Origin of the sequence: Flagellimonas halotolerans, assembly GCF_035818535.1 — a bacterium.
In the GTDB taxonomy this organism is placed as follows: domain Bacteria; phylum Bacteroidota; class Bacteroidia; order Flavobacteriales; family Flavobacteriaceae; genus Flagellimonas; species Flagellimonas halotolerans.
The window spans coordinates 1-57671 of record NZ_JAYKYV010000014.1 but is presented as its reverse complement, the minus strand read 5'-3'; the positions used below and the strand labels follow the sequence as shown (position 1 = coordinate 57671).

54 protein-coding genes and 1 other RNA gene (1 of these 55 running past the window's edge) are annotated in these 57671 nt (G+C 41.1%); 33 read left to right on the top strand and 22 right to left on the bottom strand.

Going from position 1 to position 57671, the window contains the following annotated elements; genetic code table 11:
• The 5 genes in view from VM932_RS13985 to VM932_RS13965 are tightly spaced (each overlapping or abutting the next) and all read right to left on the bottom strand, a layout consistent with a single transcriptional unit that may run on beyond the window.
• On the bottom strand, positions 1–273 hold the beginning of the coding sequence (locus VM932_RS13985) for a HesA/MoeB/ThiF family protein (protein WP_326279427.1). The gene continues 741 nt to the left of window position 1, outside the view; the window shows 273 of its 1014 coding nt (coding positions 1–273); its start codon is at positions 271–273; its stop codon lies beyond the left edge, outside the window.
• Complete coding sequence (locus tag VM932_RS13980) at positions 270–506, bottom strand: MoaD/ThiS family protein (RefSeq protein ID WP_326279425.1); 237 nt, start codon at positions 504–506, stop codon at positions 270–272. The genes VM932_RS13985 and VM932_RS13980 overlap by 4 nt, the downstream gene beginning before the upstream one ends.
• Positions 503–1108 carry a nucleotidyltransferase family protein gene (locus tag VM932_RS13975; RefSeq protein WP_326279423.1) on the bottom strand — a complete coding sequence of 202 codons (606 nt, stop codon included), beginning with the start codon at positions 1106–1108 and terminating at the stop codon, positions 503–505. The genes VM932_RS13980 and VM932_RS13975 overlap by 4 nt, the downstream gene beginning before the upstream one ends.
• On the bottom strand, positions 1105–2259 hold the full coding sequence (locus tag VM932_RS13970; protein ID WP_326279421.1) for an XdhC family protein: 1155 nt from the start codon (positions 2257–2259) through the stop codon (positions 1105–1107). The genes VM932_RS13975 and VM932_RS13970 overlap by 4 nt, the downstream gene beginning before the upstream one ends.
• Positions 2256–3410 (bottom strand): cysteine desulfurase family protein, encoded by a 1155-nt coding sequence (locus tag VM932_RS13965; RefSeq protein WP_326279419.1) that lies wholly within the window; start codon positions 3408–3410, stop codon positions 2256–2258. The genes VM932_RS13970 and VM932_RS13965 overlap by 4 nt, the downstream gene beginning before the upstream one ends.
• A gap of 152 nt (positions 3411–3562) precedes the next feature.
• Here VM932_RS13965 and VM932_RS13960 point away from each other — a divergent pair, with 152 nt between their 5' ends.
• From VM932_RS13960 to VM932_RS13935, 6 genes are all read left to right on the top strand, one after another.
• Complete coding sequence (locus VM932_RS13960; protein ID WP_326279418.1) at positions 3563–3892, top strand: ArsR/SmtB family transcription factor; 330 nt, start codon at positions 3563–3565, stop codon at positions 3890–3892.
• A gap of 48 nt (positions 3893–3940) precedes the next feature.
• Positions 3941–4408: a DUF6428 family protein gene (locus VM932_RS13955; RefSeq protein ID WP_326279416.1), complete on the top strand. Its 468-nt coding sequence runs from the start codon at positions 3941–3943 to the stop codon at positions 4406–4408.
• Positions 4409–4597: 189 nt separating this feature from the next.
• Complete coding sequence (locus VM932_RS13950) at positions 4598–5215, top strand: arsenate-mycothiol transferase ArsC (RefSeq protein WP_326279415.1); 618 nt, start codon at positions 4598–4600, stop codon at positions 5213–5215.
• Positions 5215–6261: an ACR3 family arsenite efflux transporter gene (arsB, locus tag VM932_RS13945; protein WP_326279414.1), complete on the top strand. Its 1047-nt coding sequence runs from the start codon at positions 5215–5217 to the stop codon at positions 6259–6261. Before VM932_RS13950 ends, arsB begins: the two co-directional genes overlap by 1 nt.
• Positions 6262–6337: 76 nt before the next feature.
• The gene (locus VM932_RS13940; RefSeq protein WP_293163717.1) at positions 6338–7282 is read left to right on the top strand and encodes a TolB family protein; all 945 of its coding nucleotides are present in this window, start codon (positions 6338–6340) and stop codon (positions 7280–7282) included.
• A 162-nt stretch (positions 7283–7444) separates the two neighbouring features.
• Positions 7445–8473 (top strand): DUF4382 domain-containing protein, encoded by a 1029-nt coding sequence (locus tag VM932_RS13935; RefSeq protein ID WP_326279411.1) that lies wholly within the window; start codon positions 7445–7447, stop codon positions 8471–8473.
• Between the two features lie 85 nt (positions 8474–8558).
• Here the strand turns inward: VM932_RS13935 and VM932_RS13930 are convergent, their stop codons facing one another.
• On the bottom strand, positions 8559–9749 hold the full coding sequence (locus VM932_RS13930) for a TlpA family protein disulfide reductase (RefSeq protein ID WP_326279409.1): 1191 nt from the start codon (positions 9747–9749) through the stop codon (positions 8559–8561).
• Positions 9750–9893: 144 nt separating this feature from the next.
• On the opposite strand from VM932_RS13930, the gene VM932_RS13925 reads away from it, so the two are divergent.
• Positions 9894–10286 carry a DoxX family membrane protein gene (locus VM932_RS13925; protein WP_326279408.1) on the top strand — a complete coding sequence of 131 codons (393 nt, stop codon included), beginning with the start codon at positions 9894–9896 and terminating at the stop codon, positions 10284–10286.
• Between the two features lie 46 nt (positions 10287–10332).
• A complete protein-coding gene (locus tag VM932_RS13920; protein ID WP_326279406.1) occupies positions 10333–10683 on the top strand; it encodes a tRNA-binding protein in 351 nt (116 codons plus the stop codon).
• A 2-nt stretch (positions 10684–10685) separates the two neighbouring features.
• On the opposite strand, the gene VM932_RS16790 is transcribed toward VM932_RS13920, so the two are convergent.
• From VM932_RS16790 to VM932_RS13910, 3 genes are all read right to left on the bottom strand, one after another.
• Complete coding sequence (locus VM932_RS16790; protein WP_428979751.1) at positions 10686–10763, bottom strand: TraR/DksA C4-type zinc finger protein; 78 nt, start codon at positions 10761–10763, stop codon at positions 10686–10688.
• A 127-nt stretch (positions 10764–10890) separates the two neighbouring features.
• Complete coding sequence (locus VM932_RS13915; RefSeq protein ID WP_326279405.1) at positions 10891–12387, bottom strand: SulP family inorganic anion transporter; 1497 nt, start codon at positions 12385–12387, stop codon at positions 10891–10893.
• Positions 12388–12628: 241 nt separating this feature from the next.
• Positions 12629–14122: a potassium/proton antiporter gene (locus VM932_RS13910; protein ID WP_326279404.1), complete on the bottom strand. Its 1494-nt coding sequence runs from the start codon at positions 14120–14122 to the stop codon at positions 12629–12631.
• A gap of 387 nt (positions 14123–14509) precedes the next feature.
• On the opposite strand from VM932_RS13910, the gene VM932_RS13905 reads away from it, so the two are divergent.
• Together VM932_RS13905 and VM932_RS13900 are read left to right on the top strand one after the other, a co-directional pair.
• Positions 14510–15358, top strand: coding sequence for a TolB-like translocation protein (locus VM932_RS13905; RefSeq protein ID WP_326279402.1), 849 nt, complete (start codon positions 14510–14512; stop codon positions 15356–15358).
• 687 nt (positions 15359–16045) lie between these two features.
• The gene (locus VM932_RS13900) at positions 16046–16690 is read left to right on the top strand and encodes a response regulator transcription factor (protein WP_326279400.1); all 645 of its coding nucleotides are present in this window, start codon (positions 16046–16048) and stop codon (positions 16688–16690) included.
• 74 nt (positions 16691–16764) lie between these two features.
• Here the strand turns inward: VM932_RS13900 and dnaK are convergent, their stop codons facing one another.
• Positions 16765–18693 (bottom strand): molecular chaperone DnaK, encoded by a 1929-nt coding sequence (gene dnaK / locus VM932_RS13895; protein ID WP_326279398.1) that lies wholly within the window; start codon positions 18691–18693, stop codon positions 16765–16767.
• A gap of 231 nt (positions 18694–18924) precedes the next feature.
• Between dnaK and VM932_RS13890 the strand changes: the two genes are divergently transcribed.
• On the top strand, positions 18925–20349 hold the full coding sequence (locus tag VM932_RS13890; protein WP_326279396.1) for an L-serine ammonia-lyase: 1425 nt from the start codon (positions 18925–18927) through the stop codon (positions 20347–20349).
• On the opposite strand, the gene VM932_RS13885 is transcribed toward VM932_RS13890, so the two are convergent.
• Positions 20346–20825, bottom strand: coding sequence for a nuclear transport factor 2 family protein (locus VM932_RS13885; protein WP_326279395.1), 480 nt, complete (start codon positions 20823–20825; stop codon positions 20346–20348). The genes VM932_RS13890 and VM932_RS13885 overlap by 4 nt on opposite strands.
• A 70-nt stretch (positions 20826–20895) precedes the next feature.
• On the opposite strand from VM932_RS13885, the gene panB reads away from it, so the two are divergent.
• Both panB and VM932_RS13875 read left to right on the top strand, forming a co-directional pair.
• Positions 20896–21714, top strand: a complete 819-nt coding sequence (panB, locus tag VM932_RS13880; protein ID WP_326279393.1) for a 3-methyl-2-oxobutanoate hydroxymethyltransferase — start codon at positions 20896–20898, stop codon at positions 21712–21714.
• Between the two features lie 20 nt (positions 21715–21734).
• The gene (locus VM932_RS13875) at positions 21735–22439 is read left to right on the top strand and encodes an RluA family pseudouridine synthase (RefSeq protein WP_326279474.1); all 705 of its coding nucleotides are present in this window, start codon (positions 21735–21737) and stop codon (positions 22437–22439) included.
• Here the strand turns inward: VM932_RS13875 and VM932_RS13870 are convergent.
• The gene (locus tag VM932_RS13870; protein ID WP_326279391.1) at positions 22429–23973 is read right to left on the bottom strand and encodes a hypothetical protein; all 1545 of its coding nucleotides are present in this window, start codon (positions 23971–23973) and stop codon (positions 22429–22431) included. The two genes, VM932_RS13875 and VM932_RS13870, sit on opposite strands and share 11 nt — an antisense overlap.
• Before the next feature lie 147 nt (positions 23974–24120).
• Here VM932_RS13870 and VM932_RS13865 point away from each other — a divergent pair, with 147 nt between their 5' ends.
• Both VM932_RS13865 and leuB read left to right on the top strand, forming a co-directional pair.
• A complete protein-coding gene (locus VM932_RS13865; RefSeq protein WP_326279389.1) occupies positions 24121–25293 on the top strand; it encodes a 2-isopropylmalate synthase in 1173 nt (390 codons plus the stop codon).
• Between the two features lie 17 nt (positions 25294–25310).
• Positions 25311–26429 carry a 3-isopropylmalate dehydrogenase gene (gene leuB / locus VM932_RS13860; protein ID WP_326279388.1) on the top strand — a complete coding sequence of 373 codons (1119 nt, stop codon included), beginning with the start codon at positions 25311–25313 and terminating at the stop codon, positions 26427–26429.
• Between the two features lie 428 nt (positions 26430–26857).
• On the opposite strand, the gene VM932_RS13855 is transcribed toward leuB, so the two are convergent.
• Positions 26858–28102: a peroxiredoxin family protein gene (locus VM932_RS13855; RefSeq protein WP_326279386.1), complete on the bottom strand. Its 1245-nt coding sequence runs from the start codon at positions 28100–28102 to the stop codon at positions 26858–26860.
• Positions 28103–28231: 129 nt separating this feature from the next.
• Between VM932_RS13855 and pheT the strand changes: the two genes are divergently transcribed.
• Positions 28232–30643, top strand: coding sequence for a phenylalanine--tRNA ligase subunit beta (gene pheT, locus VM932_RS13850; RefSeq protein ID WP_326279385.1), 2412 nt, complete (start codon positions 28232–28234; stop codon positions 30641–30643).
• Here pheT and VM932_RS13845 read toward each other — a convergent pair whose 3' ends face one another.
• A complete protein-coding gene (locus tag VM932_RS13845; RefSeq protein WP_326279384.1) occupies positions 30644–31174 on the bottom strand; it encodes a fasciclin domain-containing protein in 531 nt (176 codons plus the stop codon).
• A gap of 217 nt (positions 31175–31391) precedes the next feature.
• Between VM932_RS13845 and VM932_RS13840 the strand changes: the two genes are divergently transcribed.
• On the top strand, positions 31392–32105 hold the full coding sequence (locus VM932_RS13840; RefSeq protein WP_326279382.1) for a hypothetical protein: 714 nt from the start codon (positions 31392–31394) through the stop codon (positions 32103–32105).
• Here the strand turns inward: VM932_RS13840 and VM932_RS13835 are convergent.
• A complete protein-coding gene (locus tag VM932_RS13835; protein ID WP_326279381.1) occupies positions 32102–33730 on the bottom strand; it encodes an ABC-F family ATP-binding cassette domain-containing protein in 1629 nt (542 codons plus the stop codon). The genes VM932_RS13840 and VM932_RS13835 overlap by 4 nt on opposite strands.
• Positions 33731–33902: 172 nt before the next feature.
• Here VM932_RS13835 and VM932_RS13830 point away from each other — a divergent pair, with 172 nt between their 5' ends.
• Positions 33903–35291: a TlpA family protein disulfide reductase gene (locus VM932_RS13830; protein ID WP_326279380.1), complete on the top strand. Its 1389-nt coding sequence runs from the start codon at positions 33903–33905 to the stop codon at positions 35289–35291.
• 59 nt (positions 35292–35350) lie between these two features.
• On the opposite strand, the gene fsa is transcribed toward VM932_RS13830, so the two are convergent.
• The 3 genes from fsa to ffs form a co-directional block, all read right to left on the bottom strand.
• Complete coding sequence (gene fsa, locus VM932_RS13825; RefSeq protein ID WP_014034702.1) at positions 35351–36007, bottom strand: fructose-6-phosphate aldolase; 657 nt, start codon at positions 36005–36007, stop codon at positions 35351–35353.
• A gap of 39 nt (positions 36008–36046) precedes the next feature.
• A complete protein-coding gene (locus VM932_RS13820; protein ID WP_326279377.1) occupies positions 36047–36856 on the bottom strand; it encodes an SDR family oxidoreductase in 810 nt (269 codons plus the stop codon).
• Positions 36857–36880: 24 nt separating this feature from the next.
• Positions 36881–36979: signal recognition particle sRNA small type (ffs, locus tag VM932_RS13815), an RNA gene on the bottom strand.
• 98 nt (positions 36980–37077) lie between these two features.
• Between ffs and VM932_RS13810 the strand changes: the two genes are divergently transcribed.
• The 7 genes from VM932_RS13810 (at position 37078) to VM932_RS13780 (ending at position 44160) form a co-directional block, all read left to right on the top strand.
• Positions 37078–38124 (top strand): glutaminyl-peptide cyclotransferase, encoded by a 1047-nt coding sequence (locus tag VM932_RS13810; RefSeq protein WP_326279376.1) that lies wholly within the window; start codon positions 37078–37080, stop codon positions 38122–38124.
• Positions 38121–38510, top strand: coding sequence for an acyl-CoA thioesterase (locus VM932_RS13805; protein WP_326279374.1), 390 nt, complete (start codon positions 38121–38123; stop codon positions 38508–38510). The genes VM932_RS13810 and VM932_RS13805 overlap by 4 nt, the downstream gene beginning before the upstream one ends.
• Before the next feature lie 644 nt (positions 38511–39154).
• Positions 39155–39889: a LytR/AlgR family response regulator transcription factor gene (locus VM932_RS13800; RefSeq protein WP_326279373.1), complete on the top strand. Its 735-nt coding sequence runs from the start codon at positions 39155–39157 to the stop codon at positions 39887–39889.
• A 138-nt stretch (positions 39890–40027) separates the two neighbouring features.
• On the top strand, positions 40028–40201 hold the full coding sequence (locus VM932_RS13795) for a hypothetical protein (protein ID WP_326279372.1): 174 nt from the start codon (positions 40028–40030) through the stop codon (positions 40199–40201).
• 361 nt (positions 40202–40562) lie between these two features.
• Entirely contained in the window at positions 40563–42623 is a 2061-nt protein-coding gene (locus VM932_RS13790) for a tetratricopeptide repeat-containing sensor histidine kinase (protein ID WP_326279371.1), read from the top strand.
• Positions 42624–42651: 28 nt separating this feature from the next.
• Positions 42652–43320: a response regulator gene (locus tag VM932_RS13785; protein ID WP_293163797.1), complete on the top strand. Its 669-nt coding sequence runs from the start codon at positions 42652–42654 to the stop codon at positions 43318–43320.
• Between the two features lie 174 nt (positions 43321–43494).
• A complete protein-coding gene (locus VM932_RS13780; RefSeq protein WP_326279370.1) occupies positions 43495–44160 on the top strand; it encodes a hypothetical protein in 666 nt (221 codons plus the stop codon).
• Between the two features lie 16 nt (positions 44161–44176).
• On the opposite strand, the gene glyA is transcribed toward VM932_RS13780, so the two are convergent.
• Positions 44177–45451 (bottom strand): serine hydroxymethyltransferase, encoded by a 1275-nt coding sequence (gene glyA / locus VM932_RS13775; protein ID WP_326279369.1) that lies wholly within the window; start codon positions 45449–45451, stop codon positions 44177–44179.
• 253 nt (positions 45452–45704) lie between these two features.
• On the opposite strand from glyA, the gene VM932_RS13770 reads away from it, so the two are divergent.
• Positions 45705–46889: a hypothetical protein gene (locus VM932_RS13770; RefSeq protein ID WP_326279367.1), complete on the top strand. Its 1185-nt coding sequence runs from the start codon at positions 45705–45707 to the stop codon at positions 46887–46889.
• An 81-nt stretch (positions 46890–46970) separates the two neighbouring features.
• Here VM932_RS13770 and ytxJ read toward each other — a convergent pair whose 3' ends face one another.
• A complete protein-coding gene (ytxJ, locus tag VM932_RS13765; RefSeq protein ID WP_326279365.1) occupies positions 46971–47360 on the bottom strand; it encodes a bacillithiol system redox-active protein YtxJ in 390 nt (129 codons plus the stop codon).
• Between the two features lie 142 nt (positions 47361–47502).
• On the opposite strand from ytxJ, the gene clpB reads away from it, so the two are divergent.
• From clpB to VM932_RS13740, 5 genes are all read left to right on the top strand, one after another.
• A complete protein-coding gene (clpB, locus tag VM932_RS13760) occupies positions 47503–50103 on the top strand; it encodes an ATP-dependent chaperone ClpB (protein ID WP_326279364.1) in 2601 nt (866 codons plus the stop codon).
• A gap of 161 nt (positions 50104–50264) precedes the next feature.
• Positions 50265–51578, top strand: coding sequence for a gluconate:H+ symporter (locus VM932_RS13755; RefSeq protein ID WP_293163812.1), 1314 nt, complete (start codon positions 50265–50267; stop codon positions 51576–51578).
• 11 nt (positions 51579–51589) lie between these two features.
• Positions 51590–52057 (top strand): RidA family protein, encoded by a 468-nt coding sequence (locus VM932_RS13750; RefSeq protein ID WP_293163815.1) that lies wholly within the window; start codon positions 51590–51592, stop codon positions 52055–52057.
• 8 nt (positions 52058–52065) lie between these two features.
• Positions 52066–53130: a dipeptidase gene (locus VM932_RS13745; RefSeq protein WP_326279361.1), complete on the top strand. Its 1065-nt coding sequence runs from the start codon at positions 52066–52068 to the stop codon at positions 53128–53130.
• A gap of 174 nt (positions 53131–53304) precedes the next feature.
• Complete coding sequence (locus VM932_RS13740; RefSeq protein WP_326279360.1) at positions 53305–53901, top strand: TetR/AcrR family transcriptional regulator; 597 nt, start codon at positions 53305–53307, stop codon at positions 53899–53901.
• Between the two features lies 1 nt (position 53902).
• Here the strand turns inward: VM932_RS13740 and VM932_RS13735 are convergent, their stop codons facing one another.
• Positions 53903–55348: a PorP/SprF family type IX secretion system membrane protein gene (locus VM932_RS13735; protein WP_326279358.1), complete on the bottom strand. Its 1446-nt coding sequence runs from the start codon at positions 55346–55348 to the stop codon at positions 53903–53905.
• A gap of 72 nt (positions 55349–55420) precedes the next feature.
• Here VM932_RS13735 and VM932_RS13730 point away from each other — a divergent pair, with 72 nt between their 5' ends.
• Positions 55421–55945: a SixA phosphatase family protein gene (locus tag VM932_RS13730; RefSeq protein ID WP_326279357.1), complete on the top strand. Its 525-nt coding sequence runs from the start codon at positions 55421–55423 to the stop codon at positions 55943–55945.
• Here VM932_RS13730 and VM932_RS13725 read toward each other — a convergent pair.
• Positions 55942–56688, bottom strand: coding sequence for a DUF6503 family protein (locus VM932_RS13725; protein ID WP_326279356.1), 747 nt, complete (start codon positions 56686–56688; stop codon positions 55942–55944). The genes VM932_RS13730 and VM932_RS13725 overlap by 4 nt on opposite strands.
• A gap of 80 nt (positions 56689–56768) precedes the next feature.
• Here VM932_RS13725 and smpB point away from each other — a divergent pair, with 80 nt between their 5' ends.
• Entirely contained in the window at positions 56769–57230 is a 462-nt protein-coding gene (gene smpB / locus VM932_RS13720; RefSeq protein WP_326279355.1) for an SsrA-binding protein SmpB, read from the top strand.
• Positions 57231–57671: the final 441 nt, after the last annotated feature.

Genomic DNA, 57671 nt, shown 5'->3' with positions numbered 1-57671 from the left:
GCTGTTTTGCTTTTCCAAACGTTCTTTGGCCACCACTGCTTTGGGCCTCCCCACATCCGATTCAAGGAACAACACTTGCCTGTGTAAATTGGACATATCGACTTTGTCGTGATCCATCAGACCGATTTTGCCTACTCCTGCTCCAGTTAAATACATCGCAGCGGGACAGCCCAAACCTCCAACACCAACAATCAGCACCTTGGCATTGTGAAGCTTTTCCTGACCATCTGGCCCTACTTCCTTGAGTTTTATTTGTCTATCGTATCTGCTCATCCTCCTGCGAACGGTGGCAACAGGGCCACTTCGTCCCCATCTTTTATGATTATTTTATTATCCAAATTTTGATTTACCGCAATCTGTACGGAATCTTTGTCCGCAATGGCTAGTCCATTCAGACATTGTGCTTTTAATTCCGAAGCCGTGAGCGCTCCATTGAGCTCCAAAACTTCTTCGGACTTGTCTGCCGCTTCCGCCACCAAACCAAAATATTTTACCATCACTTTCATGCTTGCATCTTCTTTAATTGCTGTACATCTTCTTCGGTGTCCACATCAAACCCACCCTTTTGGAATGTTTCGGTGCAAAAATCAAAATTGTCCATGTGAATTAACTTTTTGGCGCCTTCGTCTCCTTTTAAACTCAACAACAATGGAAAAGTAGTCTTACCAAAAATAGCAGGCACTCCAATGTTGTCTCCATATTTGGAATACGTTGCTTTTGGATTTTTGGTCAATTGGGTATGTACCAATTTAATGAGATTGGTTTGCTCCAAAAAGGGCTGGTCGGACACCAAAAATAGTACGTGGTCGAGTTCATTTTCCTTGGAAAGCGAAGCTTCCAACCCCACTTTTATACTTGATGCCATTCCCTGCTCCCAATCTTTGTTGATAGCTACTTTAAAACCATCGAACTTTATCTTTTCTTGAATGCGCTCTTGATTTGCACCCAGCACCAATATTTTAGTCTGAAATCCCAACATATCCACTTTATCCATGGTCTGTTCCAAGAGGGTCTTTCCTTTGAATTCCACCAACTGTTTGGGTCGACCCAATCTTAACGAGCCTCCAGCTGCCAAAACAACTACCGCTATGTTTCCTTCTGCGCTCAAATGGATATTTTTTGAAATTTGTTTTGTTCCTTATTGTGAATGGGTTCGTTTTTTTGCTTTAAGGGTCGGGGGGTTTTGTTCTTCAATACACTTTGAATCTCCGCAAGAATGGACAACCCAATTTCTGCTGGTGTCTCTGCACCAATTTCCAGTCCCACGGGAGCATGGATTTTGCTTAAATCCGCTTTGGAAACTTCAACACCTTCGTCCGCCAGCTCGTTGAGCATACGATTGTATTTTTTTAACGGCCCCAGTATACCGATATAGGGTATCTCCGACTGTCCCAATAACAGTTTAAGTACGGACAAATCATAATTGTAATTGTGGCTCATCAACACAAAGCAAGTACGCTGGTCTATTTTGATGCTTGCCAGTGTTTCTTCGGGCTTGGTAACAATCACTTGGCACGCGCCCACAAAACGATCTTTGTTGGCATGGGTGGGGCGACCATCCGTCACAACAACGTTCCAACCCAACAACTCTGCTTGTTGTGCTAAAATTTGCGCATCATTGCCTGCTCCCACCAAAACCAAGTTTACCGGTGGCAGGTGCATCTGAATAAATATATAATACTTTTTACCATTAATCTCTAGCACTCCAAAACAGGAATTTCCCTTATTTATGACCTCTTTGCTTTTTAAAAGCAAAGCTTTTTGTAAATCGTCAGGGATTGGCTTGCCCGCAACTGCATCTTTTATGTCAGCAACTGAAATGGTTCCTAGTTGTTTCTGGCTTTTGTCCAAATCAAAAACAACCGAAATTGCTACGGGAACTTCCTTTTCAATGACATTGCGTAAAAGTTCACAGGGATTGTGCTGATCGGTATAATCAATGGGCTCAAAAAGCACTTGAATGATCCCGTTGCAACCTAATTGTGCCCCGATTACCGCATCATCTTCATCGCTGGTATCGTAGGTGACCAATTTGTTTTCTTGTCTATCCAGGGCGTAAAGTGCCTTTCTGAGTGCATCGCCCTCCAAACAGCCACCGCTGATGGCCCCGGTGATATTCCCGTATTCGTCTACCAACATTCGTGCGCCCGGTCTACGGTACGATGAACCATCAACATGAACCACAGTGGCCAATACGCAGGGAATGTGCTGTGATTTCAAGGATGAATAGCGTGATATGATAATGTCCAGTTCCCTCATAACGTGACCGTTTTTAGCTGGTTGACGGCTTTTTTGATTTCTGACACAGCTTTCTCAATATCTTCAGAAGTTGTGTTACTCCCTGTACTGATACGTAAGCTCGCCAAAGCAGTTGCATCATCGTATCCCATAGCTTTTAGCACGTGCGATGGTTTCACAAGGTTTGCATTACAGGCAGAACCTCGAGATACAGCCAACTTATTGAGATACCGCAGCAATTTAGAACCATCCATATTTGAAAAAGAAACGTTGGTTGTATTGGGCAACCGTTCCCCTACATTGCAATTAATTGTTACGCCCTCGATAGTCAAAAGCTCTTGCTCCAATTGGTTTCGCAAGTTTAATTGCTTTTGGTGATTTTCTTCAAGGCTTTGTTGGGCAAAGGCGCAAGCTTTTCCAAAACCGACTATTCCAGGTACGTTCAAAGTTCCTGGTCGAATTCCTTTTTCGTGATTTCCTCCGAAAAGATGTTTCGCAATTGATATTTTGTTGTTTTTGTTCAGATAAAGTGCTCCGACCCCTTTAGGACCATATAGCTTGTGAGACGAAAAAATGGCCAAATCAATTCCTAAATCCTGAAGATTAACGGGGATTTTACCAACAGCCTGTGTAATGTCCGATAGTACCGGTATCTGCTTTGCATGTGCTATCTCCGCAATGGATTTTATAGGGTGAATCAGGCCTGTTTCGTTGTTGGCCAACATGATGCATACTAAAATTGTAGACGACTTTATGGAATCTTCCAACTCGTTCAAATCAATATTTCCATTGTTGTCCACATCTAGGTAGGTGACCTCAAATCTATCGGCTTCCAACGCTTCCATACATTCGAGTACGGCTTTGTGCTCTGTTTTACATGTAATAATATGATTGCCTCTACCCCTGTTCCGCTTGCAAAACCCAAACAAGGTCAAGTTCGCGGCTTCCGTTGCGCCCGAAGTAAAAGTTATCTCTGTAGGTCTACAGCTCACAAGTTTTGCCACTTGGTTGCGCGCAGTCTCTACCGCATCATCGGCACACCACCCAAAGGAATGGTCGCTACTTGCATTACCAAAATCCTGGGTGAAATAAGGTAGCATGGCCTCCACTACCTCCGTGGCCGTGGGAGTAGTTGCATTATAATCCAGATATATTTTTTCGGTCAGAGACAAATTGTTATCGTTATATACAGATATGCATATCGCAATTTAATAAGAATAACAGCGAATTCATTACTTTTTTTAAACCATTATGAAATAAATTTCAATTTTTTTTGGCTCTTCAGCTATTAATCGTAATATTGCAATGAACATTTTATTAAAGAATGGGGTTAACCAAGACTGAAATATTCACCGATAAGCAGAACCAAATTGCACTGTACGCCAAAGCTTTTGGCCACCCTGCCCGTGTCGCCATATTGCAGTACTTGTTTAAACTGAACGCCTGTGTTTGTGGGGATTTAGTAGAGGAAATTGGTTTGGCCCAGCCTACCATTTCACAACATTTAAAAGAACTGAAACAGTTGGGGTTGATCAAAGGCAACGTTGAAGGCACCAGCGTTTGTTATTGTATTGATACTGATAATTGGGAAAAGATGAAAACGGTAATGTCCGATTTCTTGAACCAAGACCTTGCCCCAAAAGAGTGTTGTTAAAAAAATTTGAATCTATTAATCGTAATATTACAATAAATATATATAATCATGAAGTTAGAAGAAGTAAAATCAGCCTTGCAACAATTGGATGTCATAGCCTTTCAATTACCTAACGGCGAATTGGTCCCCAATCATTTTCATGTTACCGAAGTGGGTAAAATAACAAAACATTTTATTGATTGTGGTGGTACGGTCCGCAATGAAGAAGTAGTGAATTTTCAACTTTGGAATGCCAACGATTACGACCATAGACTTCATCCTGAAAAATTGGCGAACATTATTGACCTATCCGAAAAAACCTTGGATATTGGCGATTTAGAGGTGGAAGTGGAGTACCAAGGACGGACGATTGAGAAGTTTTCTCTTGATTTTGACGGAACCAACTTTTTATTGACCACCAAACAAACCGATTGCTTGGCCAAGGACAAATGTGGTGTGCCGGACGAAAAGCCCAAAGTAAAATTGTCCGAATTACAAACTTCCGAATGCTGCACCCCAGAGGGCGGATGCTGCTAATCCCACTAAAACACTCTGGACTTGAGGTCCATAGGTTTAAAGAAAGAAAATTCTTTGTCGTATCCGGTATCAAGTACTCCCTTAATCTCCCGAAACAGGTTCGGGACAGGCTCTCCAAAGGAGGGAAACTTCTCCTCTTGGGGAGACTTGAGAGGGGAGCTTCTATAAATTTATAACACCCAAAACAATATGGCACTTTTTAAAGTATTGACCGATTTTGTCTCCAATTTGGATACACAATCCATCACAGTAGAGCGAAAACAAACCTTATCGTCGCTTGTTGGTTACATCCAGCAAAAGGTAGATGACGGAAAATCCATACACATCAATTTTATCTGTACGCACAATTCCCGGCGGAGCCATTTGTCCCAAATCTGGGCACAGACCATGGCGCATCAATTTGGAATAGAAAACGTTACCTGCTACTCTGGAGGAACAGAAGCTACCGCCCTATTCCCAATGGTGGCGTCTACCTTGGCAAACACTGGTTTTGAGGTAAAGACACTTTCCGAAGGAAAGGACCCCGTGTACAGCATCAAGTTTTCGGAGAATGAACATCCCGTGATAGGTTTTTCCAAAAGAATGGATGATGATTTCAACCCGAAATCGGATTTTGCAGCCATAATGACCTGCTCTCAGGCTGACGAAGGGTGTCCGTTTGTGCCCGGAGCCGAAAAACGGATTCCAATCACTTACGAAGACCCCAAAGCGTTTGACGGCACATCCCAACAAGCTGAAAAGTACAGCGAGCGAAGCAAACAAATCGCTACCGAAATGTTTTATGTCTTTTCCCAAATAAAAAAGTAATGGCAACCAAAAAATTGAGCTTTTTAGATAGAAACCTGACCCTTTGGATTTTTGTGGCGATGATATTTGGGGTTGGAATCGGTTACTTTTTTCCAAGTTTTCCCGATTTTGTCAACTCCTTCAGCAGTGGAACAACAAATATTCCCATTGCCATTGGATTAATTTTAATGATGTACCCGCCTTTGGCGAAGGTGAAATACTCCTTGCTGCCCAAGGTATTCAAAAACACCAAAATCTTGTCCATTTCACTCATTTTGAATTGGATTGTAGGCCCTATTTTAATGTTTGCTTTGGCCATTATCTTTTTACGGGATTATCCAGAGTACATGGTCGGACTTATTTTAATTGGTTTGGCTCGGTGCATCGCTATGGTGCTGGTCTGGAACGAATTGGCCGAAGGCAGCAGCGAATATGGCGCAGGATTGGTGGCGTTGAACAGTGTTTTTCAAGTATTTGCCTATAGCTTTTACGCTTGGATTTTCATCACCGTACTCCCACCCTATTTTGGGTTTGATGGGGCTATCGTCGACATCTCCATCGGAACCATTGCCGAGAGCGTGGCCATTTATCTTGGAATTCCATTTATAATGGGAATTTTGAGTCGACAAATTCTGGTGAGGCTAAAAGGCGAAGCTTGGTATACGGAAAAGTTTATCCCTGTTATTTCTCCTATTACATTGATTGCCCTCTTGTTAACCATTGTAATCATGTTTTCGTTAAAAGGTGAATTGATCGTTGAAATTCCTATGGATGTTTTGATCATAGCCGTGCCGTTATTGATTTATTTTGCCTTGATGTTCATTATCGGATTTTTCACCACCAAAGCAATGGGTGCCGAATACGACAAAACGGCTTCAGTGGCGTTCACAGCTGCGGGAAACAATTTTGAATTGGCCATTGCGGTTGCCATTGCCGTATTTGGTTTAAATTCCGGACAGGCCTTTGCTGGGGTAATCGGTCCATTGGTAGAGGTGCCTGCACTCATTTTATTGGTAAAGGTTTCATTCTGGTTAAAAAAGAAATACTACAGTAGCGCTAGAGCATAAGGTCAAACATCATTTTAAAAATTCTAAGAGTTTAGTAAATTCAACCCCTAAAAACTTTAAACAAACTAATTTCATCATGGGTAAAGGAGTTACTATTCTCGGAATTCTAGTGTTACTGCTGTCCTGTAATTCAAAAAAGGACACTTCCCCACAAGAATTGGGGCTGGTTTACAATGTTTTAAGGGATGTTGATATTGATAATTACGAGGTTTACTCTATGAATCTTGATGGTTCCAACAAAAAAAACATCACAGACCTTTATAATGTAGAGTGGACCTATTATTCTTACGAGGACACTTTGTATTTTATTTCTGACAGAGGTGCCTGCAAGCGTTGCTATTTTTTGTACAAAAGCAACTTTAAAGGAGAAAATCCAAAGAAAGTCAGCGATTTGGAATTGGCCGATAGCTGGATGAGCTCTAGAAAAGATGGAGATGAACTCATTGTAAAGCCAAAACTGATTACCGAATCCACATTTTATATTCTTGACAGAAATGGGAAAATCATCAATCGGTTGGATACCGGTTTACCTTTTGCCGCAGACCCTTTGTTCGTTAATGATGGAAAGCAAATAGTGTTTAGGGGCGGCAAAGCTGTGGAAAAACATATTGATGGTTTTGATGAGGAACTATATATTATAGATGAAGACGGCCAAAACCTTAAACAATTGACCCATTACCCCCAAAAGGACACCACTGCAGGGAAGTTTGATTACAGAGCGGGAGCCCCAAAATTACACCCTACAGAAAACTTCATCTCTTATCAAAGCAAACAGAACGGAAAGTACAGTTTATATGCCGTGAGCTTAGATGGCAATAAAACATGGAAATTGACAGAAAATAGCGAGAACGAAGGATGGCATGATTGGAGCCCAGATGGTAAATGGCTGGCCATGGAACTTTTTGATGATGAACAACAGTTTCATATTGGTTTGATGAATTGGGAAACAAAGGAAATGGAAATTTTGACCGATACCACCTTTCAATATCAACAAGCTCCCAACTTTATCTACAAAAATTAATGTTGCAGAATAAAGCATTTCTCATAAGGTTTTTAAGTGCCTTTTATCGATAAAAAAATTTTTTTTCATTAAAAAGTAGGGTTTTTTAACCTTTGGTTGTTTTATACATATAAAATCAGAACAGGGATAGTTATGCCCTGAAAAATTTAAAAACCCCATACTATGAGAACAAAGTTAATTTTTAGTTTACTAATGACGCTGGCCCTGATTATAATGGGCTGCTCAGATGGTGAAGGTCAAGGATCAGGAAATGCTGAAAGTACCGGTACATTATCGGTACAATTAACGGATGCTCCTTTTCCCTATGAACTAATGGCCGAGGCCAATGTAACCGTTTATAAAGTTGAAGCTCGCCTAGTGGACGGCGATGAAGACGATTCCGATGATATGAACGATGATTCTGAAGATGATTCAGACAATAGTTCCGACGATAACTCAGATGACAACTCTGATGATGATGACAACTCTGATGATGATGATGCCGATGACGACGATGGTTCTCCTTTCATTACACTAATGGAAGAAGAAATTGAAGTAAACCTTTTGGAACTTACCAATGGATTAACAGAAAAATTGGCGGAGATAGATGTTCCCACAGGGTCGTACGACCTAATTCGTATTTATGTAAAGGGAGTAAATGTGGTTTTGACCGATGGAACCGTTTACGATTTAAAAGTTCCTAGTGGTGATGCCTCTGGAATAAAGGTTTTTGTTGACCCAGCCATCACGGTTGCCGGTGGCCTTTCTTCCGATTTGTTGTTGGATTTTGATGTAAGTCAATCCTTTGTTGCCAAAGGTGACATTAGCACGCCAGCAGGAATCAACGGATTCAATTTTACCCCAGTGATCAAAGCAAGTAACCTTTCTACCTCGGGTACACTTTCTGGTAATGTAAGTACCGTTGAAGAAGAAGCGTCAGTTGCCTTGGAAGGCGCCCAAATCTCTGTAATTGCTGCAGATACCTTGAATACAACCTCCTTTACCGATGTAGATGGCAACTATGCCATCCTTGGACTTAAGGCCGGTATGTACAAAGTAGTAGCTGAGCTTGATGGTTATTTGGCAAGCGACACATTGGATGTACAGGTTGATGCTGCCAACATTACCACTCAAGATTTTGTATTGGAAGTGGATCCTGAAGCTACCGAAGGTGAAAATACTGATGATGGTTCTACCGATGGTGGCAACTAATAAATTCTAGATTTAATTATAGAAGAGCCCCGATAATTATCGGGGTTTTTTATTTTAAAAAAAGTCAATCTAAAAGATTGATAGTTTAATTCTTCTCCATATAATCGTCCACAAAATCAATCAAATCCTTCCCATGAAGGTTTTTTGCCAGTACCCTGCCCTCTTCATCCAGTAGAAAATTAGCCGGAATCGTTTTTAAACGCAATGCATCCATAAAAGGATTTTGATCGCCCTCCAAATGAGAAGCATGCAACCATCGGTGGGCTCCGTCCTTCTCAATGGCATTTTCCCATGCTTTTTTGCTGCTTTCCAAAGCATAAGCAACAATCTGAAAATTTTGGGAGTTATATCTTTCCCAAAGGGGCACCAAAATATCTCGGTTCTCCACCCTGCATGGAGCACACCAAGATGCCCAAACATCCAGCAGAATTAATTTCTTACCATTGATTAGTTCTTGCAATGAAACATCTTCCCCATTCTTCATAGGGAATTGTAACTCGGGCATTGTATCTCCGATCAAAATGGGAAGCTCTCCCTTATCGGTCACGGAAACAAGTTCCCTTACCCAATCATGTTCAGGGAATATGGCATTCCATTTTTGGGCCTGTGCATAAACAGATTCAGCAATGCGTTCATAATCCCCTTCGGGACTTGCCCACCGCAAGGCCATCAAAGCTGGTAATAATTCTTCAGTGGAATCCGAAAAATGGATTAACTCTTCTTGATAAGAACGGAGATTTTTTTCGCGCTCCAATAAATTGTCATCAAAATTTTGTTCGCTTGCTTTCCCTTTTAAATACTTTTTAAAAGCGGCCATTCGCTGGTCCCTTAATTGCAGCATGGCTTTATTTGCCTGAGACGGCTGCTCCAAGGAAAAAGAACTTTGAAAACTAGCCATAGCTGCATCTATTTTAATTTTAGCATTGGGTTCGTAAACCAATGGAAAATAATTATCTGTTTCAGGGTTTTGGTTAATCAACCTATTGGGAAACTTTTCATTCTTTCTTTGGACCACGACTTTAAGCAATACTGGCTCTTGAAATCCCGGCGAATTCACAAATTGAAATTGGCCTTTGCCATTTACTTTGGCCGAATCCAAGATTTGGGCTGTAAAGCTTTGCCCGATTTCATTAAATTTTTCAGGTTGCACCAAATATACCATCGGCTTCCAATCGGCTCCATCCGTCATGTTTAAAGTGCCTGTCAACCATACTTCCTGCGAGCAGGACATCAAAAAAAATACGGGCAATATTGAGGCTCTGAACAAATATTTCATGCCGATAAAATTAACTTTTTAAAAGAAAGTATTTCTAATTCCTGCGTTTAAAAGTTGCCCCTCATTTCCCCATACTTCTTAGATAAAGGTTATTTAAACGATAAAACAACGACCAATTCACCAAATAAACCAATCAATAATATTATGACAATTAAGTCCATAGCAACTACAATTTTGAGAATTATCCCTGCAGTTATCTTATTACAGACCTTATTTTATAAGTTTTCCGCAGCCCCCGAATCCGTTTATATTTTTAAAACATTGGGACTAGAGCCTTGGGGACGAATAGGCTTGGGCATATTGGAACTTATAGTGGCCATTCTTATTTTTGTCCCTAAAACCACTTGGCTGGGCGCGTTGTTGGGTATTTTTATAATGGGCGGTGCCATTTTTTTGCATTTTACCAAATTAGGGGTAGTTGTCCAAAACGATGGAGGCACATTGTTCCTTCTCGCATGGATTACTTTTGTTTGCTGTGTGATTTTGGTTTGGCTGCACCGTTCCCATATTCCTCACAATAATTATTCTGATTTATAATACCCCGTTGGTCCTGTTTTTTACTTTTGGGATAAATTATTTGAAAATGGGCAAGAAAATACCCTACGATCTATCTTGGAGTGACTTTACAAAGGTAGAGATGCGAATAGGAACCATTATTGAAGCTGAAATTTTTCAGGAAGCGAGAAATCCTGCCTATAAAATGATCATCGATTTTGGCGACATCGGCAAAAGAAAAACCTCTGCGCAGGTCACAAAGCTATACACCCCTGACGAACTTTCAGGAAAACAAGTAGTGGCCGTGGTCAACTTTCCCCCTAAACAAATTGCCAACATAATGAGCGAGTGTCTTGTTTTAGGAGGTGTTGGCGGAAATGGGGAGGTAACGCTGATCCAACCGGAAAGGGAAGTGAAAAATGGAACAAAAATCGGGTAAGCTCATATAGCGCACTTTACGCAGAGTACACTCTCAGGGCGAATCATAAGGCGGCCTTCGGGAATGGGCCACCTGCATATACGTCAAATGCCAAAATCCGTTTTGTTGACCTTGCCCAGTACCAATTTCAGCTTTCTTTAGCGACGTTCGGCCTCCCAAAGGGCTGCATCTTTCACACTCTTATCGTTTGAGACAGCCACCCGCTGGTTATTCCAAGACATTGACATTGATCATCTTGTCTGCCTTGATCAACAGCTTATGACTCGCGCTCGATAGATTGGTAATATATACCTTTTTGTCCACTTTGTGGTACCGTTCGGTAAGCTTGTTCACCGCCTCGATTGCAGACATATCCACAATACGGCTTTCCCTAAAGTCGATGATGATTTCCTTGGGGTCGTTGAGCACGTCGAACTTTTCATTGAACATTTTAATGGAACCAAAGAACAGGGGGCCATAAATTTCGTAATGCTTGATGCCCTTTTCGTCGATTCGTTTTCTGGCACGGATGCGTTTGGCGTTGCCCCAGGCATAGACCAAAGCAGATATCACGACCCCGATTAAAACGGCAAGGGCCAAGTTGTGCAAAAATACCGTTACAAGTATCACGATGACCATGACGATGATATCCGATTTGGGGTATTTATCGAGCACTTTAAAGCTTACCCACTCAAACGTTCCGATGGCCACCATTATCATTAGCCCGGTCAAGGCGGCCATGGGCAATTTTTCTATCAAGGGTGCGCCGAACATGATAAAGATAAGCAGTGCTACTGAAGCAATAATTCCGGATAGTCGAGCACGCGCCCCGTTGGATATGTTGATCAAACTTTGTCCCAACATGGCACATCCGCCCATTCCAGAGAACAGTCCAGAAACGATATTCGCCACCCCTTGTGCAGCGGCCTCTTTGTTGGTACGCCCCCTGGTCTCGGTAATCTCGTCGATAAGTTCCAAGGTCAGCAAGCTTTCTATCAAACCAACACCGGCCACAATGGCCGCATAGGGAAAAATAAGCGTCAAGGTTTCCAATGTGAAGGGAATTTCAGGGATATGGAACGGGGGAAATCCACCTTTTATGGATGCAATGTCCCCAACCGTCTTGGTATCTATACCAAAAGCGACCACAATACCAAAAACCACCAAAATAGCGGCCAAGGATGCCGGGAATGCCTTCGTGATCTTGGGCAGCCCCCAGATGATCAGCATAGTCAAAACCACAAGTCCCAAAATAATGTACAGTGCATTGCCTGTGAGCCAATTACCTGAGGGACCCTTGAACTGATCCAATTGGGACATAAAGATGATGATGGCCAGACCATTTACGAAACCATATACCACAGGTAATGGCACCAATCGCATTAACGTACCCAGCCTCAAAGTCCCAGCAAGGACTTGAAGGATACCCGCCAATACCACTGTGGCAAACACATATTCTACTCCGTGACTACTTGCCAAAGCAACAATGACTACTGCAACGGCACCTGTTGCCCCAGAGATCATCCCTGGCCTACCACCAAAAATAGAGGTCACCAATCCCATGACAAAAGCGGCGTACAGCCCGACCAAGGGGGACAAGCCCGCAATTAAGGCAAAAGCCACAGCTTCGGGAACCAATGCTATGGCAACGGTAAGCCCTGAAAGCACCTCGGTCTTATAGTTTACTTTCTGTGAAAAATCAAATAGTTTTAAATATTGTTTCATAATAATCGTGGATGATGGTCAAGACCAAACGGTCAAAACCGTATGAGGTAAAAAATATTATACTGAAAATGCTTTGGACGATGATGTCCAATAAGGGAGATGCTTTAGGGCGGAGTCGCCACTGGCAATACAAAATGATATGTAACTGAGGACTTGCTCATTTTTTGAAGCTGCAAATTTAATACAATTAATAAATCTTCAAAATAAAAACTATAAATGCTATGCAGTGCAAAGAAAAAAATCAATCCTCGATGCCATCCAAAGCTTCAGATTTGGACAATGCGAGTGATGCGTAAACTTTCTCCAAGATCTCTGGTTTGTCCGTAAGTACCACCAATTTATCATTTGCCTTTATCTCTGTTAACCCATTTGGGGTAATGTAATTGCCATCACGCACTATCATTGCAATGATCGCTTTTTTGGGAAAGTTCAGGTTTACGATTTTCTCCCCCATGGCCGGACACGATTCCCCAATCGTAATTTCCTTCATGATGGCTTTGGGGTGCTCGGACAACAGTTCGTCCGTTGGTGAAAGGGGCTTGGCACTTTCGGGCAGCCCAACATGCAACCATTTTGCCACAATGGACAACGTACTACCTTGAATCAGTACCGAGGTCAAAGAGACAAAAAACACAATATTGAATATAATGTTGGCCTTTTCAATACCCGCCAAAAGTGGGTAGGTGGCAAATACAATGGGTACTGCTCCACGCAAACCTACCCAGGAAATATAAAACCTTCGCCTCAGCTTCATCCTAAATGGCATAAGGGAGATAAAAACCGCCAACGGACGGGCGACAAAAATCAGGAACAAAGAGATTAACAAACCTATTCCCATATAAGGAACAATTTGAGTGGGAAATACCAATAACCCCAATGTTAGGAAAAGTACAATTTGCATTAACCAAGCCAAGCCATCAAACATTCGCATAATGGTTTTCTTGTGAATTAAATTTTGATTGCCCAAGTAAACCGAACATATATAAATGGCCAAGAAACCATTGCCTCCTATAAAATCCGTTGCGGAAAAGGTAATGAACATTAGGGCTATGGTAAGCACGGGGTAAAGTCCCTCAAAATCCAACCTAATCTTGTTTATTATAATTTTACTGAGTTTCCCAAATAGGAATCCTGCCGCTCCACCCAATATCATTTGAAGGAAAAACATGGGCAAAACAGATACAATATTTTTCTCGGGGAACTGTACAAGCGTCAAAAAAGCAATGGTAAGTACATAGGCCATGGGGTCGTTACTTCCACTCTCAAGTTCCAGGGTGGGCCTTAAGTTCTTTTTTAAAGCCAGATTCTTACCCCTTAAAATGGAAAAAACCGCAGCGGCATCGGTAGATGATACAATGGCACCTAACAACAAACTTTCATAAAGGCCAAAGTCGGTAATCAAATAAACAAAATACCCCAGACCCACCGCCGTGAGCAATACACCTACGGTTGAAAGTGCAATTCCTTCTCGAAGTACGGGTTTTACCGATTGCCAGTTTGTGTCCAGGCCTCCTGAGAAAAGAATGAAGTTTAGGGAGACCACGCCGATAAACTGTGTAATTCTTGGGTTGTCAAAATAAATACCACCTATACCGTCCGACCCCGCAAGCATCCCTATGGTCAAAAACAACAAAAGGGTGGGTACACCAAAACGATAACTCGTTTTACCAGCCAAAATACTGATCAGTAAGAGTACAGAACCGATTAAGATGATATTTTCAATGGTAATATTCAATGGAGGTACTATCTAGGTTTGGGGTTACTTTAAAAAGTTTATGAAAATAGCTTCCAAATAATAGAAGGTATTTATCAAAAAAAGCGAAGTTAATTCAATTTGTATGATTTAAAATGCAAAAAATATCGTGGATACCATCAAAATACATATACAAAACCTTTATGCTGACAAAATTGACCTTTATTTCTATAATTAAATCAGCCCGTTAAAACACACAAAAGAACGTTCAAACGCATTTTAAATGATTTAGATGTGTTAAACGTCGAAAAAATATTCGTTGAAATACACTTTTTCGTCGTTAAAAGTAAAAACCTGTGAAAAATTGATAAGTATTCGCTCCAATTGTTTTTGACCTTTGTAATGTATTAACCCCCAAATCTATACATCATGACACGATCTATTATTTACAGTCTACTTGTTTCAGGAACAATACTAGCCAGTCAACCTACTTTTGCACAGGCTAATGAAAAAATAATCAACGACACTATGAATGGTAGTGTTTCCTCTATTGATGGATACGAACCAAACATGTCCATTACCGAAGACGGAAAAACGGCATACTTTAGTAAGGGTGTTTACGAAAAGCCCCTTTATGGTGTGTTCTCCAAAAAAGAATTGGTGTACCATGTTTACCGTGCCGAGAAAGTAAATGGCGAATGGACCAATATTACGAAATTGGATGTATGTCCAAAATATTATTCGGCCAAACACCCAACAGTTACTGCCGATGGATCTCGCTTGTTCTTTGCATCCAACATGAAGGGAACTTTTGGAAAATACGACATTTATGTAGCCGATATCGCTGCAGATGGGAGCCTTGGTGTATCTAAAAATCTTGGACCAAAGGTAAACACCAAAGAAGACGAGCTTTACCCTAGCATATACAACGAAACCTTATTGTTCTTTGCCTCCGAAGGAAGAGGTGGATATGGCGGATTGGACCTTTATGCTTCGCAAGTGGTCAAGAACACGCTTACCACAGCTGTAAACTTAGGTGCGCACATCAACAGCAATAGCGATGAGTATGCCATTCAATTGAGCCCAGAGAAAAAATTAGGGTTTGTAGTATCCAACAGAGGATTCAACAACACCATATCACAATATACTGTTGCTTATGGACGTTCAAAGAAGCAGGATCAATACAACGATGTTGCTAAGAACGATGAGGAACTAGAGACTGTTATGAACAATGAGGCCTACGAATATGTAGGTACCTCATTCCAAGACGAAGAATAAACTACTTATTGAATCGGTCAAAAAAACCTGAAAAGTGTCTTATGATGTTGTTTCATAGCCGAACTTAGAAACACTCATGGCAATGATAAGAAAGACAGGGGGAAACTGACAGACTATCATAGAAAGCGGGTTGTATTATTTCAATCTGACCGATTTACACCAAGAATAGGATGCTGATGGGACGGCATCCTATTTTTTTATGCAAAAAATCTGAAATACAATTATTTAGAGTTTAAAAGATAGCTCCTACCCTTCTTAATTTCAAGCAAACCGAATCTTTCAGAAGTGCATTTGAACGAAAATAACTACAAAAATCACTTTCAATTGTTAAAAAATTCTAATTTAACCCTTGAAATAATACAATCCCAAATCTATTATGTCATGAACAAGAACTACAACACTCGAAAAAAAGGCGTCCCAAAACCTCTTTTTACCTTACTTTTTTTGATGAGGCAACACCTCAACTAAACACAAATTATAGCAGTCAATCCCTTTTTAGGGATTACACCCATTATTGAAGTAAACTTTTAAATGGATCTGTGATTGTTTTTGCTCCAAAGCGCAAAGCAATGGTTTTCCATTTGTTTATCCCAACTTCAATAATGTGAAGCAGGACAACATTATGTCCTAAAACTTAACCTACAATACAATTATGTAAAAGTATTAATCCCCCAAATCTTTCTTATCATGGAAAAAAAACCATTAAAAATTGCCATTATCGACAATGATGATGCTATCGGCGGCATTTACAATCAGTATTTTGAGGAAAACGAAGCTTACGAACTTCTCGGCACTTTCAGTTCGGTTCAAGGCTTGTTGTCCAATTTTGGACGCTCACATCCAGATATTATTATCTGCGAAGCTATGCTCAATGGAATTTCGGGCATTGACGGTCTTGAGTACTTTTATCGTAAAAACAAAGACCTAAAGGTATTGGTTATGAGCCAAAAAAACGACTTCAAACTCATTAAAGAAGCCTTTAAAAATGGAGCTAACGGCTACCTGATCAAACCAATGACCAAAGACAGATTGTTCAATGCTTTGGACACGCTTAACCAACACGGCATTGCTTTGGAACTGGATGTAGCCAAAAAAATCATCGGTTCTTTCCAAACAAAGTCTTTTGAGGTGTTCTCGAAAAAGGAAAACCAAATCATTGAACTCCTTACCCAGGGGTTTACCTATAAAATGATTGCTGACAAGCTTTTTGTTACTCCCAGCGCAGTCAACTTCCACATTCAGAACATTTATGTAAAGCTTAACGTGAATTCAAAATCCGAAGCTTTGCGCAAGCTCAAAGAGATGGAGATGCAGCAATTGAATGCGGCTTAAACCGGAAACTTCGACTAAACAAAAAACCCTGACGAAATCGTCAGGGTTTTTCTATTTATATAAATTAAGTAAGCTTATTTCACTTCTTCGAAGTCAACGTCTTCCACGTTGTCTCCTTCAGAGGCTCCCTTTCCAGCGCTATCGCCACCGGTTGCGTCTGCTCCAGCAGCTCCTGCTCCCGCAGCGCCGCCTTGTGCTTCAGCTTGTGCTTTGTACATTTCTTCGGAAGCTACTTTCCAAGCTTCGTTGATTTTTTCCAAAGCTGGCTCTATAACCGCTAAGTCCTTGCCTTCAAAAGCTTTCTTCAATTCTTCCAAAGCCTCTTCGATCGGCTTTTTCTTGTCGTCGGACAGTTTATCGCCGAACTCGCTCAATTGCTTTTCAGTTTGGAAGATCATGGCATCGGCTTCGTTCAGCTTATCAGCGGTTTCCTTGGCTTTCTTATCCGCCTCGGCATTCGCCTCAGCTTCTGCTTTCATCTTTTCGATTTCTTCCTCGGTCAATCCAGAAGATGCCTCGATTCGGATGTCTTGTGACTTCCCAGTAGCTTTATCGGTTGCAGAAACCTTGATGATTCCGTTTGCATCAATATCAAAGGTCACTTCAATTTGAGGTGTACCTCTTGGTGCTGGTGGAATACCGTCCAAGTGGAATCTACCAATAGTTTTGTTGTCCGCCGCCATAGGTCTTTCCCCTTGCAGTACGTGGATTTCAACCGAAGGTTGATTGTCCGCTGCGGTAGAGAATACCTGTGATTTCTTGGTTGGGATGGTGGTGTTCGCCTCAATCAATTTAGTGAACACGCTTCCCATAGTTTCAATACCCAAAGAAAGTGGGGTAACATCCAACAGAAGTACATCTTTTACATCTCCCGTCAACACACCACCTTGGATAGCGGCACCAATGGCCACCACCTCATCTGGGTTTACACCTTTGGATGGTTTTTTACCGAAGAATTTCTCAACGGCTTCCTGTACCGCAGGAATACGGGTAGAACCACCTACCAAGATAATCTCGTCTATATCGCTTTTGGAAAGTCCTGCAGACTTCAATGCTTTCTCACAGGGCTCGATTGTTCTTCTTACCAAATCGGCAATCAATTGCTCAAATTTGGAACGGGACAATGTTCTTACCAAGTGTTTTGGTCCTGAAGACGTTGCTGTAACGTAAGGCAAGTTGATTTCTGTCTGTGCAGAAGAAGACAACTCGATTTTGGCCTTTTCTGCAGCTTCCCTTAAACGCTGGAGCGCCATTGGGTCTTCACGAAGATCCATATCTTCATCTTTCTTGAACTCTTCGGCCAACCAATCAATAATTTTTTGGTCAACATCGTCACCACCTAAGTGGGTATCACCATCTGTGGCCAATACTTCAAAAACACCGTCACCCAATTCAAGAATGGAAACATCGTGCGTACCACCACCAAAGTCGAATACCACTATTTTTTGGTCTGTGTCCTTTTTATCGAGACCGTATGCCAAAGATGCAGCAGTTGGCTCGTTAATGATTCGTTCCACAGTAAGACCTGCAATTTCACCAGCTTCTTTGGTGGCCTGTCTTTGTGAATCGTTAAAATATGCTGGAACGGTAATTACCGCTCTGGTTACATCTTGTCCCAAATAATCCTCAGCAGTCTTCTTCATTTTCTGAAGAATCATCGCTGAAAGTTCTTGAGGTGTGTACATGCGTCCGTCAACATCCACTCTAGGAGTATCGTTGTCTCCTTTTACCACTTTATAAGGAACCCTTTTGGCTTCCTTGCTGGATTCTGAGTACTTGTTACCCATAAATCGCTTAATGGAATAAATCGTTTTGTGAGGGTTGGTCACGGCTTGTCTTTTTGCAGGGTCACCGACCTTGATCTCCCCACCTTCAACAAATGCAATCATCGATGGAGTAGTACGCTTACCTTCGGCATTTGGAATTACCACAGGCTCGTTACCTTCCATTACAGAGACGCAGGAGTTGGTCGTACCTAAGTCTATACCTATAATCTTGCTCATCGTATCTAAAGTTATATCTGTTTAAAAATTCGTTTTCGTTTCGCTCTTAAAATGTCAATGATTATGCCACGTCCAAGAATATGACAAGCTGTCATACAATTATAAAAACCTTTCAAAATCTAAGCAAAAATTGCAGGTATTCTAATCAATTTTGAAAAAACTATTTGGATATTTAAATATTCGCATTTTATCCCTTTTAGCTTCCTATATTTGAGACTGTAAATTGAGTTTATGGAGTGCATAAGTTTGTTTGATATGCTTAAGATCGGTGTTGGGCCCTCCAGCTCACACACCTTGGGCCCTTGGCGTGCCGCCGAACGTTGGATAGCTGAGCTTGAAGAACAAGCGGTTTTTGATGATGTCCAATCCATTAAGGCGTATCTGTACGGGTCGCTTTGCCTCACGGGAAAAGGACATGCCACTGACATTGCCGTGGTAATGGGATTGTTAGGTACTGACCCTGAAACTGTTGATATTGACAGTATTTCAAGAAGAATAGACGACGTCAAGGCCGATAACAAACTCAATTTTGGTGGAAAGCGAGAGATTCCGTTCAGTTTTATGAATGACATTGTGTTCAAGAAAGAATTCCTTCCTTTTCATGCCAACGGTATGCGGTTTGAAGCCGAACTGACCAACGGAGAAATAATCTCCGAAACCTATTATTCAATCGGTGGAGGATTTGTGGTGAAGGAAGAGCGTATTCACGCCAAAGAAAACAAAGAAACTTTTAAAACCTTTCCTCACCCTGTAAGAACTGGAAATGAACTGCTTCAACACTGTAATGCCCTAAACAAGTCCATCTCTCAAATTGTGATGGAAAACGAACTTTCTCTGCGCACGGAACCAGAAATAAACGAAGGAATTTCCAGAATTTGGAACACCATGCTGGAATCCATGTACATCGGCTGCCACACCGAAGGTAAACTACCGGGCGGTTTAAACGTAAAGCGGCGGGCTTTTGAAATGCATCAAAAACTTAAAGGGGACGTCCCCTACTCCAATCCACAGGAATGGTTGGAAAGCATCCGGGATACAGAAGTGAAATTCCGACAGATCATTAAATGGGTGAGCTGTTTTGCCCTTAGTGTCAACGAGGTGAATGCTTCATTGGGAAGAGTGGTCACCGCACCCACCAACGGAAGTGCAGGTGTAATCCCCGCCGTTCTGACCTACTATATGGTGATTGAAAACCACGATGCCAATTTTGACGATGTAAAACAATTTTTATTGGTCGCCAGCGAAGTGGGGAGCATCTTTAAAAAAGGTGCCACCATTTCCGCAGCCATGGGTGGTTGTCAAGCGGAAATTGGGGTATCCTCGGCCATGGCCGCAGCGGGGCTCACCGAACTTATGGGCGGTTCTCCCGAACAAGTACTGATTGCTGCCGAAATCGCTATGGAGCATCATCTTGGCTTAACTTGCGACCCGATTGGAGGATTGGTGCAGGTTCCATGCATTGAACGAAATGCCATGGGGGCCATTAAAGCCATCAACGCAGCAGAATTGGCATTGGATACAGACCCAAGTGAAGTAAAGGTACCGTTGGACAAAGTAGTAAATACCATGTGGGAAACCGCAAAGGATATGAGCTCCAAATACAAGGAAACCTCTGAAGGAGGGCTTGCCGTAGGCGTATTTTTGAGTGATTGTTAATCCATACAACCTTCCTTGCCCCTGGTATCAATCAGGTAGATGATTTTCCATTCCCCATCAAAATTGATGAGCTGGAAGGAATTGATACCGCAATGACTGAACTTACCGTTCAACCAAAACTCGTAACCCACCCATGCGTTGGCCATAGTTCTATCCACTTGAATGGAAAAAGATGTGAGTTTTTCTTCAAACTTGGTAGTTTCAGGTATGCCGGCAATTGATTTTAAAAATTTTGAAAATTCTTCCGTCTTAAAAAGTGTCTTTCCTTCATGGCTTCTTCCTGTTGTTTGCAATACGATTTCGTCGGCCACAGTGCTTTTGATAATGGTTGAATCTTGCTTATGGAAACCATCAAAAAAAGTTTCGATCACTTGCTTTACCCGATTTTCAGCTCCTCCGTTTGATGGATTGGGTCCTTGGGCATATCCTAATGTACCCAAAGCAAAAAGTACTGCGCAACTTAACAGTCTTCTCATGGTATTAGTTTTTTGATTGAAGCCTAAATTAAACAAATCTGCTTACTTTTAGCCATCAAATATAAATACGATGTCTACAGCTAAAAAAGAATATAAAAGGGTAACGGTAAAATCGTTGGTGGATATGAAAAAGACCGGTGAGAAAATCAGTATGCTCACCTCTTACGATTATTCCATGGCCAAAATTGTGGATGGCGCCAATGTGGATGCCATTTTGGTGGGTGATTCCGCCAGTAATGTAATGGCGGGCCACGAAACCACCTTGCCCATTACCCTAGATCAAATGATCTACCATGCCACCTCCGTGGTCAGGGCTGCTAAAAGGGCACTTGTGGTTGTAGATATTCCTTTTGGTAGTTACCAGAGCGATTCCAAGGAAGCCCTGCGTTCGGCCATCCGGATCATGAAAGAAAGTGGAGCCCACGCCATTAAAGTAGAGGGCGGCAGTGAAATCAAGGAATCCGTAACACGAATCCTTCAGGCAGGCATTCCCGTGATGGGACATTTGGGGCTTACCCCACAATCCATTTATAAATTTGGAACATATACTGTACGCGCCAAAGAAGAAGAAGAGGCTGAAAAATTGAAGTCTGACGCCAAATTATTGGAGAAATTGGGCTGTTTTGCCATTGTTTTGGAGAAAATCCCAGCAAAACTGGCCAAAGAGGTAGCAGAAAGTGTCTCCATTCCAATAATTGGTATTGGTGCTGGCAATCACGTAGACGGTCAGGTTTTAGTAGTGCATGATATGTTGGGGATGACGCATGAGTTCCATCCAAGATTTTTGAGGCGATATCTCAATCTTTATGATGAAATGAGCAATGCCATATCCCAATACGTGGATGATGTAAAAAGTCAGGATTTCCCTAATGAAGAAGAGTCTTACTAAATTACGATTAGCAATTGGCTATTAACAATAAGCAACATTCCAATAAATCCAATCTTCAGATACTTTTTGAAGACAACCACTTAATTGTCGTCAACAAACGCGTTGGTGATATTGTACAAGGCGATAAAACCGGCGACGACCCCCTCAGCGAAATGGTAAAGCAATATATTAAAGAGAAATACAACAAGCCTGGCAATGTGTATTTGGGTGTGGTGCATCGATTGGACCGCCCTACTTCGGGAATCGTGCTTTTCGCCAAAACATCCAAAGCCTTGCCCCGACTCAACAAGATGTTTGCCCAAGGAGAAACCAAAAAAATGTATTGGGCGGTTGTGAAAAATCCCCCAGTCCCAGAAAGCGGGACCTTGACCCATTGGTTGGTGCGCAACCCCAAGCAAAACAAATCCTATGCCCACACCAAAGAAGTGCCCAATAGCAAAAAAGCTGTTTTGGATTATAAGATCATAAAAAAACTGGACAGCTACTTCTTGTTGGAAATTGACTTAAAAACGGGCAGGCACCATCAAATAAGGGCACAATTGGCGGCCATTGGCTGTTCCATTAAAGGGGATTTAAAATACGGTGCCGACCGCAGTAACAAGGATGGCGGTATCCACCTACATGCTAGAAGTTTGGAAATTGTACACCCCGTGCAAAAAGAACCCATGTCATTTTTGGCACCTCCACCTGAAGACCCCGTTTGGAGCGCCTGTGCTAGCGAGTAATTGCCAAGGCTTTTTCCCTGATTATCTGTCCTACGGGCTTGTTCTGCAAGTGGCTTTCCAACCACGAAAGAATATCCAAATACAAGAATGCCCTTTTCTCGTAAGGATGGTTCTCGTATTTCTTTAACTCATTGTACAACTTTTGGAACTCCCCTTTTAAATCGGTAGGGTAAATGTTTCCAAGGTTTCTGAGAAACTTAATCATTTCTTTCTGAACCTCGTGCAAGTCGTTCATTTTCAGCAAGAACTTGTACGTGCTCTTAAGCTGTACTTCCAAATGATAATCCATACCCGCTTCGTAATGTGCCACAAGGCTCAAAACTCGTGCGAAGCACATCAAATCCTCGCGCATCTTTAGTTTTTTGTTGGAAATTATCTTTTTGAGGTAGGCAATACAGTTTTTGTTGTCCCCATTTCCAAAGTAAAGACATGCAATCTTGTAATAGAGCAACATCACATGATGCTCATCTATTTGTTGTCTGTGTTTTTTGATGCCATACTCGATGATATTCACCAAATAAATGCCCTTGTCAAAAGTTCCCTCCAAAAAGTGAAGGTTCAATTTGTTTGTGTTGATATACAAAAAGGCCAATGAGCTTATGTTGTCATTTTTGGGAAACTTAGGGTCTTGCACCTGATTCTCCAATCGCTCCAAGGTTTCCCTAAACTGCGATGCGTATTTTACAAAGAAAAGCGACTCCAACAAGTAATGATTGCCCTTTAAAAAGAATACAGGGTTCAGTGGAATCATATGTTTGTTATCGTAAAATAAATCCACCCATTTACTGGCGTATTTATAGGCTGACAAAAAGTCCTGAATCAAAAGGCTGTACCACAAATGTGCCTTGTACAACCATAATTTTTCACGGAAACCAAGTTTCTCAATGTCATATTTGGGCAAATGCTCATCAAAATAACTTTTTACTTTTTGAAGATCTTCGTCGCTTCTCACATAACCCACTTTCAACATCATTCCATACAACTGTAACGAAAGATTGGAGAGCTTGCTTGTCATTACATTTTGTGCAGAAAGTTCCTTGGCCTCAATGGCAAGTTCATCCGCCCTATCGGGTATACTTCGGGTAATATATTGGGTCTCGATTACCTTTTCCAGCTCCACAATCTCGTATGCAACGTTTTTCTCCTCATTCTCAATGGCAAAACTCTTTGCCTTCTCCAAAATCTTCAAGCTTTGCTTGTAGAGTCCCTTTTGATACAGAATGGTAGCAAAATCCAGTTGTTCGCGTATCTGAATACGAACGTTTTGGTTTACAGGGTTCAATCGCAAACTCACTAAAATTTGCTTGTATAAATGTGCCTTAAGGTTGGAAAGTTGTGATTTTTTGACAATACCGCTATCCAAAATCTGCCGTTCATCATATTTCCGCATCTTATCCAAGAGATTGAACAAAGCCAAAAATTTAGCATCCGTATTAACCCCCAATCGGCCAACATAGAGCTTAAATTGTCGTTTTTCGGATTTGGAAAGCGATTTTACCAGTACAAACAAAGCGTCCTTGTGGGCATTTGTCATCGTAAAAAATATTGTTTAAAATATTGTTTATCAGTTGTTTAAATCACACCAAAAGCAGTTTAACGTTGTAACATGCTCCCAGCTGTTTTTCGTCTTCAGCCTTCCTTTACTACTTTCGTTAGTCATAGTAAAAAACAGGTTGAGATAATGGGTAAAGATAAGGTAGAAATTTTTGACACAACACTAAGAGATGGAGAACAGGTACCAGGTTGCAAACTGGATACCGAGCAAAAATTGATTATTGCCGAACGATTGGATGAACTAGGAGTTGATGTGATCGAAGCAGGTTTTCCCATATCCAGTCCCGGTGATTTCAAATCCGTGAACGAAATTGCCAAATTGGTCAAAAATGCAACGGTCTGTGGATTGACCCGTGCCGTGAAAAAGGACATTGAAGTAGCCGCCGAAGCCATCAAAGATGCCAAAAGACCAAGAATACACACGGGTATCGGAACTTCCGAATCACATATTAAGTACAAATTCAACTCAACCCAAGATAAAATTATAGAACGTGCCGTTGATGCCGTTGCTTATGCCAAAACTTTTGTAGAAGATGTTGAGTTCTATGCGGAAGATGCTGGACGTACCGACAATGAGTTTTTAGCCAGAATCTGCGAAGCGGTAATCAAAGCCGGAGCAACCGTACTTAACATTCCTGACACTACAGGATATTGCCTACCGGAAGAGTATGGTGCCAAAATGAAGTATTTGAAGGAAAACGTAACAGGCATTGATAAAGCCATTCTTTCCTGTCATTGCCATAACGATCTGGGATTGGCCACCGCCAACTCCATTGCAGGTGTGGTGAACGGTGCAAGACAAATTGAGTGCACCATAAACGGCATTGGGGAAAGAGCAGGAAACACTTCTTTGGAGGAGGTCGTGATGATAATGAGACAACATCCGCACTTGAATTTGGATACCAACATCAACAGTAAATTGCTTTGGGACACCAGTACCATGGTTTCTCAAAAAATGGGCATGCCCGTGCAGCCCAACAAAGCAATTGTGGGCTCCAATGCATTTGCACACAGTTCCGGTATTCACCAAGATGGGGTGATCAAACGCAGGGAAACCTACGAGATCATTGACCCTAAAGATGTTGGGGTCAGCGAATCTTCCATTGTATTGACTGCAAGAAGTGGACGCGCAGCATTGGCTTACCGTGCCAAAAATGTAGGTTACGAACTCACAAAACTTCAATTGGATACGGTGTACCAAAACTTTTTGAAGTACGCCGACGTTAAAAAAGAAATTTTGGATGAGGACATCCACGAGATTGTTGAAACCAGCAATATCGGAATGAAGAGCTTGGCTTAAATCATGGTAACTGTCATATGATATTGAAAATCGCATTGCTAGCTGGAGATGGTGTTGGACCCGAAGTGTTGGCCCAGTCGGTAAAATGCCTAAATGCCGTTGAAGAGACCTTTAATCACCATTTTATTTTTAAAGAAGCTCCTATTGGTGCCATTGCTATGGACAAAAATGGGACTCCACTGCCCGATACTACCTTAAAATTATGTCAAGAGTCGGATGCCGTGCTTTTTGGCGCTATTGGTGACCCAAAATACGATAACGACCCCGATGCAAAAGTTAGGCCCGAACAAGGTTTGCTTCAATTGCGCAAAGCACTTGGGCTGTTTGCCAACATTAGACCCATACTTTCACATCCAACTTTGTTGGATAAATCCCCTCTAAAAAAGAAAGTGATCAATGGAACTGATTTTGTAATCTACCGTGAACTTACCGGTGGGATATATTTTGGGGAGAAAACATTGAATGAAGAAGGTACAAAAGCCTCTGACCTTTGTGAATATTCCGAAGAAGAAATAAGCCGTATTGCCCATTTGGCTTTTAAGGCCGCAAAGGGTCGTAAAAAGAAGCTTACTTTGGTAGATAAGGCCAATGTTTTGGAATCTTCAAGGCTTTGGCGCAAAGTTGTTACACGAATCGGTGAAAGTTATCCGGAAGTAGCGTTGGATTTTTTGTTCGTGGACAATGCTGCCATGCAGATCATACTCAACCCCAAACAGTTTGATGTTATTTTAACGGAGAATATGTTCGGGGACATTATTTCAGATGAAGGTAGCGTTATTGGTGGTTCTATCGGATTGTTGGCGTCAGCTTCTATTGGTGAGGAAAATGCGTTGTTCGAACCTATTCACGGTTCTTATCCACAGGCCAAAGGTAAAAATATTGCCAACCCGATTGCCTCTATACTTTCCGCGGCTATGCTGTTGGAGCATTTTGGACTTACTGAAGAGGCATGGGCCGTAAAAAAGGCGGTGGATAAGTCTTTGAAGAAAGGAATCGTTACTCCCGATTTAAGGGAAAACAGTCAATACGGTACTAATCAAGTTGGGGACTTTATTGCCCATAATATTGTGGATATTGAAGATGATACCCTTATGAATGATGAGAACATCGATTTGGGCAAGTCCACAATAATTTAATGTCCTTATCAAGCTCAAGTGTCCTGTACAAGCTCAAGTTCAAAACTTCCGACAACAAAATAATAGGCGTAGCGGTAACCGAATAACTCATTAACTGAAGCTCTAACTCTAAAGGCCAAGCATCTTCTGTAACCTCTGACACGAATTTCACTGATTTTCGCGAATGAACTTTGTGTCATTTTGAACTAACTGTCATCCTGAGCGCAGTCGAAGGAGATAGTGAAAAATCTCTAGTTTGATAGAAAAATGAATGGTAAAGGGTTGGATTCAAATTGCACAAAAAAGTTCAAAATCAAGTATCAAGCTTAACTCATGTGTCAAATTCAAGCTCAAAACTTCCGACTTCACACTTCTGACTTCCAACATCTAACCTTTAACTCAAAACCCAAGCCGCAGCCTTCCTCTCTGGTAAGTCCATAATTATTTAACTAGCTCTCAGTTTCAGGCGCTTCAGAAGTCAGCTCTTTGATTATTTTATTAAAATCCTTTTTGAATTCGACAAACTTATCACCCGTTGCCGGCCCATTAAAGCCCGTGTGTATTTTGCGGACTTCCCCGGTTTTATCAATATAAATTGTAGTAGGATAAGAAAGGATATGGTTCAGCATCGGCAGTTTTTCGTTGGCCTTTTGCTTATTAGATGTTCCGTATTGTGCCAAAAGGATTGGATAAGGTACTTCCTCTCTTTCCTTGAGTCTTTTTATACCCTCAAAGGCTTTCTCCTCCGTTTTGGCATATTCAAATGCCAATCCCACAAATTGCAAATCCATATCGGGATTGTTTTTGATAAAATCCACATAAAACCGTGTTTCATCCAAACAATTGGTGCACCAAGTTCCCATAATTTGAACCAGCACAACCTTGTCATCGAACATGGGGTCGTCCAAATTCACCATCTCTCCGTCTGAATTTGGAAAGGAAAAATCGAACTTATCATAACCTTCACGCAAATAAGTGAGGTCGTTGGAATCTGGAAGTTCAAAAGCTTCATTTCTGGCGCCCATAAATTCTTGGACAGCATGTTTTCCAGAATAAAACTTACCATCCAAAGTGCTATCGGTTACTTGTGCCAAAAACAAAAATACGTGCGAACCATCAAAAGCGGATAATTTCATGCTGTCCCCGGTAACAACGCCGTCCAAATAGCGGTAATCCCCTGTTTTGGTCCTAAAAGTTCCTTTAACCTTGTTTCCGTTCTGCATAAAAATGCCTTTTGCAGGATATTCATCTTCAGTATTTACCTTAAAATAGGTTTCCCAAATGCCCGAAATATTAACCGCTGCATCCTTTTCTGCCTCAAAACGATCCTGAGTACCATAAGTGGCCCTAAAAGGGACCTTTCGCCCTTTACTCTCTTCAATAAACTCACCAGTTATCTCATTTGCAGAATAAGTACCCGAAATATGCCCCTCAAAAATAGGCATACGGATATCGATGGAATCCCCGTTAAAGGTAAACTCATCAATAGTGATAACTTCTTCCGCATTGAATACTTTCATCTCATATCCGCCATCTACATTTTGTGAAAGTGTAAATTCAAAAGGCAACTGTTGCGACTCTGAAACTTCAATTTTTCCCAGCCAATCGCCCACATTCAATTTATTTTTTTCAGCATTTACGCATGAGGTCAATATAACTACAAGGCCTACTATCGCCAACCCTATCTTATTCATAAAGTGAAAGATTTTACCTAAATGTAGGAAATACATTTTAAAACAAATCATTGCTTACGGCTTAAGGTCATTATTATCGTTGAATCTGTTCCCCTATTGTTATATATTTGTGCCCTCTAAAAATGGGGTATGAAGATTTCTTACAACTGGTTGAAGCAATTTTTGCAAATTGATTGGGATGCTCAAAAAACAGGCGAACTTTTAACGGATTTAGGCCTAGAGGTTGAGGGCATATCACAATTTGAATCAGTTAAGGGTGGTTTAAAGGGCATTGTCGTAGGACATGTGCTCACATGCGAAAAACACCCAAATGCGGACAGATTAAAATTAACTACTGTTGATGTTGGCCAAGAAGCCCCTCTACAAATTGTTTGTGGAGCACCCAATGTTACGGCGGGACAAAAAGTGCCCGTAGCTACCGTTGGCACTACGCTCTACACCAAAGAGGGAGAGGCTTGGGTAATAAAAAAAGGGAAAATTCGTGGCGAGGTGAGCCAAGGCATGATCTGTGCCGAAGACGAAATAGGCCTTGGAGAAAGCCATGATGGAATTATGGTACTAAACGAGGAGCTGGTTCCCGGCACGCCTTGCTCTAAAGTTTTTGAAATTGAAAACGATGAAGTTTTTGAGATAGGACTCACCCCCAACAGGTCCGATGCCATGAGTCATTTTGGTGTGGCTCGCGACCTTAAGGCAGGATTGGAGCAAAAAGAGATTCAAAAGGAGTTGGTAACACCTTCGGTTAGTAATTTTTCTATTGACAACCGATCGTTAAAGGTTGATATAGAGGTTCTGGAAAGTGACCTTGCCCCAAGATATTGCGGGGTTACGATCAGCAATCTTGTAGTTCAAGACTCTCCAGATTGGTTAAAAAACAGATTGAAGGCGATTGGATTGGCCCCGATCAACAATGTTGTGGATGTTACCAACTACGTACTTCACGAATTGGGTCAGCCGTTGCACGCTTTTGATGCATCAAAAATAAAAGGGAACAAAGTTGAGGTAAAGACCTTGCCCGCCGGCACCAAGTTCACGACCTTGGACGAAGTGGAGCGCGAATTGCATGAAGATGATTTGATGATCTGCGACGCAGGTAGCCCTATGTGTATTGCCGGTGTTTTTGGGGGGCTTCACTCCGGAGTTACCGAGCACACTACTTCTATCTTTTTGGAAAGTGCCTATTTTGACCCAGTCTCCATAAGAAAAACAGCAAAAAGACATGGATTGAATACTGATGCTTCCTTTAGGTTCGAAAGGGGTATCGACATCAACATGACCAAATATGCCCTAAAAAGGGCTGCTCTTTTGATTAGGGAAATCGCAGGCGGATATATTACTTCCGAAATTGCTGATTTATTTCCCAAAAAGCCACAGGAGAGACAAGTATTCTTGACCTTCAACAAAATCAACTCTTTGATTGGACAGGAAATTCCGCAGGATACCATAAAATCCATACTTTCCGCATTGGAAATACGAATCAACAACGTTACGGAGTCCGGACTGGGCCTTACCATACCAACATACAGGGTGGATGTTACCAGAGAGGTTGATGTGATCGAGGAGATTTTAAGGGTTTATGGTTACAATAATATTGATTTTAAGGAAAAACTGAACGCCTCCATTGCCAAATCATCACGTTTTGAAAACTACAGGATTCAAGATGTGATCGGAGATACATTGGCCGCGAAAGGGTTCTTTGAGATTATGACCAATAGCCTGGTCTCTTCCGATATTGCTTCAGAAGATGAAAGCGCCGTACAGATGTTGAATCCGCTGAGCTCAGATTTATCGGTTTTAAGAAATTCCATGCTACATTCCGGCCTACAAACGGTTAGCTACAACCACAATAGACAAAAAACAGACCTTAAACTGTTCGAGTTCGGTAAAACCTACCACAAAGTGGACGGTAATCATCAAGAAAAGCAGCACTTGGCCATTTTCATTTCTGGGGAACGCACACAAAGTAGTTGGGCCGTTGCCTCAAAAAGATCTGAATTTTTCTATTTAAAAGGTATTGTAGAAAATGTTTTTGAGCGTTTGGGAATAAGGGATATTGACACAAAACCACTAACGGATTCGGATTTTGCAGAGGGAGTTTCCTATGTGAAAAACGATAAGGTCTTGGTGTCTTTAGGACTGGTCGGAAAGGCAGCTCTAAAGCGATTCGACATTAAGCAAGAAGTATTTTATGCCGATTTGGACTGGGATGCCATTCTGGAATGTGTAAGCACCCAAAATATAGCTTTCAAGGAAATCCCTAAGTTCCCAGAGGTAACAAGGGACTTTGCTTTGTTATTGGACGATTCTGTTTCCTTCCAAAAAGTGTACGACATTGCCTGGAATACCGAGAAAAAACTGCTTAAAAAAGTAAATCTGTTCGATGTGTATACAGGTAAAAACCTTCCTGACGGGAAAAAATCCTATGCGGTGAGCTTTACCCTAATGGATGAGAAAAAGACTTTGACAGACAAGCAGATTGAAAAGATAATGGGTAAACTATTGTCGCAATACCAAAAGGAATTAGGGGCGGAACTTCGCTAATTACATTTGGGCAGGTAGGATAACACTGTCTATTTCGTGAACCACACCTTCATTTTCCAGATTAAGGTCGGCCGCCGTAATTCTTGCAGTATTGCCAATGGGGTCGGTGAGCACAATATCGTATCCATCCAGATGTGCTGTTAATTTTTTGCCCTGAACGGTTGTAAAACTGGCCATTCCATTGCCTCTTCCAATGGCGCGCAACATACGGGAAGCGGTAAGTTGTCCGGCAACAATATGGTAAGACAACAAAGATTTCAAGGCTTTCTTATCTTCCGATTTAATCAATTCAGCTATTTTATTGTTCGAAAATTTCTCAAAGGCGGCATCAGAAGGCGCAAAAATGGTAAAAGGCCCTGATTTTTGAAGTAAAGCACCCAATTCCGTTGCATTTACCGCACTCAATAGAATTTTATGATTGTCCAGCTTACTCGCGTATGATAATGCGTTGGATGTATTTTGGGCAGTAGTCGTATAAATAGAAAAAGCCAAGCAAAGGCCAAGCAAAAATTTGGTTACGGGGGTATTCATAAAGTTGTTTGAATTTTAGGCTTGTTTTTTTTAGTATGCTTATACGATTAACTACCAAAAACTTCGATAAGATACATCTTTTTTAATGATATTATCCTCATTTTTCACCTCGAAAATCCATTTAACACAAACTTAACATTGTGTTTTTATGACAAATGTCAGGATCGAAAATTCAATTCCTTAAATTTGAGTGTATTACTAAAAAAACTGCGCGATTTTGAAAGGAGTAAACATAGAACACAAACTTCAAAACAGGAGAGATAAGAAATGGGATAGCGGACAAATTCTGGCCGAAGTCCAGCAAATTTTGAGCGAAGATTTCAAGAAAGAAGAGCAAGTCACCCATCAATTGGGCTCAAAAAACAATGTTAGTGCCAATGATTTTGATTTTGACCAATTGGAAACTGAAAAAATCTTTCATATTGATCAAATCAAAGAAATTTGCATTGATTACCGACTGCGCTTTTTGAACAGTTCTTATTTTAAAGGTGAGATTCCACAAGAAGCCATTTCCAAAATCAAACAACTGGAGGCTGCCCATAATACCAAGCTCGAAGGCTTCAGAATTATGGCCCCTTCCAAATTGTTCAAGCTGGAAGATAAAGACGATCCGCTTCTCTTCGCCCCTATCGGAAATGACTATTACTATTTGATCCACAAATGGGGCAACGACCTACATCCGCTTCGAAAGTTATTCGCATGGCCCTTTAAAAATATTGCCAACTTGGTCGTTGTGGTTCTTTTGATCAGTTACTTGGTTACACTTATGGTTCCCGAAGGATTGTTCTCCAAAAAAAGTACCACGGCAGAGTTTTGGATCATTTACTTTTTTATGTTCAAATGCATAGCATCCATAGTTATTTTCTACGGGTTTGCCCTGGGCAAAAATTTTAATCCAGCCATTTGGAAAAGCAAATACTTTAACGCTTAAGCAGTTACAGCATACATTTTTTCGCGCTGTTCTTTTATGGACTTGTCAGACATATAATCGTCAAAGCTCAAGTAACGGTCTATGGCTCCATTTGGTGTCAACTCAATGATCCTGTTTGCCACTGTGTTCACAAACTCGTGGTCATGGGTCGTGAGCAAGATGGTACCCTTAAAGTTTTTTAATGAATTGTTGAAAGCGGTAATACTTTCCAAATCCAAGTGGTTTGTGGGCTCGTCCAACATAAGCACGTTGGCACGGAGCATCATCATTCGGCTGAGCATACAACGTACTTTTTCTCCACCGGAAAGCACAGTGCATTTTTTTAAGGCCTCTTCTCCGCTAAAAAGCATCTTTCCCAAGAATCCTCTAATGTACACCTCTTCCCTTTCCTCTTCGGTCTTGGCCCATTGGCGTAGCCAATCCACAAGGTTGATATCTTCTTGGAAATAGGATGAGTTGTCCGCGGGCAAATAGGATTGCGTAGTGGTCACCCCCCATTGAAACTTGCCGCTATCGGGCTTGATCTTATCGGCAATAATATCGTAAAAAGCTGTGGTGGCCCGCGAATCTTTGGAGAGGATGGCCACTTTATCACCTTTGGCCAAGTTGATATTCACATCTTTGAACAGCAAATCCCCATCCTCGGAAGTGGCGGATAGTTTTTCTACATTCAATATTTGGTCACCAGCTTCGCGCTCACGATCAAAAATGATGGCAGGATATCTTCTACTTGATGGCTTTATATCCTCTACCTTAAGCTTATCCAACATTTTTTTACGGGATGTTGCCTGCTTACTTTTGGCCACGTTGGCACTAAAACGTTGAATAAACTCATTGAGTTCCTTGGCTTTTTCCTCGGCCTTTTTGTTTTGTTGCGCGCGTTGACGGGCAGCCAATTGGCTACTCTCGTACCAGAACGTATAGTTTCCAGAAAACAGGTTGATTTTTCCAAAGTCGATATCCGCGATGGTAGTACAAACGGCATCCAAAAAGTGCCTGTCGTGGGAAACTACGATTACAGTGTTATCGTAGTTGGCCAAGAAGTTTTCCAACCAGTTGATGGTGTCGTAATCCAAATCGTTGGTAGGCTCATCCATGATCAGCACATCCGGGCTTCCGAACAGGGCTTGGGCCAAAAGTACCCGTACCTTAAGTTTGGAATCCAGATCACCCATGTTGGTATAGTGGAGGTCTTCCGTGATTCCTAAATTGGAAAGCATGGCAGCGGCATCACTATCGGCGTTCCAACCGTTCATTTCCTCGAACTTTACCTGTAACTCGCCAATTTTATCTGCATTCTCATCGGTATAGTCGGCATACAGGGCATCAATTTCCTTTTTTATCTCGAACAAAGGCTTGTTTCCCATCACCACGGTTTCCAAAACAGGGTATTCATCGTAAGCATTGTGATTTTGCTCCAAGATGGACATCCGTTTCCCTGGCTCTAAATGCACATGGCCCGAAGTGGGATCGATCTGCCCGGATAAAATTTTAAGAAATGTGGATTTACCAGCGCCATTGGCGCCAATGATACCGTAACAATTCCCTTGGGCAAAGGTTACGTTAACTTCATCGAACAAAACTCTTTTGCCAAACTGTACGGATAAATTCGATACTGATAACATGCAACTATCTTTATTTTTTTGCAAAAGTAGCTAAATGTGATTCGTAATTCTAATTTTAAAACGCATATTTAAACGATGTAAAATAACCGTTCAGCAACATTTAACTACCCCTTAACAAGTTTAGCTTCTTGGGTTGCTTACTTTTGGTTGTCTAATGAATCGTTCCCTGTTTATGGTAAGATTTTTACTCGGCCTCACCTTCATGTCAACTTTTGTATCGTGCTCTGATTCTTCAGAAAGCGGTTCCTCAGTTTTTTTTGGTGGTGAAATTGTAAATCCGACTAGTGATTACGTGGTGCTTTACCACAACGATTCTTATGTGGATTCCGTAAAACTCGACGATAAAAACCACTTTTCTTTCAACCTGAATAACATTGAGGATGGGCTTTATCATTTTGACCATGCACCAGAACTTCAATATGTATATTTGAGCCAAGGAGATAGCCTTTTGGCGCGCTTGAACACTGTAGAGTTTGATGAATCTTTGGTATTCTCGGGAACAGGTAGCGAAATCAATAATTTTTTGATAGAGGTTTTCTTAGCTACCGAAAAAGAAGAACCGATCATAAAAGGCTATTACGGTTTAGATCCTGAAGATTTTAGTAAGAAGATTGATTCCTTACATGCCCTAAAAGTGAAACAGCTTGAAGAGTTGTCAACGGACAATGTACTATCATCCAAAGTTTTGGCCATGGCAGAGGCTTCCATAGATTACAATACCTATATCAATAAAGAAAAGTATCCTTTCTATCACAAAAAGGAAACTGGCGAAGAAACCATTCATGAACTTGGGGATAATTTTTATGGTTACCGAAAAAAAATAGACTTTAACAATAAGGACCTTACCTATTTTAGGCCCTATTTTGATTTTATGAAGTGGCACTTTGGCAATATGTCCTACATGACTTGTTTGGAAGGTTGCTCCACAGATAAAAAACCCGTAAGCGACCGTCTGCACTTTAACAAGCACAAGCTTGCCCTTGTGGATAGTTTGGTGAACCAAACAGAGCTTAGGGACATTCTTTTTAGGAACGTTGCCGTGGACTATCTACTACGGGAACACAACCCGAGCAAAGAGGCCGCTATTTTTATTGACAAGTTTAAATCCCTCTCTACCAATGAGGAACACAAGGAAGAAATTGAGCTGTTGTACAACGGCATTAAAAACTTACAGCCGAACACGACAGTTCCAGACATCATGGTAAAAAATTTTAATGACGAAGAGGTCTCCCTAAAAGATTTGGCCAACAAAAGAAAGAGTACCGTATTCTATTTTTGGACTGCTGGTCAAAAGAGACATTTTATCAACGTTAACAAACACATTACCTCTCTCGAAGAAAAATATCCGCACTACAACTTTGTAGGCATTAACCTAAGAACCAGTCACTCGCAATGGAAACAACTTATGGACGAGTACAAGCTGGACAAGAACAAGCAGTTTTACGGGGAAAACTTCAAAGAGCTGCAAATGGCCATGATCATTGACGGGCTCAATAAGTGCGTTATTGCAAAGGATACCGTGGTGGTTGATGGCTTTGCCAACCTTTTCACTTCCTTATAAATAAAAATGCCCCGAAATTACATTCAGGGCCCATTTTAAATTCTATACAAATTCCTTTTTTAGGAATTTCCTTTTTTATAATCTTCCAAAAACTTCGCCAAGCCAATATCGGTCAATGGGTGCTTCAACAGTCCATCAATAGAGGAAAGTGGACCTGTCATTACATCGGCGCCCAATTTTGCACAATCGATTACGTGCATGGTGTGGCGGATGGATGCTGCCAATATTTCTGTTTCAAATCCATAGTTGTCATAGATCAAACGGATTTCCGCGATTAGGTTTAGCCCATCGGTGGAAATATCGTCCAATCTACCCAAGAAAGGGGAAACATAATTAGCTCCTGCTTTGGCCGCCAATAGGGCCTGGCCCGGCGAGAACACCAAAGTACAATTGGTACGGATACCCTTATCCGAAAAATATTTCAATGCTTTTACACCATCTCTAATCATGGGAACCTTCACCACAATTTGCTCGTGCAATTCGGCCAGTTCCTCGCCTTCTTTGACCATTCCATCAAAATCGGTGGCCACTACTTCGGCAGAAACATCTCCATCAACAATATTGCATATGTCCACGTAGTGTTTTAAAATATTATCTTTTCCAGTAATACCTTCTTTCGCCATAAGGGAAGGATTGGTGGTCACACCATCCAACACACCCAACTCTTGGGCTTCCTTAATTTGATCAAGGTTGGCAGTATCAATAAAAAATTTCATTTCTAAGTATTTATAAATTGTTCACTAAAACGTGTAAAATTACAACTTATAATGGTTGAGGAGTAACTTTTCGTAGACTTTGTCGGGTAAAATCTTCTTTAACCTAAGGGAAAACTTTTGCAAAAAAGCTCCGACGGGGTTGTGTATTTTTGGTTTTTTCTGATTGATGATTCTATGTACGGCCTCCGCTACTTGAATTGGATTGCCCCCACTGTCCACATCGTCATCTATGGCTTTCAAAATTCGTGAATATTTTTCTTGGTAGGCGGAACCTTCAATTACGGGTGAATGGTACCTGCCCGATGCAATGTTTGTTGCAAAATCCCCTGGCGCCACATTGGTTATAGTGATGCCAAAATCCTTGGTCTCCATGCGCAATGCTTCGGTAATAAGCCCCAAAGCACCTTTGGTGGCAGAATAGAACCCACGGTAGGGCAAACCCATATAACCAGCAATGGATGTAATATTTATGATAGTTCCCCCACTCTGCTTGCGCATTTGTGGCAAAACGGCTTTCATCACATGTACGGGGCCATGAAAATTGGTGTCGAAAACATGAAGTATTTCCTCGTGCGGTGTTTCTTCAATAGGGCCTGTAATACCGACACCTGCATTGTTAATCAACACATCCAACCTGTTTTCTTTGGAAATTACATAGGAAACTGCTTTTTGAATGCTTTCCACATCCTTTACATCCAACTGAACAAGTTCAAAAGTTTTAAAGTCTGGATAGTTTTTTGGATTGCGTGTAGTACCATAAACGGTAAATCCTTTTTGTGCTAAGTATGTTCCGATGGATTTGCCAATACCTGAAGAACCGCCGGTGATCAGTACAACTTTTTTATCCATGATCATCTGATTTTTGGGTACAAAAAAAGGCAAGCTACCTACATCGCACCGCTACGACCACATACCCTTGCTGCGTTCCCGCCCTGGGGGATTCTGCAGGAGCTGGTCGTGTAGGACTTGCCCGGCTGCAAATATACGACCTTTTATATTTGTGGCAATCCCAATTCATTCTTAATTTCGGTGTTTTGGATTAACGATTTATGACACAAGCAATAAGAACAATGGGCAAACTTTTTTCTATAACCGGGGCACTGCTCTTCTTTTTGGGCTGTGGCGGAAGTGCCGATTCCGCCAAACACTTTTCCATTCAGTTGGAAAACAAAAACATACAGCAAAACCAGCAAGTGGGTGTGACACTGAAGAACAAAAAGGACATTGAAATTTCCGACCTTCGTTATTATATGGACGGGAAAGAATTGCCCGTTGAAAACGGAAAATTGACCTTAGGCCTACCAACTTTGGGAAACAAAACCTTGGTGGCCAAATTTAAAATTGAGGAACAGACCGTAGCGGTTGAAAAAAAACTAAGACTACTGGCTGCCGCTGCCCCAGAAGTTTACACCTACGAGATCGTGAACAGTTATCCGCACGATACGGGTGCTTACACACAGGGACTTGAGTTTTACAAGGGAACACTTTATGAAAGCACTGGTAAACGAGGTGCTTCAACGGTAAGGAAAGTAAATTTTGAAACGGGCGAAGTCCTTCAGCAAATAAATATGGACGATTCCGTATTTGGAGAGGGAATTACTATAATGAACGACAAATTGTACCAACTTACTTGGCAAAGTGGTATGGGGTATGTGTATGATGTCTCCAACTTGGAAAAGATAAAAAACTTTAGCTATGGTAAAAGTCGTGAAGGTTGGGGGCTCTGTAACGATGGTGAAAAAATATTTAAAAGCGATGGTACTGAAAAAATATGGTTCCTAGATCCAGAGACCTTGGAAGAACAAGGCCAAATTGAAATCGTGACCAACAAATCCATATTTAACAGCGCCAACGAACTGGAATATGTAAACGGTAAAATCTATGCCAATGTGTACCAAAAAGAAAGTATGATGATCATTGATGCCGCTTCCGGTGCCATTGAAGGCGTCATTAACTTTGGAGGTCTTAAAAACAAGGTGAACAAGGGGCCGGAATGGGACGAAGGAAATTCCGTGCTAAACGGTGTAGCCTATCACCCAGAGAGAGAAACATTTTTTGTTACCGGCAAAAACTGGGATAAGCTCTTTGAGGTGAAAATCCGTAAAAAGGACCAATGAAAAACTACTCGGAATCCTTTGATGTAGTACCGGATGATCTGGACGACCTTAACCATGTAAACAACATAAGGTATGTGGAGTGGATTCAGGATATTTCCAAAAAGCACTGGACGCAGGTTGCTCCCAAGGACATTAAAAAATCCATGATATGGGTAGTCCGCAACCACAACATTACCTACCACAAATCTGCCGTTTTGGGCAATACCATCCTTATAAGCACCTTTATAGCTAACAATAAAGGCCCTATTTCTACCCGTGTTGTAGAAATAAAAAACAAAGCTACCGATGATCTCTTGGTTAAAGCGGTTACCGAATGGTGCTTGTTGGATGCAAAGACTTTCCGCCCCAAAAGGGTTCCTGGAGAAATACAATCGCTTTTTGTGTAAAAAAACAACTGTTTTGTACTATGCTCGAAATTCGTCAGTTCAATTTTAGGAACGAAGCGCAAAAAAATAGTATCAAGAATCGATGAGTTTTAACACCAAAGTCTTTGCGTGCTCGATATCCTGTCTGCCGCAGTCGGACGATTTTTACTGTTGAAATCACCATAATACCCAACAGACTAAAAAACCTACAATCGTAATCCTAAAGGTTAAACAAAATCAAAGTTTTGAAAAGCTGTTTACTCATTTTTAATAAAAAAACCTGTGCATTTCATCGAATTTTATGCGAATCTTTAAAAAAGAAACAACCAAAATTTTGATGCCCACGCAACAAATCGTAATATAGTACTTAACCAAACTCAAACTAAACCTATTTGTTGAACCAATTAAACCCAAAACATCCCCTTTTTACATTTTATATTTCCCTTGATTTGATTCTATAAAAACAGTTCCTTTTCGTGATTAAATATGATGTGGAACAAGCACGCTGAACTTTAAAATTTGGTATTGTTATCCGTTTTTTAACGATTTTTTATAAGGAATTGTAAGAAAAAAGCCCGTTTTAGAGAGAAACCCATAGTTTTTTTAAGGGAAAACTGCAATGAGTTTTTTTTCTACGTTAGTAACTTGCAATCAGCATTTTGCACATGGAATACACCTATAACATAATCGACTCGGATGCCTCCTCAAAGCTTCAGTTACAGCTTTATTTGGAAGAGTATGATGACTTGGTTTGTGCCGGGGTGGAAACCAATGCTTCGGCAGGGCTCAATTCCATTTTAAAATACAATCCAGACCTTGTACTTGTAAATCTTGGGGAAGGTGGTATGGATTACTTTCAAATGGTTACCGAACTCAACCAGTATATGCAAAGCCTTCCTATTATAATAGGATATGCGAAATCCAAAAAATATGCCTATAATGCCATTAAAAGCGGTTTTTTTGATTATTGGATCTTGCCACACAACGAGTTCGATATACGCAAAACAATGCTGCGCTTAAAAAAATTACACCCAAAACAGGAGACTCCGTCCACGATTTGCTTAAAATCTTACAAGGATTATCGGTATTTGGACACCAAAAACATCCTTTACCTTAAATCTGATAATAACACCACGGATTTCTTTATGAAAGATGGCAGTGTGATAAGTGCCTTTAAAACCTTGAAATCTTTCGAAAACAAACTCCCCAAAGACTTTATCCGCGTACACCAGAGTTACATTCTCAACAGCCGTTATGTATCGCGAATCAATTATGGAAAATCCATTTGCAGTTTAAATTATGGGCGAGAGGAAGAGCTTCCTTTCTCCAAAACCTATAAAGATAAGATAGACGGCTTAAAGCAAATGCTCTCCAAAACGGCAGCAAAGGCCCTTAATTAGCAAAATTCTTGCAGATTATACAAGAATACTAGCAGATTATACAAGAATACTATCCCCTTCCCAAAAATACCCGGGCCACTAAAAATGCCACATACTTTAGCGGTACAAACTTAACATTCATACCTAAAACCTAACATTATGAAAAAAGTATTTAGCATCTTGGCCATGGCATTATTGACAGTTGGTTTCTATTCTTGTGAAACCGAAACCGACGTACAAGAAACCGAAGCCATGTTTGAGCAAATAACAGTGGATCAAAATGCTACAGATGATGACGTATCAAACCCTGATGCACGAGGAGATGACGAATAATTAAAACATGATATTTAAAATAATTACCAACTTACTGCGGATTAGTTGCTTTGTATTGGCTTTACTGGTCATGCTATTTTACCAAAGAGATGAATCATTAAATTATGTAAAAACCATTACCTTAAACCAAATCAATTCAAGGGGAAACAATCTAAAAAATACATTTCAAAACCAAATTCAGATGGGCTTTTCCAAGCAGAGCATAATACGGCTACAACAAAGCTCCAATGATACTCGTCAACTTTAGTTTGACATTCAAAAAATAGAACCCAGCCCCAAACCTAGAAGGATTTGGGGCTTTTTTGTTACCTTGGATTTATATTTGAACCAAATCAGCTTGAAAAACGGAGCCTTCATACTAATGCTAATACTTTTTTGGGGATGCGCCAGGCAAAAATCTAAAGAGGAAGTGACTGCCAGTCCACAGATAGACTCTATTCAAAAACTGTTGACTATCGCCAAAACAGCCAAAGAACTATCATTGGAAGATCGCAAAGCGTATGTAAAAGAAGCCGAATCCAAAGTCATGGAACTATCTAAGGACAGTGTTCAACTGGAACAACTATCCAAGATATCTTTGGCTTATATGCAGCTAAAAGATTCAATTAGTTTTAGAAATACAAATGGAAGTCTATTAAAAAAGGCTAAAGAAGCAAATGCAATAAAGATTTTAGGATATTCACATTGGGACTTAGCAATTTTTTTACAGACCCATGGAATTATGGACAGTGCTTTTTACAACTATAGAAAAGCATTGACAAATTTTGAGCAATTACCTGTCGATTCCACATCCCAATCACTCAGAGCACGTATGCTTTATAATATGGCAAGGGTACAAGATTCCTATAAAGATTATTTGGGAGGAGAAATCAGTGCCACCGCTGCCATTAAAATGTTTGACAAACTAGAAGATGATTACAGGTTATACAATGCGTATAATGTATTAGGGATTTTATCCAATGGCATGGGCAACAGTGAAAAGTCCATAGAATCTTATGTGAAAGCTCGAGAATATTTAAAAAGTTCTAGTAGAAGTAACAAAGATGAACTTCTTTGGCAAAACGAAAACAATATTGCAAGTGTCTATCTTAACTCTGGAAAATTTGTAAAAGCAAAACTGGCTTATACCGAATTGCTTTCTGATAAAAACTTAAAACATAAACTACCAAAAACCTATGAGAAAGCTCTGGGCAGTTTAGCATATTTAATCTTTAAAGATGATGAAGATGTTGAACAAGCAGAGAAACTTCTAAATGAAGCCTTTGCAGTTAACGTGGCAACGGGCGACCTATACGACAAGGCTCGACTCAACTACTTTTACGCCGAGGTTTTGGCCGCCAAAGGTGACACAACAAGAGCTATTTCACAAGCTAAGGAATCCTATACCATTGCAAAGGAAACCTATAACAACGACCGTTCGTTGGATGCTTTGCGGTTGTTGACCAAGTTGGACACAGCCAATGCCAACGCCTACGCTGAAGAATATTACCAACTCAACGAAGCCATTAAAGTTGAGGAACGCACCAAAAGAGATAAATTTGCCCGAATCCGAATGGAAACGGACGATATTATTGAGGAAAACCAAATCCTTACCAAAGAAAAACAAATTTGGGTGGGGGCTTCCCTACTGCTCGTTTTGTTTGGGACAACCGCTATGATCATTGTTTCGCTCTATGTAAGCAACAACCAGCTAAAATTCAAACAAAAACAGCAAGAAAGCAACCAAGAAATTTACAATTTAATGCTTTCGCAACAAGGAAAACTGGAAGAAGGAAAACAATTGGAGCAAAAACGTATTTCCGAAGAACTGCACGATGGTATTTTGGGTGAAATGCTCGGTATTCGGTTAATATTGAGCGGCCTTAACGAACGCGAAGATCAAGCTTCCATTGAGCAACGGGCAGCCCTTATCGAGAAACTACGAGAATTGGAAGAAGAAATACGGACCATTTCCCACGAGCTGAATCATGCTTCATATGAAAAATTTCATAATTTTATCGTGTCATTGGAAGATATGATTCGAGGCATCGAAAAATCTTCTGGCATTTCGTGTTCCTTTACCTATAGCGACAAGGTTGCTTGGGACAATTTGTTGGGAGACATCAAGATCAATGCTTACAGAATCATACAAGAATCGCTCAAAAACTGTGTTAAGCATGCAAAATGTCAACATGTGTCCATTTCGTTTCAAGGCGTGGACAATCAATTAAAACTCGTTATTACAGATGACGGCGTTGGGTTTGACATTAACAGAAAAAAGAAAGGAATTGGCCTTAGAAACATTATTTCGAGAACAAAAAAGATAAAAGGAGTCTTGGATATTGACAGTGAATCCGGAAAAGGCACAACAATTAAGGTAACCATCCCTGTTAAATACTTGGAATTGCAAATTCCCGAGAAAACAAACGCATTAAACGCTTAAATCCCCCAAATAAAGCAATAAACCTACCATGAAAACACTGAGAATATTAGCTATTGATGATCATGAAATGACCATGCTCGGGTATAAGTTTATACTCGAAGGCATAGAGTTTGAAGGTCATAATATTATTGTGGATACTGCAACATCTTACCAAACAGGCAAAAAACTTATTGAGGACTCTGTAAATACTTTCCGGTACGATATTTTATTCTTGGATGTGCAGTTGTTTGCACCAAACGAGGAACAACCCTACACAGGGGAAGACTTGGGCATATTGGCCCGGAAAATTGTTCCTGAAAGCAAGATTGTATTCATGTCGTCTTTCAGTGATAATTTTAGGATAAACAGTATTCTAAAATCCGTTGACCCCGACGGTTATCTGGTAAAAACGGACATAGACCCCAAAACCCTTGAAGATGCGGTGAAGACCATTATGCTAGACCCTCCCTATTATTCATCCAAAGCTCTTGGTGCCATTAGAAAGAAAATGGCCAACGACCTCGAAATTGATGAAAAAGACAAACAGATACTTTACCACCTTTCCAAAGGAACCAAGAACAAAGACCTGGAGAAATTTATCAGGCTTTCCCCTTCCTCCATTGAAAATAGAAAACGACATTTAAAAACATTGTTCGGCACTGAGAACGAAAATGATATGGCCCTAATATTGGCTGCCAAAAACAGAGGCTTTATTTAAAAAATTGACAATTGTCATGTAACAAACAGTGCATTTGTGGCTTGATTAAACCTGATAAATAATAAAAATCTTACAAAAAGAGGGAAACCCCCAGAATTTTTAAGGATTATCTATAATACTATAAAAAAGATTCATCCTAATTTTATGTTGAAAGAAAATTAGAATTCTATCAGCATGGCTTTCCCCAATAAAAACAATGGTAAAAACAACAATCTAGGCCCAAAAGTTTTTCAGGCCACAGAAGGTTTAGACGATTTTATAAAGGATCTGGAAAGATACTTTTTTGCAACTGCGAAGCTTAAATGCAAGCAAGATGTATTGAACAACCGTCTGGATTTGGTGGTGGAACTACATTTTAATTTTAGTATTTCTGATTGTCTTCGCCATTTTAACAACGGTGACTGGAGCGGTTACACTATTACCGACGAAAGTAAATCCGATATGTGCATGACAATGGCTAATGCATTGAAAAATTTAAACGAAAAAAGCACCTACCCCGCTGATATTATGGAAACATCCCTTCATTTTACGGATACTTCCATTGTCATATCCAGACTCTATCCAAATAGCATTCCAGAACATTTGGGAAAAATAATATCAATGATCAGCCAACACTTTATCTATTTCACCAAAGGATTGACAGAGATGCCCTGTGAAATTTTTGTTCCGATTTTTGAAGATACTTCCATACTTTCCAAACAACTAAGCACAAGCTATAAATGTGGATATTATAACTATTGGGGGCTATACTTTTTTGATAAAGGACAAGAACATGAAGCCTTAATATACTCCCTAAGAAAAAAGAAATTTTACGAAGAGAATATTTTCCTCTTTGAGTAGAATCCACTAGCAAATACTAAACACTGAACAAAGGTCGCGATTTCATTAAATCGTTGACCTTTTGTTTTATACCTGCTATTTTTTTCTCGTTCCCGGCATCAGTGATAATTTCATCGATAAATCCAACAATGGTCTCCATATCTTCCTCCTTGAGGCCTCTAGTAGTGATAGCGGAAGTACCAAAACGCACTCCAGATGTTATAAAAGGCGATTTATCATCAAACGGAACCATGTTTTTGTTGGCCGTAATATCTGCCTTCACCAACACTTGTTCTGCCTCCTTGCCCGAAATATCCTTGTTTCTAAGGTCAATCAACATCATGTGATTGTCCGTCCCACCAGAAATTACCTTGTAATCCTTGTCCATAAAGGCTTTGGCCATAGCAGCGGCATTTTTCTTTACCTGGACCATATAGTGTAAATATTCATCGGTAAGTGCCTCTCCAAAGGCTATTGCTTTAGCGGCGATAATATGTTCCAAAGGTCCGCCTTGGTTCCCAGGGAAAACCGCCAAATCCAACAAACCGGACATTTTTCTTAGGCTTCCGTTCTTTAGTTTGATACCAAACGGATTTTCGAAGTTCTCGCCCATCAAAATTAGGCCTCCACGGGGCCCACGCAAGGTTTTGTGCGTGGTGGTGGTAACAATATGGCAATATGGAATGGGGTCGTTCAAGATTCCCTTGGCAATCAATCCGGCAGGGTGTGAAATATCGGCCAAGAGCAAAGCCCCAACACTATCTGCAATTTCTCGGAATCGTTTAAAATCCATATCCCTGGAATAAGCGGATGCCCCTGCAATGATCAATTTGGGCTTTTCCTTATCGGCAATCTCTTGGATTTTATCATAGTTCAACAAGCCTGTTTCCTCGTCCACCCCATAAAAAACAGGGTTGTATAATTTTCCAGAGAAATTAACAGGAGAGCCATGGGTAAGGTGACCTCCGTGTGACAAATCGAAACCTAATATGGTATCTCCTGGGTTAAGGCAGGCATGATACACCGAGGCATTGGCCTGTGAACCCGAGTGCGGTTGAACATTGGCATAAACAGCCCCGAACAATTCCTTGGCACGGTCAATGGCCAACTGCTCCACTTGGTCCACTACTTCGCAACCACCATAATAGCGCTTTCCTGGGTATCCTTCGGCATATTTGTTCGTAAGCACGGAGCCAGCAGCTTCCATTACCTGTGGACTTACAAAGTTTTCGGAAGCTATCAGTTCAATGCCTTCCAACTGTCTGTCTTTTTCTTGCGCTATCAGTTCAAAAATCTTGTGGTCTCGTTGCATGTTGCCCATTGTTTAATTAAGGGCGTAAAATTACGAATTGAAAGGGGATTTTCATTCATAAAAAAACAATTGGAACTTAATTTTATTAAACGACAATTAACAATTTTTAAAACAACCCATTCCCCTACTAGTATTGGTTTTTCAAGCTTTTTACCCAAAATATACTACCGTTCACGCTTTTACGTTTTAAGATTGAGGATTTTTGGCACAGCTATTGAATTCCCAAAAATACCAATCCATAAAGTTGACCAGTATGAAAAGATTTATACTCTTAACCGCAATCATAGTTTTTAGTGCCTGTAGCGGCGTAAAAAAAACCCAAGAGGCCATCAACACGGGCAATTATACCGCGGCGATTAACAAGGCCATTAAAAATCTTGCAGAAAACAAGACCAAAAAGGGCCATCAGGAATATATTGTTCTACTTGAAGATGCATTTGCGAAAAATACGGCAAGGGAGCAACAGGAAATTTCCTTTCTGCAGAATGATGGCAATCCTACCAACTTGGAGACCATATACAATAAATATTTGCAGTTGAAGCAGATTCAACAGCGCATTAGGCCATTATTGCCGTTGTACATTAATGATGAAGGCAGGAATGCCAAGTTTAATTTTGTAAACTACGACAACAAAATTTTGGATACCAAAGACAACCTTTCCGAACATTTGTACCAAAATGCCTTGAGCTTGTTGTCCTCGGCCAAATACAAAGCCGATTATAGGAATGCCTACGAAGATTTAAAATATTTACAAGAAATAAATCCAGGGTATAAGGAAACCATTGCAAAAATGGATGAAGCCTATAACAAAGGGTTGGAATTCGTAAGGGTGGAAATTGCAAACCAAACCCAACAGATTATTCCAGAGCGATTGGAATCGGAACTTTTGGATTTTAATGCTTTCGGAATCGAAAACTTCTGGTTGCAGTACCATACCAATCCACTTTCCAATGTCCAATATGATTACGCCATGAACTTGGATTTTATGGAAATCAATGTGTCCCCAGAGCGAATCAACGAAACCCAGGTAATCAAGGAAAAACAAATTAAAGATGGGTGGGAATATCTAGTGGACCGTGATGGCAACGTGGTAAAAGATAGTTTGGGCAACAAGATAAAAGTGGACAAGATGCGGACCGTTACTTGTAAATTGTTCCAATTTACCCAAACCAAGAGCGCACAAATTGGGGCCAAAGTAAGTTTCACAGACTTGAGGAGCGGGCAGGAAATCAATTCCTATCCCCTATCCAGCGAATTTATATTTGAGCACATTTTCGCCAATTATCAAGGTGATAAAAGAGCGTTGGAAAGCGATTTATTGTTGTACCTAAACGCTAGGGAAGTCCCATTCCCCTCCAACGAACAAATGGTTTACGATGCCGGGGAAGACCTCAAACTACGTCTCAAGAACATCGTCTCCAAATATCAGTTCAACTAAAGACAATGTTAAATCGAGCGCAGTCGAGATGCTTTAAGTTCTCGACTGTGCCCGAAATGACATAAACTACTTTGTTTTTATTTATAGATACTGTGTAAAATCCTTATCCGCAATGGCACCATGCGAAGTATGAAAAACAGCCTCACCGTTTTTTATCACCAATAATTGGGGAGATTCGTGTCGAACACCAAACTTATCTTCAATTGCATTGGATACATCCCTATGGTGCTGAATCGTCAAAAAATAAAGGTCTATGTCCAAATCTGTGTCGTACCTTTCCGAAAACATATTCAACACCATTCTGCTAATGCCGCAAGTGCTGGAGTGCTTGTAAATCACTTGTGCTTTACTTTTTGAGTTTTCCACAATTGTTTCCAACTGGGCCGTGGACTCCAATTGAATCCAAGGCAATTCTTTCTTTTCCTTAACGGTTTTATCCTTCTTCCCGAAAACGCTGTCAAATATTCCCATGTTGCAAATTTATAAGATAAGTCGTGAGCGAACAAAAAGCTTACAACTGACTAAATGTCCTGTGTTTGTTGAATTTACAAGACATTTTGACGGTGTGGATGCATTGGTAGGGTTGTTGACATATTAGAGGAAAACGATGACTATGAACTTTAATAATTTTACAATAAAATCACAGGAAGCCATTCAAAGGGCCCAGCAATTGGCCCAAGAATTTGGACACCAACAAATCGAAAACGAACACTTGTTCAAGGCCATTGCCGAGGTCGATGAAAACGTGTTGCCTTTCATTTTGAAAAAATTGAACGTTAACACCAACCTCATCAACCAAATATTGGACAAGGAACTTCAAAGCTTTTCAAAAGTTTCGGGAGGGGAAATAATGCTTTCCAGAGAAGCTGGAAAAACCGTCAACGAAGCGAGCATCGTTGCCAAAAACATGGGCGATGAATACGTTTCCGTTGAGCACTTGTTATTGGCCATTTTCAAGTCCAAAAGCAAAATTGCGCAAATCCTAAAAAATCAAGGCGTAACCGAAAAAGATTTGAAAGCTGCCATTCAAGAACTGCGCAAGGGCGGTAAGGTCACCTCGCAAAGTGCCGAGGAAACCTATAACTCACTGGACAAATACGCAAACAACCTCAACCAAATGGCCGACAGCGGCAAATTGGACCCCGTAATAGGTAGGGACGAGGAAATCCGTAGGGTATTGCAAATTTTGTCCAGACGTACCAAAAACAACCCGATGCTCGTGGGTGAGCCCGGAGTGGGTAAAACTGCCATTGCCGAAGGACTGGCACACCGAATTATTCAAGGTGATGTACCCGAAAACCTTAAGGATAAAGTGATTTATTCCTTGGATATGGGAGCACTCATTGCTGGAGCCAAATACAAAGGGGAGTTCGAGGAACGTCTAAAGGCAGTAATCAAAGAAGTGACTTCATCAGATGGGAACATTGTCCTCTTTATTGATGAAATCCACACCTTGGTCGGAGCTGGTGGCGGACAAGGAGCGATGGATGCCGCAAACATCCTGAAACCTGCCTTGGCCCGTGGTGAATTGAGAGCCATTGGTGCAACCACATTGGACGAGTACCAAAAATATTTTGAAAAGGACAAAGCCTTGGAGCGTAGGTTCCAAAAGGTTGTGGTGGACGAACCCGATACCGAGAGTGCCATTTCCATTCTTAGGGGTATCAAGGAAAAATATGAAGCACATCACAAGGTCCGTATTAAAGATGATGCCGTAATCGGCGCCGTGGAGCTATCGCAACGTTACATTACCAACAGGTTTTTGCCCGACAAGGCCATTGATCTTATGGACGAGGCCGCTTCCAAACTTCGAATGGAAATCAATTCCAAACCCGAGGAATTAGATGTGCTGGACAGAAAAATAATGCAGTTGGAGATTGAGATAGAAGCCATTAAAAGGGAAAACGACACCTCTAAATTGAAAACCCTGAATTTGGATTTGGCCAACCTTAAAGAAGAACGCAACGAAATATTTGCCAAGTGGGAAAGCGAAAAAACCGTGGTGGACAATATCCAAAAAACAAAAGAGGCTATTGAAAACTATAAGGTTGAAGCAGAACGTGCCGAGCGAAATGGGGATTACGGAAAAGTGGCCGAGCTGCGCTACGGTAAAATCAAGGAAGCACAGGAAAAGCTGGAAAAACTACAGGATGAACTGGCAGAGCAGCAAACCGCAGGTACTTTGATCAAAGAAGAAGTAACTTATGAAGATATTGCCGAAGTAGTGGCCAAATGGACCGGTATTCCCGTTAACAAGATGATGCAGAGCGAGCGCGAAAAACTGCTGAAACTGGAAGACGTGCTTCACAAACGCGTCGTTGGTCAAGACGAGGCCATTATCGCTGTTTCCGATGCTATCCGAAGGAGCAGAGCGGGCTTGCAGGATGCCAAAAAACCAATTGGTTCCTTCTTGTTCCTAGGTACTACCGGCGTTGGTAAGACCGAGCTGGCCAAAACCTTGGCCGCCTATCTGTTCGATGATGAAAATGCCATCACACGAATAGATATGAGCGAATACCAAGAACGTCACTCCGTGAGCCGATTGGTTGGTGCACCTCCAGGATATGTGGGTTATGATGAAGGCGGACAGTTGACAGAAGCGGTGCGCAGGAAACCCTATTCTGTAATATTATTGGATGAAATTGAAAAAGCACACCCAGATACCTTCAACATACTATTACAGGTGTTGGATGAAGGTAGGTTGACCGACAATAAAGGCCGGGTGGCAGATTTTAAGAATTCCATCATTATTATGACCAGTAATATGGGTAGCCACATTATTCAAGAGAAGTTTGAAGATACCATAGACTTGGAAAGTGCTTCGGAGTCTGCACGAGTGGAAGTGTTGGGATTGCTTCGCAAGACCATCCGACCCGAATTCTTGAACCGCATTGATGACATCATTATGTTTACTCCATTGAGCAAATCTGATATTCAGGATATTGTAGGGCTTCAATTGGACAACTTAAAGAAAATGCTGACCAAGCAAAATATCACCTTGGATGCCACCGAAGAGGCAATAGACTATTTGGCCGCAAAAGGTTTTGACCCTCAATATGGTGCACGACCTGTAAAACGATTGATTCAAAAAGAAGTATTGAACAACCTTTCCAAAGAGTTGCTCTCAGGAAAAATAACTACTGATAGCATTGTACTCCTAGACTCTTTTGATGATCAATTGGTATTTAGAAATCAAGATGAACTTGTAGAGTAAGTTCTCAAAATACATTTCAGTCAGTAAAAACCTCTCCCATAACTTTTTGGGGGAGGTTTTTTAATTCTTTCACAATCTCAAACCATATCCTTAGAAATTCGCAATAATGAATGTCTATTATATTTAAATCCTTATTTTAGCTTCAAAACCAAACCCTAAATATGCCACTAATTATTGCCGTTCTAGGTATTTTATTGCTCTTCTTGCTTATTGCCAAATTCAAACTCAATGCCTTCCTATCCTTCATTATCGTATGCCTCTTTGTAGGCATTTTTCAAGGGATGGAACTGCAAAGTCTGGTACAATCCATTCAACGAGGTATTGGTAACACCTTAGGTTTTCTGGTTTTAATACTTGGGCTTGGTGCCATGTTGGGGAAATTGGTCGCCGATAGTGGGGCTGCACAACAAATCACCACACAACTCGTGGCCAAATTTGGGGTAAAGCACGTCCAATGGGCCATGGTGGTCACTGGATTTATCGTGGGAATACCTATGTTCTACTCCGTTGGCTTTGTTATTTTGATCCCCTTGGTATTTACCATAGCATTTTCCACGGGACTGCCCTTGCTTTATGTAGGATTGCCAATGCTCACCTCTTTATCGGTTACGCATGGGTATCTCCCGCCCCACCCTGCTCCTACGGCCATCGCAGCCATGTTTAATGCGGATATTGGAAAAACATTGTTGTACGGACTCATCGTAGCTGTTCCCGCCATTATCGTGGCTGGTCCGTTGTTTGCACGTACGATCAAAAAAATTGAGGCCAAACCCTTAAAGGAATTTTACAACGCAGAACCCATTCCTGAAGATGAACTGCCATCGACAGCAGTTAGTATTTTAAGCGCGCTCTCCCCTATTATCTTTATTGGAATAGGTATTGGAGCCGAACAATTCTTGGAAGAAGGACTGCTACGGAACATACTAAGCTTTATCGGCAATCCAGTGATTGCTTTGCTGCTTTCTGTCCTAATCGCCATCTACTCCTTAGGGCTGGCCAAGGGTAAAGAAATGAGTACCCTTATGAATTCGCTCTCTGCTTCGGTTTCCAGTATTACGATGATCCTATTGATCATTGCAGGGGCTGGGGCTTTAAAAGAAGTTTTGATAGATAGTCAAGTAAGCGATTATATCGCAGATAGCCTTAAGGGTTCAAGCATATCACCTCTGGTACTGGCATGGCTTATTGCCACCGCCATACGAGTAAGTGTGGGTTCGGCCACCGTAGCAGGACTTACGGCAGCGGGGATTGTACTCCCATTGGCTTCCGGTACGGGCACCAGTCCAGAATTAATGGTATTGGCCATTGGTTCAGGAAGTTTGATGCTCTCCCACGTCAACGATACGGGCTTCTGGATGTTCAAGGAATATTTCAACCTGTCCGTCAAAGAAACCCTTTCCACCTGGACCGTCATGGAAACCTTGGTCGGCGTTATGGGACTCTTGGGTGTTTTGGCCATCAACAGTATAATCTAACAATATAATTTATGGAAAAATCACCATCGCAACGTATGGAAGCGTTAAACCTTCAATTGCCTCCTGCCCCGTCTCCTGCAGGAGTTTACCGACCCGTTTTAGTGGTCGATAACTTTTTGTACGTATCGGGCCAAGGCCCTGTTAATCTTGATGGCTCCTTAATGACGGGCAGAGCCGGCGATGACCTCGATGCAGAACAGGCAAAATTGGCAGCCAGACAAGTCGGTTTGACCATGTTATCTACTATTACTACGCATTTTGGGAGTTTAGACAAAATCAAAAGAATGGTGAAAGTATTGGGAATGGTAAATTGTACGCAAGATTTTGGCCAGCATCCTTATGTAATCAATGGTTTTAGTGAATTGATGGCGGATGTCTTTGGAAAAGAAAACGGTATTGGGGCACGGAGTGCCGTAGGTATGATGCTCCCGGGAAATATTGCCGTAGAAATTGAAGCCATTTTTGAACTTCACCCTTAAAAAAGTATATGTTCATATTTGATGCGCATTTAGACTTGGCCATGAATGCCTTGGAATGGAACCGCGACCTTACCCTTCCCGTTTCGGAAATTAGGGAACGTGAGGAAGGAATGAGCGACAAACCAGACCGAGCTAAGAACACCGTATCCCTTCCAGATATGCGAAAAGGCAATATTGGGCTTTGCATGGCCACACAAATTGCTCGTTACGTAAAAAAGGGAAGCCCAATACCCGGTTGGAATTCACAGTATCAAGCTTGGGCGCAGACCCAAGGCCAATTGGCATGGTACAAAACTATGGAAGAAGCCGGTGAGATGGTTCAAATCAAGGACAAGGAAGGTTTGGAGAAACATCTCAAGCTTTGGAGTAGTGATGAACCAAAAAAACCAATCGGATACATTTTAAGTTTAGAGGGCGCCGATTCCATTTTAGACTTGAGCTATTTGGAAAAATCTTGCGAATCTGGACTAAGGGCCATTGGTCCCGCGCACTATGGTCCCGGTATTTATGCCCACGGGACGGATTCTGTAGGGGGGATTGGACAAAAGGGTCGTGAATTGCTCAAAAAAGCGGAGCAACTCAACCTGATTTTGGATGCCACCCATCTATGCGACAAAAGCTTTTGGGAAACTATGGATGTGTACAACGGTCCAGTTTGGGCCAGCCACAACAATTGCAGGGCATTGGTGGACCACAACCGCCAATTTTCCGATGAACAAATCAAGGAACTCATTAGCAGGGATGCTGTAATCGGCGTTGCTTTGGATGCTTGGATGATGGTACCCAATTGGGTCCGTGGCAAATCAACCCCAAAAGAAATGGATGTAACCTTGGAAATTGCCGTTGACAATATTGACCACATTTGTCAATTGGCAGGCAACACCGATCACATTGGCATTGGAACCGACTTGGACGGAGCTTTTGGGAAAGAACAGAGTCCATGGGATTTGGAAACTATTGCCGACCTTCAAAAAATTCCAAATCTTTTGAGAAAAAGAGGTTACAGTGGGTTGGATATTGAAAAAATCATGAGTCAAAACTTTATCTCCTTCTTGAGAAAAGTTTGGAGGTAAAAAGATGGTCGGTAGTTGATTTGTTCGCTTTAGATTAATAAAGCCAACCCAATTACTCCAAAATTCGGTCAAAAAACAACAAGAAACCTGTTAAAATAAAGGCTTTTGCCTTTTTTAATACCAAAGGGTATTTGATTTTTTATATCTTAGATTCGACCAACAGCAACCCACAAAATGACCAAGAAAGCAGAAAGAACCACAGCTTACATTATTGAGACCGTAGCTCCTATTTTCAACAAGCATGGTTACATCGGTACAAGTATGAGCGACCTTACTGAAGCCACCGGCCTTACCAAGGGTGCCATTTACGGGAATTTTGAAAACAAAGAAGCCTTGGCGCTTTCCGCCTTTGAGCGCAACAGGAGCTTATTGCTTCAAGAAATTGACAACAAACTGGAAATCGGTGTTGAAGCATTCGATAAATTATTTTCCCTATTGAGTTTTTACAAACAGTATGATGTTTTCACGCTTCCCCTTGGTGGATGCCCCATATTGAATGTTGGAGTGGATGCCCAAGGCAACAATAAACTCCTGGCTGCTGCGGTGAAGGAAACTATTAAAGAAATTGAAGGTAAGATTGCCCTAGTTTTGGAGAACGGCGCAAAAAAGAATGAAATCCGTCTTCCCGTACCTCCTTTGCAATTTGCAAAGCAATTGTTTACCATGATTCAAGGTGCAGTTGCCATGAGTACCATGACCCAGGACCGAAAATATTTGGTCAACACTATCACCTATTTGGAGTATTTGGTGAAGCAGGAACTTAAAAAGTAAATCAATTTCCTTTCACTCTAAAGATCCAAGTCTTGTCGTCGTACTTGCCAAAAAACTTGCTGTCGCGGGCTTTTCTGGCCTCTTCCATGGTATTGTAGCGCTCCAAATACACATAATTGTATTTATTGAAGCTTCTGTAAAAAGACTTTGGCTCCAAACCTTGCTCCCTAAGGGTCTTCATAAAATTATCGAAGTACCTTTTGGTCCCGTAAACATTGGCAATCAAATAGAAGCCAGGCACTAGTCCGTCCTCGCTTTCCATCTCCTCATACCTTTCGTTGGGTCGCACCACTACTTTTTGGTGCTGTAGGCGAGCAATGCTGTCTTTTTCGCGCTGTAATTCCAGTTCTTTCTTAATTCGTTGTACTTCGGCCAACGAATCCTTTTCACGTTGCAATTTTCTCCTTGCTTCAAGTTCTCGTTGTTCTTGTTCCCTGCGCTGTTGCACGATTTCTTCCTCCCTTCGCTTTGCTTCTTCATCTTCTTTAGGTTCGGGCAAAATCTCTTCAGGTTCCTCGGGTGGCACTTTATCTTTAGATTTTGTTTTTCCAAAATGATAGGAGGCAACAATCTCTATTGTGGGATCTTCTTCACTCAATAAATCATCGGTACCAAATTCCATCAGCCCACCAACAGAGAATGCATTGGATATGGTAACACCCAATCCGCTAGAGATCCCATAAAAACTATTGTATCCTCCTTGAACCCAGAATTTTGATGTGGAGAACAATCCATTCAAACCAAATTGGGTATCGCCATTGGGAACTGATTTAAGGTAAAGCACAGGTCGCACATAGCTATCCCCCAAACTTTCGGATAGCATCACAGGAAAATCATTGCTAAGGGTCCCTATCAGACTCTGAAAACTCTCCATACTTTCTCTATTATTACCAGAAACATTAAAACCAATGGCATTCTCAAAAGCCAATCCTGCGCTAAATTGGTTGACCAGCAAGCGTAATCCAGGTGAAAATTGAACTTTAAAGCCCTCGAAATCTTCCAAGGCTATGGGGTCTACCACATCTCCTTGAACAAATTGTTCATCCGCTACGGTCTGTTGAAAAGCAAATATATTCAACCCCGCCATTAAGCTCACCCCCTCATCCAGTTCAAAAGTTTGCGCAAATGTCAAATTTGCACCTGTATAGAGAAATACCCCTGTATTGTGTTGCAAAAAGCCTGCCGAGGCAACCGAAGCCGAATTTAATTGATGTGTGTAATTGGCAAAAATGGATGTTGGGTCACCATCTATACTTTGCCATTGCCAACGGGTCCAAACGGAAAGGGAATTCGGGGTGTTCCAATCCAAAGCGTACGTGGGATTGAACAAACTGGCATTGAATTGCGTAAGTGAGTGTTGTCTAAAATCGGATGGCAAAACAACCTCTTGACCCCAAATTGTGTTGTAAATCACCAATAAAACCAGAGAAACCAAAAACTTAGGCATACAAGAAAATGAAAATTAAACGTTACTTTTAAAACCGAATAACAAAAATATACGGGAACTTTGAATAGAACTATGCGAACCATCAAACCTCTAATTGCCCTTGCAATTATACTCGTTGGAAGTATTGGCTGCAAAAAAGATACAAAAATTGTAGAAGACCCTGTTATTTCCACTTTCTATTTTATTAGGCATGCCGAAAAAGACAGAACCGACCCAGAAAATCCGGACCCAGAACTAAACCAAAATGGACTGGACAGGGCCATTCGATGGGCCGAGGTGTTCGACCCCATTCCTTTGGATATGGTTTATTCAACGAATTATGAGCGTACTTCAATGACGGCAGCGCCTACATCGATAAAAAAAGATATTGACATTAAGTATTACGACCCAAATGCTTTGGATATTGAAGAGTTTAAGCTTGCAAACGAAGGCAAAAATGTGTTGGTGATAGGCCATAGCAACACCACCCCTATGCTCGTGAACAAAATAATAGGCTTGGAAAAATACGACCAAATGGACGATACGGACAACAGCAGTCTCTTTATTGTTCGGATCATTGATGGAGTGCCCACGGATATCCGTCTAAAAATGGACTAGTTTTTCTCAACAGAAATGTTTTTGAGCTCTATTTTGGACAGCAACTCCAACCCACCTTCGTTATATAACAGGCCAATTTCTAAAATACCTGTTTCTTTTTCTTTGGGTTTATAATTCTCATAATCCACAAAACGGATACCATTTACGTAACGCTCATTGTAGGCTTTTCTGAAACGTTGCCCACCCCCATCAGTATGGAAGTCATAAGCCAGGTAATTGGGCTTAAAAGTTTCTAAATCGAACCAATACAAGTACGTGTCCTCATAGTCGTCGCCCCCGCCCTGTTGGTCAAAAGTTACTTTTACTTTGTAATATTCCTTGTCCTCGATGGTTTCTTTGCCCAAAAGCTCCTTATTTACCGCGGCATCGTTTAAACCATAGGGCAACCGCACAAAATAATGGACCGAATTTACCGAGTTGGCATATTTTATGGCCATGGTATCGTGCACCATAACAAGGGAATCGTTCACATATCTTTCAAAATCATTTCCACGCTTCACATCGGTGATGGTTGTTGTGGAATCCGCTTCAAAAATTCGTTTGAACACTCTTTGTCCATCAATATTTTCAGAGATGTATTTTCTATCTCTAAAGTCGAAAGATACTTTATGGCTATTGAACAGTTTTCCGCCACTATCGGCAATGGAATTGTCAATAATTTCTTGGGCCGTCAATGCTTTCTTGGATTCTTGTTTGCATCCAATGGCAAAAACAAGCAATAGGGGGATTAAAATTCGTTTCATAAGGTTGCTTTGATACTTATTCGTAAAATCTACCATAACATTACGATTTTCTTGGCAAAGAGTTTATATTTTTGTCCACGATGCAGAAAAATATCAACATAAAAAATAGAAGGGCCCGATTTGATTACGAAATTTTGGACACCTATACGGCAGGGATAGTATTGGGTGGCACCGAAATAAAATCGCTCCGATTGGGTAAAGCTTCCATTTCACAAAGCTTTTGTGAATTCAATGACAAAGGCGAACTTTTTGTGGTCAATATGCAGATTGATGAATACAGCCACGCAAGTCATTTTAATCACGCCCCCAAGGCTATACGTAAATTGTTGCTCAACAAACGGGAGCTAAAAAAGCTTCAAAAGGAGGTTGCCACTACGGGGCTCACCATTGTTCCGCTCAAGGTTTTTATCAATGATAGAGGTCTCGCCAAAATGAACATTGGCCTCGCCAAGGGTAAAAAACTATACGACAAACGGGAAACCATCAAAAGTCGGGACAGCAAACGAAATCTGGACCGAATCAAAAAGAGTTTTAACAACTAAAATGTTGGGTGTTGGAAGTTGGAAGTCAGTATAGAGTGCGCTGTCAGCAATAATTCCTGCCTTTAATGTTTACCTGTCGTTTCAAATTTCAGGTTACTGCCCACTGCATTATTCGATTGTTTTGTTATTGGGTTATTTATATTTGAACTTAAACTTGACACTAGAGCTTGCACTTGATGATTGCCTACTGCTACTGTCAACTGCCTACTCTGTTGTTTTGGTCATTTTGTTGTTGGGAGTCAGAAGTCGGAGGTCGGAAGCACGAAGAAAGAAATTCAAGAGCACAATCTATTAGTGGTCATTCGTGAAATCCGTGTCAATTAGGCACGTTCAGAAGTAGTGTAATTATTTGATTATCAGATAATTAATTCGTATATTTAGGTATAACAAAACCCCGAAAATGAGTCTCTAGCTCGAAAAAACGGGGTTTTTTTAATCTTC

Bases quoted from the DNA above. Each gene is read 5' to 3' on its own strand.
- VM932_RS13980 (WP_326279425.1), bottom strand. From the start codon at position 506: ATGAAAGTGATGGTAAAATATTTTGGTTTGGTGGCGGAAGCGGCAGAC.
- VM932_RS13970 (WP_326279421.1), bottom strand. From the start codon at position 2,259: ATGAGGGAACTGGACATTATCATATCACGCTATTCATCCTTGAAATCA.
- VM932_RS13960 (WP_326279418.1), top strand. From the start codon at position 3,563: ATGGGGTTAACCAAGACTGAAATATTCACCGATAAGCAGAACCAAATT.
- VM932_RS13955 (WP_326279416.1), top strand. From the start codon at position 3,941: ATGAAGTTAGAAGAAGTAAAATCAGCCTTGCAACAATTGGATGTCATA.
- VM932_RS13950 (WP_326279415.1), top strand. From the start codon at position 4,598: ATGGCACTTTTTAAAGTATTGACCGATTTTGTCTCCAATTTGGATACA.
- arsB (WP_326279414.1), top strand. From the start codon at position 5,215: ATGGCAACCAAAAAATTGAGCTTTTTAGATAGAAACCTGACCCTTTGG.
- VM932_RS13940 (WP_293163717.1), top strand. From the start codon at position 6,338: ATGGGTAAAGGAGTTACTATTCTCGGAATTCTAGTGTTACTGCTGTCC.
- VM932_RS13935 (WP_326279411.1), top strand. From the start codon at position 7,445: ATGAGAACAAAGTTAATTTTTAGTTTACTAATGACGCTGGCCCTGATT.
- VM932_RS13930 (WP_326279409.1), bottom strand. From the start codon at position 9,749: ATGAAATATTTGTTCAGAGCCTCAATATTGCCCGTATTTTTTTTGATG.
- VM932_RS13925 (WP_326279408.1), top strand. From the start codon at position 9,894: ATGACAATTAAGTCCATAGCAACTACAATTTTGAGAATTATCCCTGCA.
- VM932_RS13920 (WP_326279406.1), top strand. From the start codon at position 10,333: ATGGGCAAGAAAATACCCTACGATCTATCTTGGAGTGACTTTACAAAG.
- VM932_RS13915 (WP_326279405.1), bottom strand. From the start codon at position 12,387: ATGAAACAATATTTAAAACTATTTGATTTTTCACAGAAAGTAAACTAT.
- VM932_RS13905 (WP_326279402.1), top strand. From the start codon at position 14,510: ATGACACGATCTATTATTTACAGTCTACTTGTTTCAGGAACAATACTA.
- VM932_RS13900 (WP_326279400.1), top strand. From the start codon at position 16,046: ATGGAAAAAAAACCATTAAAAATTGCCATTATCGACAATGATGATGCT.
- dnaK (WP_326279398.1), bottom strand. From the start codon at position 18,693: ATGAGCAAGATTATAGGTATAGACTTAGGTACGACCAACTCCTGCGTC.
- VM932_RS13890 (WP_326279396.1), top strand. From the start codon at position 18,925: ATGGAGTGCATAAGTTTGTTTGATATGCTTAAGATCGGTGTTGGGCCC.
- VM932_RS13885 (WP_326279395.1), bottom strand. From the start codon at position 20,825: ATGAGAAGACTGTTAAGTTGCGCAGTACTTTTTGCTTTGGGTACATTA.
- panB (WP_326279393.1), top strand. From the start codon at position 20,896: ATGTCTACAGCTAAAAAAGAATATAAAAGGGTAACGGTAAAATCGTTG.
- VM932_RS13870 (WP_326279391.1), bottom strand. From the start codon at position 23,973: ATGACAAATGCCCACAAGGACGCTTTGTTTGTACTGGTAAAATCGCTT.
- VM932_RS13865 (WP_326279389.1), top strand. From the start codon at position 24,121: ATGGGTAAAGATAAGGTAGAAATTTTTGACACAACACTAAGAGATGGA.
- leuB (WP_326279388.1), top strand. From the start codon at position 25,311: ATGATATTGAAAATCGCATTGCTAGCTGGAGATGGTGTTGGACCCGAA.
- VM932_RS13855 (WP_326279386.1), bottom strand. From the start codon at position 28,102: ATGAATAAGATAGGGTTGGCGATAGTAGGCCTTGTAGTTATATTGACC.
- pheT (WP_326279385.1), top strand. From the start codon at position 28,232: ATGAAGATTTCTTACAACTGGTTGAAGCAATTTTTGCAAATTGATTGG.
- VM932_RS13845 (WP_326279384.1), bottom strand. From the start codon at position 31,174: ATGAATACCCCCGTAACCAAATTTTTGCTTGGCCTTTGCTTGGCTTTT.
- VM932_RS13835 (WP_326279381.1), bottom strand. From the start codon at position 33,730: ATGTTATCAGTATCGAATTTATCCGTACAGTTTGGCAAAAGAGTTTTG.
- VM932_RS13830 (WP_326279380.1), top strand. From the start codon at position 33,903: ATGGTAAGATTTTTACTCGGCCTCACCTTCATGTCAACTTTTGTATCG.
- fsa (WP_014034702.1), bottom strand. From the start codon at position 36,007: ATGAAATTTTTTATTGATACTGCCAACCTTGATCAAATTAAGGAAGCC.
- VM932_RS13820 (WP_326279377.1), bottom strand. From the start codon at position 36,856: ATGGATAAAAAAGTTGTACTGATCACCGGCGGTTCTTCAGGTATTGGC.
- VM932_RS13810 (WP_326279376.1), top strand. From the start codon at position 37,078: ATGGGCAAACTTTTTTCTATAACCGGGGCACTGCTCTTCTTTTTGGGC.
- VM932_RS13805 (WP_326279374.1), top strand. From the start codon at position 38,121: ATGAAAAACTACTCGGAATCCTTTGATGTAGTACCGGATGATCTGGAC.
- VM932_RS13800 (WP_326279373.1), top strand. From the start codon at position 39,155: ATGGAATACACCTATAACATAATCGACTCGGATGCCTCCTCAAAGCTT.
- VM932_RS13795 (WP_326279372.1), top strand. From the start codon at position 40,028: ATGAAAAAAGTATTTAGCATCTTGGCCATGGCATTATTGACAGTTGGT.
- VM932_RS13790 (WP_326279371.1), top strand. From the start codon at position 40,563: ATGCTAATACTTTTTTGGGGATGCGCCAGGCAAAAATCTAAAGAGGAA.
- VM932_RS13785 (WP_293163797.1), top strand. From the start codon at position 42,652: ATGAAAACACTGAGAATATTAGCTATTGATGATCATGAAATGACCATG.
- VM932_RS13780 (WP_326279370.1), top strand. From the start codon at position 43,495: ATGGCTTTCCCCAATAAAAACAATGGTAAAAACAACAATCTAGGCCCA.
- glyA (WP_326279369.1), bottom strand. From the start codon at position 45,451: ATGCAACGAGACCACAAGATTTTTGAACTGATAGCGCAAGAAAAAGAC.
- VM932_RS13770 (WP_326279367.1), top strand. From the start codon at position 45,705: ATGAAAAGATTTATACTCTTAACCGCAATCATAGTTTTTAGTGCCTGT.
- ytxJ (WP_326279365.1), bottom strand. From the start codon at position 47,360: ATGGGAATATTTGACAGCGTTTTCGGGAAGAAGGATAAAACCGTTAAG.
- clpB (WP_326279364.1), top strand. From the start codon at position 47,503: ATGAACTTTAATAATTTTACAATAAAATCACAGGAAGCCATTCAAAGG.
- VM932_RS13755 (WP_293163812.1), top strand. From the start codon at position 50,265: ATGCCACTAATTATTGCCGTTCTAGGTATTTTATTGCTCTTCTTGCTT.
- VM932_RS13750 (WP_293163815.1), top strand. From the start codon at position 51,590: ATGGAAAAATCACCATCGCAACGTATGGAAGCGTTAAACCTTCAATTG.
- VM932_RS13745 (WP_326279361.1), top strand. From the start codon at position 52,066: ATGTTCATATTTGATGCGCATTTAGACTTGGCCATGAATGCCTTGGAA.
- VM932_RS13740 (WP_326279360.1), top strand. From the start codon at position 53,305: ATGACCAAGAAAGCAGAAAGAACCACAGCTTACATTATTGAGACCGTA.
- VM932_RS13735 (WP_326279358.1), bottom strand. From the start codon at position 55,348: ATGCCTAAGTTTTTGGTTTCTCTGGTTTTATTGGTGATTTACAACACA.
- VM932_RS13730 (WP_326279357.1), top strand. From the start codon at position 55,421: ATGCGAACCATCAAACCTCTAATTGCCCTTGCAATTATACTCGTTGGA.
- VM932_RS13725 (WP_326279356.1), bottom strand. From the start codon at position 56,688: ATGAAACGAATTTTAATCCCCCTATTGCTTGTTTTTGCCATTGGATGC.
- smpB (WP_326279355.1), top strand. From the start codon at position 56,769: ATGCAGAAAAATATCAACATAAAAAATAGAAGGGCCCGATTTGATTAC.